Origin of the sequence: Microbacterium paraoxydans (assembly GCF_020524545.1) — a bacterium.
Taxonomy (GTDB): Bacteria; Actinomycetota; Actinomycetes; order Actinomycetales; family Microbacteriaceae; genus Microbacterium; species Microbacterium paraoxydans_C.
This window is the reverse complement of the sequence record NZ_JAIVLG010000004.1, coordinates 1-56,808: the sequence shown is the minus strand read 5'-3', so window position 1 is coordinate 56,808 and position 56,808 is coordinate 1. Positions and strand designations below refer to the sequence as shown.

55 protein-coding genes, 1 tRNA gene and 1 rRNA gene (1 of these 57 only partly in view) are annotated in these 56,808 nt (G+C 66.6%); 15 read left to right on the top strand and 42 right to left on the bottom strand.

Going from position 1 to position 56,808, the window contains the following annotated elements:
* From LC041_RS09385 to LC041_RS09365, 5 genes are all read right to left on the bottom strand, one after another.
* Positions 1-390, bottom strand: the 5' portion of a protein-coding gene (locus tag LC041_RS09385) for a methyltransferase domain-containing protein (protein WP_226532847.1). It extends 336 nt beyond the left edge of the window; the window shows 390 of its 726 coding nt (coding positions 1-390); its start codon is at positions 388-390; the stop codon falls past the left edge of the window.
* Positions 387-1,547 carry a type III polyketide synthase gene (locus LC041_RS09380; protein ID WP_226532846.1) on the bottom strand — a complete coding sequence of 387 codons (1,161 nt, stop codon included), beginning with the start codon at positions 1,545-1,547 and terminating at the stop codon, positions 387-389. The genes LC041_RS09385 and LC041_RS09380 overlap by 4 nt, the downstream gene beginning before the upstream one ends.
* A gap of 63 nt (positions 1,548-1,610) precedes the next feature.
* Complete coding sequence (locus tag LC041_RS09375; protein ID WP_226532845.1) at positions 1,611-2,225, bottom strand: CYTH domain-containing protein; 615 nt, start codon at positions 2,223-2,225, stop codon at positions 1,611-1,613.
* Complete coding sequence (locus LC041_RS09370) at positions 2,218-2,430, bottom strand: hypothetical protein (protein ID WP_021199309.1); 213 nt, start codon at positions 2,428-2,430, stop codon at positions 2,218-2,220. Before LC041_RS09370 ends, LC041_RS09375 begins: the two co-directional genes overlap by 8 nt.
* Positions 2,431-2,479: 49 nt before the next feature.
* On the bottom strand, positions 2,480-2,950 hold the full coding sequence (locus tag LC041_RS09365; RefSeq protein ID WP_226532844.1) for a prepilin peptidase: 471 nt from the start codon (positions 2,948-2,950) through the stop codon (positions 2,480-2,482).
* A gap of 129 nt (positions 2,951-3,079) precedes the next feature.
* Between LC041_RS09365 and LC041_RS09360 the strand changes: the two genes are divergently transcribed.
* From LC041_RS09360 to LC041_RS09350, 3 genes are read left to right on the top strand one after another with little or no spacing between them, the layout of a single operon-like run.
* Positions 3,080-3,865, top strand: coding sequence for a hypothetical protein (locus LC041_RS09360; protein WP_226532843.1), 786 nt, complete (start codon positions 3,080-3,082; stop codon positions 3,863-3,865).
* Complete coding sequence (locus tag LC041_RS09355; protein ID WP_226532842.1) at positions 3,862-5,400, top strand: DNA polymerase Y family protein; 1,539 nt, start codon at positions 3,862-3,864, stop codon at positions 5,398-5,400. Before LC041_RS09360 ends, LC041_RS09355 begins: the two co-directional genes overlap by 4 nt.
* Positions 5,400-8,864: an error-prone DNA polymerase gene (locus LC041_RS09350; RefSeq protein WP_226533294.1), complete on the top strand. Its 3,465-nt coding sequence runs from the start codon at positions 5,400-5,402 to the stop codon at positions 8,862-8,864. Before LC041_RS09355 ends, LC041_RS09350 begins: the two co-directional genes overlap by 1 nt.
* 29 nt (positions 8,865-8,893) lie before the next feature.
* On the opposite strand, the gene LC041_RS09345 is transcribed toward LC041_RS09350, so the two are convergent.
* The 3 genes from LC041_RS09345 to LC041_RS09335 form a co-directional block, all read right to left on the bottom strand.
* A complete protein-coding gene (locus LC041_RS09345) occupies positions 8,894-9,277 on the bottom strand; it encodes a hypothetical protein (RefSeq protein WP_226532841.1) in 384 nt (127 codons plus the stop codon).
* A gap of 283 nt (positions 9,278-9,560) precedes the next feature.
* On the bottom strand, positions 9,561-9,935 hold the full coding sequence (locus tag LC041_RS09340) for a DUF2255 family protein (RefSeq protein WP_226532840.1): 375 nt from the start codon (positions 9,933-9,935) through the stop codon (positions 9,561-9,563).
* Positions 9,936-10,006: 71 nt separating this feature from the next.
* Positions 10,007-10,609, bottom strand: coding sequence for a TetR/AcrR family transcriptional regulator C-terminal domain-containing protein (locus tag LC041_RS09335; RefSeq protein ID WP_226532839.1), 603 nt, complete (start codon positions 10,607-10,609; stop codon positions 10,007-10,009).
* Positions 10,610-10,793: 184 nt separating this feature from the next.
* On the opposite strand from LC041_RS09335, the gene LC041_RS09330 reads away from it, so the two are divergent.
* Both LC041_RS09330 and LC041_RS09325 read left to right on the top strand, forming a co-directional pair.
* Positions 10,794-12,029: an MFS transporter gene (locus LC041_RS09330; protein WP_226532838.1), complete on the top strand. Its 1,236-nt coding sequence runs from the start codon at positions 10,794-10,796 to the stop codon at positions 12,027-12,029.
* Positions 12,026-13,615: an amidohydrolase gene (locus LC041_RS09325; protein WP_226532837.1), complete on the top strand. Its 1,590-nt coding sequence runs from the start codon at positions 12,026-12,028 to the stop codon at positions 13,613-13,615. Before LC041_RS09330 ends, LC041_RS09325 begins: the two co-directional genes overlap by 4 nt.
* 3 nt (positions 13,616-13,618) lie before the next feature.
* Here the strand turns inward: LC041_RS09325 and LC041_RS09320 are convergent, their stop codons facing one another.
* The 7 genes from LC041_RS09320 to LC041_RS09290 form a co-directional block, all read right to left on the bottom strand.
* Positions 13,619-14,173 (bottom strand): hypothetical protein, encoded by a 555-nt coding sequence (locus LC041_RS09320; protein ID WP_226532836.1) that lies wholly within the window; start codon positions 14,171-14,173, stop codon positions 13,619-13,621.
* Positions 14,174-14,186: 13 nt separating this feature from the next.
* Positions 14,187-15,278, bottom strand: a complete 1,092-nt coding sequence (locus LC041_RS09315; protein ID WP_226532835.1) for an ATP-binding protein — start codon at positions 15,276-15,278, stop codon at positions 14,187-14,189.
* A gap of 171 nt (positions 15,279-15,449) precedes the next feature.
* The gene (locus tag LC041_RS09310) at positions 15,450-16,037 is read right to left on the bottom strand and encodes a hypothetical protein (RefSeq protein ID WP_226532834.1); all 588 of its coding nucleotides are present in this window, start codon (positions 16,035-16,037) and stop codon (positions 15,450-15,452) included.
* A 34-nt stretch (positions 16,038-16,071) separates the two neighbouring features.
* Entirely contained in the window at positions 16,072-16,668 is a 597-nt protein-coding gene (locus LC041_RS09305; protein ID WP_226532833.1) for a GNAT family N-acetyltransferase, read from the bottom strand.
* Positions 16,665-17,273 (bottom strand): TetR/AcrR family transcriptional regulator, encoded by a 609-nt coding sequence (locus tag LC041_RS09300; protein WP_226532832.1) that lies wholly within the window; start codon positions 17,271-17,273, stop codon positions 16,665-16,667. The genes LC041_RS09305 and LC041_RS09300 overlap by 4 nt, the downstream gene beginning before the upstream one ends.
* A 104-nt stretch (positions 17,274-17,377) precedes the next feature.
* Positions 17,378-19,735 carry a phosphoketolase family protein gene (locus tag LC041_RS09295; protein WP_226532831.1) on the bottom strand — a complete coding sequence of 786 codons (2,358 nt, stop codon included), beginning with the start codon at positions 19,733-19,735 and terminating at the stop codon, positions 17,378-17,380.
* A gap of 58 nt (positions 19,736-19,793) precedes the next feature.
* Positions 19,794-20,144 carry a hypothetical protein gene (locus tag LC041_RS09290; protein ID WP_226532830.1) on the bottom strand — a complete coding sequence of 117 codons (351 nt, stop codon included), beginning with the start codon at positions 20,142-20,144 and terminating at the stop codon, positions 19,794-19,796.
* Positions 20,145-20,759: 615 nt separating this feature from the next.
* Between LC041_RS09290 and LC041_RS09285 the strand changes: the two genes are divergently transcribed.
* Positions 20,760-22,391, top strand: a complete 1,632-nt coding sequence (locus tag LC041_RS09285) for a DUF6119 family protein (protein WP_226532829.1) — start codon at positions 20,760-20,762, stop codon at positions 22,389-22,391.
* On the opposite strand, the gene LC041_RS09280 is transcribed toward LC041_RS09285, so the two are convergent.
* From LC041_RS09280 to LC041_RS17135, 3 genes are all read right to left on the bottom strand, one after another.
* Complete coding sequence (locus tag LC041_RS09280; RefSeq protein WP_308012763.1) at positions 22,388-22,870, bottom strand: type I restriction endonuclease subunit R, EcoR124 family; 483 nt, start codon at positions 22,868-22,870, stop codon at positions 22,388-22,390. The two genes, LC041_RS09285 and LC041_RS09280, sit on opposite strands and share 4 nt — an antisense overlap.
* 189 nt (positions 22,871-23,059) lie before the next feature.
* Entirely contained in the window at positions 23,060-23,848 is a 789-nt protein-coding gene (locus LC041_RS09275; protein WP_226532828.1) for a hypothetical protein, read from the bottom strand.
* A gap of 327 nt (positions 23,849-24,175) precedes the next feature.
* Positions 24,176-24,307, bottom strand: coding sequence for a hypothetical protein (locus LC041_RS17135; protein ID WP_264189147.1), 132 nt, complete (start codon positions 24,305-24,307; stop codon positions 24,176-24,178).
* 150 nt (positions 24,308-24,457) lie between these two features.
* Between LC041_RS17135 and LC041_RS09270 the strand changes: the two genes are divergently transcribed.
* On the top strand, positions 24,458-25,756 hold the full coding sequence (locus LC041_RS09270; RefSeq protein WP_226532827.1) for a serine/threonine-protein kinase: 1,299 nt from the start codon (positions 24,458-24,460) through the stop codon (positions 25,754-25,756).
* 56 nt (positions 25,757-25,812) lie between these two features.
* Here LC041_RS09270 and LC041_RS09265 read toward each other — a convergent pair whose 3' ends face one another.
* Positions 25,813-27,582, bottom strand: a complete 1,770-nt coding sequence (locus LC041_RS09265) for a hypothetical protein (RefSeq protein ID WP_226532826.1) — start codon at positions 27,580-27,582, stop codon at positions 25,813-25,815.
* A 459-nt stretch (positions 27,583-28,041) separates the two neighbouring features.
* Between LC041_RS09265 and LC041_RS09260 the strand changes: the two genes are divergently transcribed.
* Positions 28,042-31,974, top strand: coding sequence for a helix-turn-helix domain-containing protein (locus LC041_RS09260; protein WP_264189146.1), 3,933 nt, complete (start codon positions 28,042-28,044; stop codon positions 31,972-31,974).
* 22 nt (positions 31,975-31,996) lie between these two features.
* Here LC041_RS09260 and LC041_RS09255 read toward each other — a convergent pair whose 3' ends face one another.
* From LC041_RS09255 to LC041_RS09245, 3 genes are read right to left on the bottom strand one after another with little or no spacing between them, the layout of a single operon-like run.
* Positions 31,997-33,109 carry a hypothetical protein gene (locus LC041_RS09255; protein WP_226532824.1) on the bottom strand — a complete coding sequence of 371 codons (1,113 nt, stop codon included), beginning with the start codon at positions 33,107-33,109 and terminating at the stop codon, positions 31,997-31,999.
* Between the two features lie 19 nt (positions 33,110-33,128).
* Positions 33,129-33,311 (bottom strand): hypothetical protein, encoded by a 183-nt coding sequence (locus LC041_RS09250; protein WP_226532823.1) that lies wholly within the window; start codon positions 33,309-33,311, stop codon positions 33,129-33,131.
* Positions 33,312-33,352: 41 nt separating this feature from the next.
* Positions 33,353-33,580 carry a DUF2188 domain-containing protein gene (locus LC041_RS09245; protein WP_226532822.1) on the bottom strand — a complete coding sequence of 76 codons (228 nt, stop codon included), beginning with the start codon at positions 33,578-33,580 and terminating at the stop codon, positions 33,353-33,355.
* A 99-nt stretch (positions 33,581-33,679) separates the two neighbouring features.
* On the opposite strand from LC041_RS09245, the gene LC041_RS09240 reads away from it, so the two are divergent.
* On the top strand, positions 33,680-33,826 hold the full coding sequence (locus tag LC041_RS09240) for a hypothetical protein (RefSeq protein WP_226532821.1): 147 nt from the start codon (positions 33,680-33,682) through the stop codon (positions 33,824-33,826).
* Between the two features lie 34 nt (positions 33,827-33,860).
* Here LC041_RS09240 and LC041_RS09235 read toward each other — a convergent pair whose 3' ends face one another.
* Complete coding sequence (locus tag LC041_RS09235) at positions 33,861-34,049, bottom strand: hypothetical protein (RefSeq protein WP_226532820.1); 189 nt, start codon at positions 34,047-34,049, stop codon at positions 33,861-33,863.
* A gap of 542 nt (positions 34,050-34,591) precedes the next feature.
* On the opposite strand from LC041_RS09235, the gene LC041_RS17360 reads away from it, so the two are divergent.
* Positions 34,592-35,308 carry a tyrosine-type recombinase/integrase gene (locus tag LC041_RS17360; RefSeq protein WP_226532819.1) on the top strand — a complete coding sequence of 239 codons (717 nt, stop codon included), beginning with the start codon at positions 34,592-34,594 and terminating at the stop codon, positions 35,306-35,308.
* Positions 35,309-35,492: 184 nt separating this feature from the next.
* Here the strand turns inward: LC041_RS17360 and LC041_RS09225 are convergent.
* Positions 35,493-35,566, bottom strand: a tRNA-Pro gene (locus LC041_RS09225).
* A 191-nt stretch (positions 35,567-35,757) separates the two neighbouring features.
* On the opposite strand from LC041_RS09225, the gene LC041_RS09220 reads away from it, so the two are divergent.
* The 5 genes from LC041_RS09220 (at position 35,758) to LC041_RS09200 (ending at position 39,412) form a co-directional block, all read left to right on the top strand.
* Positions 35,758-36,342, top strand: a complete 585-nt coding sequence (locus tag LC041_RS09220) for a GNAT family N-acetyltransferase (protein WP_226532818.1) — start codon at positions 35,758-35,760, stop codon at positions 36,340-36,342.
* A 36-nt stretch (positions 36,343-36,378) separates the two neighbouring features.
* Positions 36,379-36,834, top strand: a complete 456-nt coding sequence (locus LC041_RS09215; protein WP_226532817.1) for a hypothetical protein — start codon at positions 36,379-36,381, stop codon at positions 36,832-36,834.
* 59 nt (positions 36,835-36,893) lie between these two features.
* Positions 36,894-37,562, top strand: coding sequence for a lysoplasmalogenase family protein (locus tag LC041_RS09210; RefSeq protein WP_226532816.1), 669 nt, complete (start codon positions 36,894-36,896; stop codon positions 37,560-37,562).
* On the top strand, positions 37,562-37,933 hold the full coding sequence (locus tag LC041_RS09205; protein WP_226532815.1) for an RNA-binding S4 domain-containing protein: 372 nt from the start codon (positions 37,562-37,564) through the stop codon (positions 37,931-37,933). Before LC041_RS09210 ends, LC041_RS09205 begins: the two co-directional genes overlap by 1 nt.
* Positions 37,934-37,996: 63 nt before the next feature.
* On the top strand, positions 37,997-39,412 hold the full coding sequence (locus LC041_RS09200; protein ID WP_226532814.1) for an HNH endonuclease signature motif containing protein: 1,416 nt from the start codon (positions 37,997-37,999) through the stop codon (positions 39,410-39,412).
* 29 nt (positions 39,413-39,441) lie between these two features.
* On the opposite strand, the gene LC041_RS09195 is transcribed toward LC041_RS09200, so the two are convergent.
* From LC041_RS09195 to rrf, 18 genes are all read right to left on the bottom strand, one after another.
* Positions 39,442-40,347 carry an NUDIX domain-containing protein gene (locus tag LC041_RS09195; RefSeq protein ID WP_226532813.1) on the bottom strand — a complete coding sequence of 302 codons (906 nt, stop codon included), beginning with the start codon at positions 40,345-40,347 and terminating at the stop codon, positions 39,442-39,444.
* Between the two features lie 61 nt (positions 40,348-40,408).
* Positions 40,409-41,881: a ribosome biogenesis GTPase Der gene (gene der, locus LC041_RS09190; RefSeq protein ID WP_226533293.1), complete on the bottom strand. Its 1,473-nt coding sequence runs from the start codon at positions 41,879-41,881 to the stop codon at positions 40,409-40,411.
* Positions 41,882-41,921: 40 nt separating this feature from the next.
* Positions 41,922-42,644 carry a (d)CMP kinase gene (cmk, locus tag LC041_RS09185; RefSeq protein WP_226532812.1) on the bottom strand — a complete coding sequence of 241 codons (723 nt, stop codon included), beginning with the start codon at positions 42,642-42,644 and terminating at the stop codon, positions 41,922-41,924.
* The gene (locus tag LC041_RS09180; protein WP_226532811.1) at positions 42,637-43,770 is read right to left on the bottom strand and encodes a prephenate dehydrogenase; all 1,134 of its coding nucleotides are present in this window, start codon (positions 43,768-43,770) and stop codon (positions 42,637-42,639) included. The genes cmk and LC041_RS09180 overlap by 8 nt, the downstream gene beginning before the upstream one ends.
* Positions 43,767-44,573, bottom strand: a complete 807-nt coding sequence (locus LC041_RS09175; RefSeq protein ID WP_226532810.1) for a pseudouridine synthase — start codon at positions 44,571-44,573, stop codon at positions 43,767-43,769. The genes LC041_RS09180 and LC041_RS09175 overlap by 4 nt, the downstream gene beginning before the upstream one ends.
* On the bottom strand, positions 44,570-45,196 hold the full coding sequence (scpB, locus tag LC041_RS09170; protein WP_226532809.1) for an SMC-Scp complex subunit ScpB: 627 nt from the start codon (positions 45,194-45,196) through the stop codon (positions 44,570-44,572). Before scpB ends, LC041_RS09175 begins: the two co-directional genes overlap by 4 nt.
* The gene (locus tag LC041_RS09165; RefSeq protein ID WP_374197670.1) at positions 45,186-46,064 is read right to left on the bottom strand and encodes a segregation and condensation protein A; all 879 of its coding nucleotides are present in this window, start codon (positions 46,062-46,064) and stop codon (positions 45,186-45,188) included. The genes scpB and LC041_RS09165 overlap by 11 nt, the downstream gene beginning before the upstream one ends.
* On the bottom strand, positions 46,054-46,887 hold the full coding sequence (locus LC041_RS09160; RefSeq protein ID WP_226533291.1) for a ParA family protein: 834 nt from the start codon (positions 46,885-46,887) through the stop codon (positions 46,054-46,056). Before LC041_RS09160 ends, LC041_RS09165 begins: the two co-directional genes overlap by 11 nt.
* A 154-nt stretch (positions 46,888-47,041) precedes the next feature.
* Positions 47,042-47,944, bottom strand: coding sequence for a site-specific tyrosine recombinase XerD (gene xerD, locus LC041_RS09155; RefSeq protein WP_226532808.1), 903 nt, complete (start codon positions 47,942-47,944; stop codon positions 47,042-47,044).
* Between the two features lie 3 nt (positions 47,945-47,947).
* Positions 47,948-48,529 (bottom strand): NUDIX domain-containing protein, encoded by a 582-nt coding sequence (locus tag LC041_RS09150; protein WP_226532807.1) that lies wholly within the window; start codon positions 48,527-48,529, stop codon positions 47,948-47,950.
* Complete coding sequence (locus LC041_RS09145; protein WP_226533290.1) at positions 48,522-50,216, bottom strand: CTP synthase; 1,695 nt, start codon at positions 50,214-50,216, stop codon at positions 48,522-48,524. The genes LC041_RS09150 and LC041_RS09145 overlap by 8 nt, the downstream gene beginning before the upstream one ends.
* Positions 50,217-50,233: 17 nt before the next feature.
* Complete coding sequence (recN, locus tag LC041_RS09140; protein WP_226532806.1) at positions 50,234-51,925, bottom strand: DNA repair protein RecN; 1,692 nt, start codon at positions 51,923-51,925, stop codon at positions 50,234-50,236.
* Positions 51,922-52,842 (bottom strand): NAD kinase, encoded by a 921-nt coding sequence (locus tag LC041_RS09135; RefSeq protein WP_226532805.1) that lies wholly within the window; start codon positions 52,840-52,842, stop codon positions 51,922-51,924. The genes recN and LC041_RS09135 overlap by 4 nt, the downstream gene beginning before the upstream one ends.
* On the bottom strand, positions 52,839-53,636 hold the full coding sequence (locus tag LC041_RS09130) for a TlyA family RNA methyltransferase (RefSeq protein ID WP_226532804.1): 798 nt from the start codon (positions 53,634-53,636) through the stop codon (positions 52,839-52,841). The genes LC041_RS09135 and LC041_RS09130 overlap by 4 nt, the downstream gene beginning before the upstream one ends.
* Positions 53,633-53,809, bottom strand: coding sequence for a hypothetical protein (locus LC041_RS09125; RefSeq protein WP_226532803.1), 177 nt, complete (start codon positions 53,807-53,809; stop codon positions 53,633-53,635). The genes LC041_RS09130 and LC041_RS09125 overlap by 4 nt, the downstream gene beginning before the upstream one ends.
* Positions 53,810-53,862: 53 nt before the next feature.
* Positions 53,863-54,900, bottom strand: a complete 1,038-nt coding sequence (locus tag LC041_RS09120) for an HAD-IIA family hydrolase (protein WP_226532802.1) — start codon at positions 54,898-54,900, stop codon at positions 53,863-53,865.
* On the bottom strand, positions 54,900-56,237 hold the full coding sequence (locus tag LC041_RS09115) for a hypothetical protein (RefSeq protein ID WP_226532801.1): 1,338 nt from the start codon (positions 56,235-56,237) through the stop codon (positions 54,900-54,902). Before LC041_RS09115 ends, LC041_RS09120 begins: the two co-directional genes overlap by 1 nt.
* Positions 56,238-56,552: 315 nt before the next feature.
* Positions 56,553-56,669, bottom strand: a 5S ribosomal RNA gene (rrf, locus tag LC041_RS09110).
* Positions 56,670-56,808: the final 139 nt, after the last annotated feature.

The following is a 56,808-nucleotide window of genomic DNA, read 5'->3' as shown; positions in this document are numbered from 1 at the left end:
GTCGTAGGTCTCGCCCGCGGCGACGAGCTCGGAGGTCAGCGCGCAGCGGTAGCGGACCCCTGCGCCGCCATCGTGGGTCGATGCCCAGCGGGTCGCACGGTCGTCGGCGTCGAGCGCGGTGACCTCCGCTGCGAGACCATCCCGACGAAGACGCCATGCGAGCAACCGGCAGAGGTCCCCTGCGCCTGCCCCCACATCGAGGATCCGCAACCGTCCGGCACGCGCCGCACGGGGTCGGATGTCGCGCCGATAGATCGTACCGGGCCGGGAGACGAGCGCGTTGACGAGGCCGAACCGTCCGTATGTCCGCGCCAGCTTCCGCGCGTCCGCGTGCGGGTCGTCCATCCGCTCGCGGACGTCCACGTCGCGCACCGCGAGATCAGCGGTCATGACCCTGTCGGCGCGATGACGGTCATCAGTGCGCTCTCGGCGGTGAGCCCTGGCCCGAACGCCATCGCCGCCACCCGCTCTCCGTCGAGGGCTCCCTCTTCTTCCAGGATGTGACGGAGCACGAAGAGCACCGTTGCGCTCGACATGTTGCCGTTTTCTCGCAAGACCTCCCGTGCCGGGTGCAATTGCGCGTCACTGAGCTGCATCCGCTCCTGCACCCGGTCGAGGATGCTGCGCCCGCCGGGGTGAATGGCCCAGTGCTGGACCCGGTCCCCCACTCTCCCCGCCTCGAAGGCTTCGGCCAGACCTCCCTCGGCGGCATACAGCGGTCTGAGGGCACCGATGATCGTCTCCCCGATGATCTGCGGAACCGATGTCGAGAGGATCATCTCGAAGCCGGAATCGCCGATCGTCCACGCCATGTCCTTCTCGCCCTCCGGTGCGATGGCCGTGTGGAAACGGTCCAGTCGCAGCGAGGACGACGGCGACGGAAGGTCACGCGCCGTAACGATGCCTGCTGCCGCCCCGTCGGCGAACAAAGAGGATGCCACGATCGTGTCCGGGTCTTCGGAGGAGCGCAGATGCAGCGTGCACAGCTCGACGCTGACGACCAGGACCACGGCGTTCTCGTCGGCTGCGCAGAACTGGCTCGCCGCACGCAGCGCCGGCATCGACGCGTAGCAGCCCATGAAGCCGAGGTGGAAGCGCTGCACCGCATCGGACAGCCCGAGCCCGCGCACGATCTCGTACTCCGGGCCCGGGGCATGGAACCCGGTGCAGGAGACCGTGATGACATGGGTGATGTCTTCGGGGCCGATCTCCGGATCGGCGTCGAGAGCCCGCTGCGCGACCTCGACGAAGAGCCTCGCCGCTTTGCGGGTGTACAGGTCGTTGCGTGCTCTCGTTCCGGGAGCGAGGAGCATCCCGGTTCGACGGTCGAAGAAGACAGGCTCGGTCGGGTCCGATTCCAGCGACAGCTCATCGATCACGGTGTGCCGGGTGTCGATGCCCGAGACGTTGAACGACGTCGTCACGATCCGCTGCGCCAGTCGTCCGAGATCAGGCTGTTGAGCGAAGACGTCGCGCACCTGCTCCTGCACGAGGACGGTATCCGGGACGATCGTCTGCAGCGATCGAAGCACAGGCGGTCGGCTCATGCTGTCACTCAAGCATGCAGCGCGCCCCGGGGGGAAGGGGTTGCATTCCCGTGCGGCCTCTGCCTAGAACCCGAGTGCGCGGGCGAGCTTGGAGCCGGATGCCGATTCACGGCCTCCCGCGAGGAAGACGGCCTGCTCCACGGCGTCGAAGAACGCAGTGCGCCACTGCTCATCGTCGAGAGCTGCTGGCCCCAACTCCATCTCCCACTCGCGCCATTCGCGCTGCACGCCGCCGCGGAGATCGGTGGCCCGCACACGGTCGTCGACGAACTCGGCCACGATCCCGTCGGCGCCGGTGAGCAGGTACGCGGTGCGATCGTTCTCGATGCGCGCGAGCGGGGTGAGCGGTGCGGTCGTCCAGTGCGCGACGGTCTCCGCGACGGCCGGAGGGAGGTCATCGCCGTCGCCGAGCGGCCAGCCGAGTTCGAGCCGACCGTCGCCGTGGCGTGGCCCCTTCACGTGCCAGCCTGCGTCCGGGCCGCCGGTGCGACGACGCAACGCCACGCCGGCACGTGCGAGTGCGCCGTCGGCGGTGTCGAAGTATCGGGCGTCCAGTGCGCGCCTCTCGCCGGGTGTGACGGCGTCGACGCCGGGGATCGCGTCCCAGCGTGGCACTGGAGTCTCGACGTCGACGTCGTACTTGCGTTCCACCTCGACGGTGCGAGACGGTTCAGTCATCGTCGAGTGTGAGGTCCTCGAGAGACTCGTCGAACCAGTAGTCGACCTCCGTGGGCCCATCGTTCGGACCGGTGTTCTGAGGCCCACCCCGGCGGTTGTACACCACCTGCGTCTCGCTGTAAGGGACGATCAGCTTGTCGTCCGCATCACCGAGGGGGATGATCTGCCCGTCCAGCGGGCCGCCGTGAAGTCGTGCGAGTGCCATGTGCTCAGGGTAGCCCGTCCTCGCGGCGTCGGCACGAGGACGGGCGGATTCAGCCCAGGACGATGCCGAGAAGGGCTCCGGCGATCATCCAGGGCCCGAAGGCGATGCGGGTCGCGCCGGTCGCTCGACGCAGGAGGATGAGCGCCAGTGCGTAGCACGCGCCAAGCACGAATGCCGCCGCGGCGCCGATCGCGAGCGACTCCCACCCGTGCCACCCGAGCACGAGACCGATCACCGCGGCGAGCTTCACGTCCCCACCGCCCATCCCCGCGCGGCTGATCGCTCGCAGCACGGCATAGAACCCGCCGAGGATCAGCATGCCGAGGAAGGCGCGGAGGAGTGCATCACCGTGCCCGGTGACCAGGGCGTCGATCGTGGTGAGAGCCGCGAGCGATGCGAGCGTCGGCAGCACGATCAGGTCGGGCAGCCGGTGCGTGCGGACGTCGATCACGATCAGCGCTCCGCCGACGACGATCAGGGCGACGTGCACGAGGGCGATGAGCGCGAACCGGATGTCCATCCCGGCAGGTTAGGAGATCGGCGGATCGCCTGCGGGGCCCCTGTGGAGAACTCGACCCGATGTCCGATGTACGAACTATCGTCATCCATGCGACTTGTTTTCTTCGTACATAACTTCGAGAATGGAGGCATGGTGATCGGGCTCGATGCGGTGACCTCGCTCTCTCCGGCGAGCGACTCCCGCGCGGGAGAAGTACTGCGACTGCGTCGCGAGATCAGCAGGATGCAGCGACGCCGCAGCGAGCATACGCTGCTCCCCCTCGACCCCGCCTTCGCAGCGCTCCTGCCGGAAAAGGGCCTGCAGGCCGGCACGTCCTACACCGTCTCCCCCTCGCCGAGCCTGGTGCTCGCGCTGCTCAGCGCCGCCTCCCGGAAGGGGCACTGGTGCGCGGTGGTGGGCATGCCCACGCTCGGCGTCGAAGCAGCGGCCGCGTTCGGCATCGACCTCACCCGCCTGATCCTCGTGCCCACCCCCGGCGAGCGCTGGCTCGCGGCGACCTCCGCGCTGGCCGAGGTCGTACCCCTGATCGCCGTCGCCCCCGGGACCCGGGCCGGAGACGCCGATGTCTCCCGTCTGAGCGCACGCCTGCGTGATCGCGGCTGCACGCTTCTGGTCACCGAGTCCCCCCACACAGGACGCTGGCCGCAGAGCGAGGGCACGATACGTCTTCACGACCCGCACTGGCACGGTCTCGGCACCGGCTGGGGGTTGCTCTCCGACTGCACCGTGACGGTGACGGCGCAGACGCGGCACAGCCCCAGCCCCTCGAGCGTACGTGTGCAGCTACCGGGAGGGCACGGCGCTCTCGAGGCCGTCGGGGCAGAGCTCACCGCACTCCCTGCACTCTCGCCGGAGAGGTCCACCCTCGCTGAATCCGCTCCCCCGGAACTGTTGCGATGGGCGGAAGCAGGATGAACGCTCCCCTCCGTGTCCTCGTCCTATGGTTCCCGGACTGGCCGATGCGAGCCGCGCTCGGCGGCGCACCCCCGCATCCGCCCACCGCTCTGGTACAGGCCAACACGATCGTCGCGTGTACCGCCTCCGCCAGGGAGCACGGCGTGCGCACCGGTCAGCGCCGCCGAGTCGCACAGGGCTATCTCTCCTCGCTCCAGGTGCTCCCGCACGACCCTGGCCGTGACGAACGTGCCTTCCTTCCCGTGCTCCAGCTCATCGAGAAGAACGCCCCGGAGGTCACCCTGCTGCGCCCCGGACTCGCGATCCTCCGCGCCAGAGGCATTGCCCGCTATCACGGTGGGGAAGCGGAGGCCGCCGCGTCACTCGCCGCCGTCCTCGGAGAAGCCGGCTTCCCCGAGGTGCGCGTCGGCGTCGCGGACGGCCCCTTCACCGCTGAGATCGCCGCGCGAGGCCCCTCCCCCTGGACGATCGTGCCGTCCGGTACCGCGCGGGAGTTCCTGGCTCCCTATCCCGTGCAGGTGCTGCGCGACGAACAGATCACCGGCCTCCTCCTCCGGCTCGGCATACGCACCCTCGGCGAGTTCACCGCCCTCGCCGCGCATGACGTGCGCGACCGCTTCGGTGAACACGGCGCCCGTCTGCACGCACTCGCCGCGGGTGCCGACTCCCGCCCCCTGACCCCGCGCCCACCCGATCCCGAACTCCTGCGCAGCATCGAGTTCGACTCGCCGCTGGGCGGGGCCGATCAGGTCGCCTTCGCGGTGCGGCAGACAGCGGACGCGGTGATGCTCGCTCTCGGTGAGGCCTCGGTCGTCTGCACGGAGGTGCGGATCGACCTGACCGACGACAACGGGGCGGTCTTCTCGCGGTCCTGGTTGCACCCCACCTGTTTCGACGCCTCCGACCTCGTCGATCGGGTGCGCTGGCAATTGGAGGCTCTGGCCGCCCACGCAGCGAAGGAACCGGTCGACGACGCCCGAGCATTCGGCGGCATCACCGCCGTACGGATCGCCCCCGCCGCTGTGGACGATGCCGCCCACCACCAACCGGGGCTCTTCGGCTCCGGCACCGATGAACGCCTGCACCACGCCGTCTCGCGTGTGCAGACCATGTTGGGTCATCAGGGCGTGGTCACCGCGGCGGTCTCCGGTGGCCGCTGGCTCGCCGATCGTCAGGTGCTCACCCCGTGGGGAGAGCGCGTCGTCCCCCCACGGGACCCGGCGTCGCCGTGGCCGGGCAGCCTCCCCGACCCCCTGCCCGCAGAAGTGTTCCTCCCCCCACGCCCCATCGGAGTGCTCGCCGCGGATGAGACCACGGTCGGCGTCGATGAACGCGGAGCCCTCTCACAAGACCCCGCCCGCATCGAGGGGGTTCCCGTGCGGGCATGGGCCGGCCCCTGGCCCGTTCACGAACGCCGCTGGGCAGCGGGGGGCGGAAAGCACGGACACCGGCTCCAGATCGTCGATGACAAGGATCGCGCATGGCTGGTGTTCCACACCGGCGAGCGCTGGTGGGCCGAGGGGAGGTATCGCTGATGGGCTGGCATAATCCACCCCTGTCCTGGAACGAGTTGGAACGCACCCTCAGCGGCGAGAAGTCTCCTCCGCCCCCGCCTGGTGCCGAACCGAAGGGCACGCGGAGCGATCCCGGACCGGTGAGCCGTCGTCGCAAGCGCACTCCCCCCGTCGGCATCCCTCGTCCGCAAGACGCCGTGCCCTACGCCGAGCTGCACGCCCATTCGTCCTACTCCTTCCTCGACGGGGCCTCGTCCCCGGAGGATCTTCTCGCCGAAGCCGACCGCCTCGGACTGACCGCCCTCGCCCTCACGGACCACGACGGCTTCTACGGTGCCGCGCGCTTCGCCGAAGTCGCCGACCTCATGGAAAGCCCCCTGCAGACCGTGTTCGGGGCAGAGCTGTCACTGGACCTGCCCGCCCCACAACGAGGTTCCGCCGACCCCGCGGGAGAGCATCTGCTGGTCCTCGCCAGGGGGAAGGAGGGGTATCACCGGCTCTCGGGGGCGATCACCGCGGCGCAGTTGCGCGGGGGCGAGAAAGGACGACCGGTATACGACCTCGACGATCTCGCTGAGCGCGCAGGCGGTCACTGGACGATCCTGACCGGCTGCCGCAAAGGCGCCGTGCGCCGCGGGCTCGAAGCAGGTGACGGCATCACCCCGCTGCGAACCCTGGTCGATCTGTTCGGGAGCGATCACGTCGTCGTCGAGCTCTTCGACCACGGCGATCCGTTGGACACCCGCCGCAACGACGCTCTCGCCGGGCTCGCACGTCGCATGCGGTTGCCGGTGGTGGCGACCAACAACGTGCACTACGCCACTCCCGCACAGGCGCCACTCGCCGAGGCCGTGGCCGCGGTCCGCGCGGTGCGCAGCATGGACGAGCTCGACGGCTGGCTGCCCGCGCACGGAGGCGCGCACCTGCGCAGCGGCGCAGAGATGTCGGCACGCTTCCACCGGCATCCCGGAGCGATCTCCTACGGGCTGGAGGTGGCGGCGGCCTCCGCTTTCCCCCTGCGCCTGGCCCGACCCGCGCTCCCGCAGCAGAAGGTGCCGGAGGGACACACGCCGATGAGCTGGCTGCGTCACCTGGTCTGGGAGGCCGTGCCGTCGAAGTATCCGCGTCTGGACGATGAGGGCCGCCACCGGATCGCACGCGAGCTGGACGTGATCGAGGAGAAGGACTTCCCCGGGTACTTCCTGATCGTGCACGGCATCGTCACCGAGGCACGCAGACGCGACATCCTCTGCCAGGGTCGCGGTTCGGCCGCGGCGAGCGCGGTCTGCTACCTGCTGGGCATCACGGCGGTCGACCCGATCCTCTACCGCCTCCCCTTCGAGAGGTTCCTCGCGACCACGCGCACGGAGGAGCCCGACATCGACGTGGACTTCGACTCCGACCGTCGCGAGGAGATCATCCAGTGGGTCTACCAGGAGTACGGCAGGGAACGGGCGGCCCAGGTCGCGAATGTCATCCAGTACCGACCGAAGAACGCGGTGCGCGACATGGCCAGAGCGCTCGGGCATTCTCCCGGCCAGCAGGACGCCTGGTCCCGTCAGGTCGACGGCTGGGGGGCCGGGCTGGAACCGGCGGAGGGGCACGATATCCCGGAGAACGTGCTCGCCTATGCCGGCGAGTTACTCAAAGCCCCGCGCCACCTCGGCATCCACTCCGGGGGCATGGTGCTCACCGCACGCCCTGTCGGCGAGGTCGTGCCGGTGGAGCATGCGCGCATGGAGAACCGCACCGTCATCCAGTGGGACAAGGACGACTCCGCCTTCATGGGACTCGTGAAGTTCGATCTGCTGGGGCTCGGGATGCTCGCCGCCCTCCAGCACTGCTTCGATCTGATCCGACAGGCGACGGGTGAGCAGTGGCGGCTCGAGACCATCCCCAAGGAAGAGCCCGCCGTCTACGACATGCTCTGTCGTGCGGACTCCATCGGTGTCTTCCAGGTGGAGTCCCGCGCACAGATCGGGCTGCTCCCCCGCCTGCAGCCGCGGAGCTTCTATGACCTCGCCATCCAGATCGCCCTGATCCGTCCCGGCCCCATCCAGGGCGGTGCGGTGCATCCGTTCGTGCGGCGGAAGATCGCCAAGGATCGTGTCGACGAGGAGAACCGAGAGCGCGCACGGCGTGGTGAGGACCCCGTGGAGTTCATGATCCCCTATCCGCACAGTGATCTGGAAGACATCCTGAAACGCACGCTGGGCATCCCGATCTTCCAGGAGCAGCTCATCCAGATGGCGACGGCGATCGGCGACTGCACCGCGGATGAGGCCGACCTGCTACGACGCGCCATGGGCTCCAAGCGCGGTCTCGAGAAGATCGAGAAGGTCAGGGGCAAGCTCTACGAGGGGATGCGCAGACGCGGGATCGATGCCGAGGCCGCCGACCGGATCTACGCGCAGATCCAGGCATTCTCGAACTTCGGGTTCGCCGAGTCGCACTCGCTGTCATTCGCCCTGCTGGTCTATGCCAGCTCCTGGGTGAAACTGCACTATCCCGCCGCATTCCTCGCCGGTCTGTTGCGCGCGCAGCCGATGGGCTTCTACTCCGCCGCGACTCTCACCGCGGATGCACGGCGACATGGCGTGGAGGTCCACCGCCCCGACCTGCACCTATCCGGGTCGACGGATTCGTTGGAGCCGCTCGACGCTGCTTCCGGTGGTGGTCCCACTGGAAGGACGGAATGCCTCGCCGACCCTCAACCGCCTGTTCTCCGCTTCGACCGAGAAGCTGCCGATGAGTCCGCTGCGCACCGCAGGGACGGTGGGTTCGCAGTTCGGCTGGGCCTCAGCGGCATCCGAGGGATCGGTGTGACGTTGGCGGAGAAGATCGTCGCCGAGCGTGATGCACACGGACTCTACCGTGACCTGCACGACCTGGTGCGGCGTACGGATGCCACCGCTGCGCAGTTGGAGGCTCTCGCCACGGCGGGCGCCTTCGACTGCCTGGGGTTGGAGCGCCGAGAGGCGATCTGGTTGGCCGGGGCCGCGGCGGACGACCGCTCACGCTTCCTCCCCGGGACCACGGTCGCCGTGCAGCCGCCCCTGTTCGCCGATCAGAGCAGCTTTGAGCGCCTCTCCGCCGATCTCTGGGCGACCGGCGTGTCCACCGATGACCATCCGATGGCGCATTTCCGGGAGGCGCTGCACACCCGAGGGGTACTCACTGCCGTCGATCTGCAAAGCCATGAGGTCGGTCGGCGCATCGAGGTCGCGGGACTCGTCACCCATAGGCAGCGACCGGCGACGGCGTCCGGGATCACGTTCGTGAATCTCGAGGACGAGAGCGGCTTGGTGAACGTCGTCTGCTCGGCAGGGGTATGGAACCGCTACCGTCGCATCGCCCGGGATTCACCGGCTCTCATCATCCGCGGCATCCTGGAACGGTCGAACGAGGGGGTGGTCAATGTGCTCGCCGACGGATTCGAGGATCTCCGTACCGGTCTCACGCACCGGTCCAGGGACTTCCGATGAGCGCCAGGAGCCCTGCACCGGTCTCGACGTCACCAGAAGCGCTCGTGCTCCTCGGGCGGCGGACGGTCGGCACCGCCCCACCGGTCGGCCTCGGCCTTCGCCGCATCCGCGGCTGCGTCCGCTCCGCGCAGCGCGCGTTTCGCTCCGGTCGCCCCCGGACCGATGGGGTCGACGAGCAGCGAGGTGTGGGCGTCGGCTCCCTCGATCGTCACGGTGCACTCCAGCACACGTCCGATCCACCGGGAGAGGTCACCACCCGGATGCTCTGCACGTCGGTAGCGGATCCCGGTATCGAGGTCGACGATGCCGAGGACGACGGGCTCTCCGGCGAGCGGATCGATCTGCTCCGTCACCTCGACCCGATGCCCGTGGGCGATGGCGACGTGCGCGGCGACGACGAGCAACCTGTCCATGAGTCCACCCTAGGCAACGCCGCCGTGAAGGCAACAGGACGTCTCTGTGAGGGAAATCCGAAAGTTTCTTTGTCCCCCAAATGGCGGACAAGGCGATTAAGCGGTACTCTGCTCACGTAGCGGGGGCTACGAGGCTGATGGACTGGGGAATCAGCCGTGAGCGCAGCGAACTTCGCCGCCTCCCCCACCGTCCGGGAAGGACGGAGAGCCCTCTCGACGATACGTCTGGGGCGGATCGTTCGGGAGGGCCACCTCAATGACACCCGCGGCCCCAAAATCGCAGTCAGTCGATCGGGATGACCTCGAGGGTGTTCGAGCGCACGGGTTCCTGCCCCATATCCGGCGCGTAGGGACTCGGCGTGTACTTGTCGAGGTACTCCGCATCGATCGCCACGTTGGTCTCTTCATCGGTGACCGGCTCGAAGCGGACGTCTTTCGTGACGCCACCGGCCGACACGCGCCCCCGCAGACTCGCGAGCGCCGGGGCGTACCACTTGCCGCCAAGGCCCGTATAGGAGCGCACGAACAGACGGCCATCCACGGCGACCGCCCAGATGCCGACCGTCTTCGGCATCGTCCCATCCGCGAGCTGCGCGGAGAGGTCGAACATCTCCGGCTCGGCGATGCGGGCGAGCTCTTCAGGGTTCCAGTTCGTCATGGGTCCTCCTCGGGGTCGATGGATGAGGCAGAGTGCATGCTACGTCAGATCGCGGGAACTCTCACGATCGCTCAGCGGGCGAGCCGCGCACGCAAGGAGTCGATAAGGAGGCTGACGCCGAGCTCGAACGTCCGATCCGATCGCGCACTCCCCCGTTCGGCTCCGTCGATGAGACGTCCCAGAGTGCGCGTCTCGCCCTCGGGCTGCCAGATCTCGTCCGGCGAGGCCAGGTCGAGACCGAAGCCGATGGCGAAGGCGTCGAGCACGGCGATCACCGAGAGCACCTCGTCTTCGGGGAACCCTCCATCGACGAGCACCGAGGCCAGGTCATCGTAGGCCGCGATCACGGTGGGGCTCGTGATCGTCTTGCCGACCAGCAACGGCACGAGCTGCGGGTGGTCGGCATACATCCGACGTTGCGTGCGGAGCATCAGGTACAGGAACTCGGGCCAGGGCTCGCCCTTCCACTCGACGCGATACTGCTCCACGAGCCTGCCCCGCATGAGCTCGACGATCCCGTCCATCCCGTCCGCATGGTTGTAGAGCGATGATGGCCGCACGCCCAACTCGCGGGCGATCGCGTTGACGCCGAACGGCTGCCCCGCTTTCGCGAGCGCGAGCCCTGCGGCCCCGATGATCTCCGGCGAGAGCAGCGGGGAAGAGGGCCTGGGCATCGTGGGCTCGCTTTCTCCGGGGACCGGACGTGAAGATCGGGGGTTCCGCAGAAACCCCCTCCTGTGCATAATAGTGAACACCATTCGTTTACGAACACCATTCGTTTATGAACTCGTGCCCACCGACGCACGCCCGCCGCCCTTCTTCTCGCGCACACCGCCGTGCCCTCTCCTTTGGAGCCTCATGACCGCTCTCGATCTCCGAACTAGGATCCCGCTCCGTCTCCCCACCGCCACCGCGACCTTCGCCATCGGTATCGCGGGCTATCTCGGGGTCAACCTGTCGCCGTACATGATCACCGCCGCACAGAGCGGCCTCGGCCTCGACGTCCTCTCCGCGAGCTGGCTGGTCACCGCGACCCTCCTGCTCACTGCGGTCACCGGCTTGGCCATCGCACCGCTGTGCGCCGGCATCCACCGTCGGACCGTGGCACGCGCCGGCCTCACGCTGGCCGTGGTCGGCTTCGCGACGGCTGCGCTCGCTCCCGCCGCCCTCCTCCCCGGACTGCTCCTGGGAGGCGTCGGAGCCGGCGGTGCCGTCGCCGCCTCCGGCGCCGCCCTCGCCGCGTTCCGCAATCCGGACAGGGTCGCCGGCTTCAACGGCCTCGCCAATCGCGGCGTCATCACCGTGGTACTCGCCGTCATCCCCCTCATCGGGCTCGCGCCGATCGATGTCTTCGGCGCCCTGGCACTGTTCAATCTGATCGGTCTGGTCGCGTCTGTGTGGCTTCCCGCCGCGCCGGTCATCGCTCCGCAGGCGGGCGCGGCCGTCGCCGAGGCGATGCCGATCGAGATCCCGCCGACCGGGACGATTCGCGTCTCCCCGGCACGGTCCAGGAAAGTCACGATCGCAGGCTTCGGACTTCTCGTCACCTTCGCGCTGTGGGCCGTGAGCGAGGACTCGCTGTGGGCCATGGCCGGTGTGATGGGTGCGGAACAAGCGGCCCTGACGCCGGAAGGCCTCGGGATCGCACTCAGCGGTGCGACCGCCGGCGGACTGCTCGGTTCGCTCCTGCTGATGATCGTCGGAGCCCGCCTCGGACGCGCTGTCCCGCTCGTGATCCTGCTGATCGCCGGTGGAGCCCTGAAGATCCTCGAGGGGTTCGTGACCGACCCGAGCACCTTCATCATCGTCTTCATCGCGTGGAACTCCGTGTATGCCATCGCGTTCATGTACTTCGTCTCGACGTCGGCCGCACTGGATGCGGACGGCCGCTGGTCGGGCCCGTTGCTGGCCGTGTATCTTGTCGGATCGGCGCTCACGCCCGTGATCGGCGCGGCGCTCGTCGGCGCCCTCGGTTACCAGGGCTTCGTCGTCGCGCTCGGGATCGCGAGCTTCGTCCTGGCCGTCCCCGCCGGAGCGATCGCCCTCGTCTCGACCCGCGTAGAACGCCTCACCGCACAGGAGAGCGACGCATGACCCGCACCCTCTACCGGAACGGCCGGATCTTCACCGGAGATGAATCACGATGGGCTGAAGCCGTCGTCGTCGAGGACGACGTGTTCATCCACGTCGGATCCGACACCGACGCGCCCGCCACGGACACGGTGGTCGACCTGGAAGGCCGCACCGTGCTCCCCGGGTTCACGGACGCGCACACCCACCTGCTGATGATGGGCGAGGCTCTCGGACAGGTGGGGCTCACCGACGCCGCCTCCCTCGAAGACATCCAGCACCGACTGCGCAGTGCGCGCAAGACGACATCCGGCGTGCTGCGCGGGCGCGGGTGGCTGTTCGACGCGATCCCGGACGGCGAGCCGACCGCTGCGATGATCGATGCGGTCGTCGACGATGTCCCGGTCTATCTCGACGCGAACGACTACCACTCCTGCTGGGTGAACACCGCGGCTCTGATCGAGCTGGGGATCACCCGCGACACCCCCGATCCCCTCGGCGGTCGCATCGCCCGTGACGCATCCGGTGAGCCGACCGGAATGCTGTACGAGACCGCCGCTCAGCTGCACGCCTGGGCGCACCTCGACGCGAACACCACCGACGCGCAACGCGACGCAGCGGTCCGGCGAGTCGTGTCCGCCTACGTCGCCGCCGGAGTGACGGGTGCTGTGGACATGGCCTTCGACGAGCTCGGGCTCGCCGCTCTCGAACGTGCGGCCGAGCGCGGCGAGCTGCCTCTGCGTGTCGCGGCACACTGGTTCGTTGCGAACACGGGCGATGATGCCGCGAACCTCACTCAGGTCGCGCAGGCCGCAGCGCGCGCCGAGACGAACACCGCAGGCTCGCGGATCATCGGGATCAAGCTCGTGCTCGACGGCACCATCGATGCGTGTACCGCAGCCATGGGAGCTCCGTACGCGGACGGGACGAACGCTGGCCCGATCTGGCCCGCCGAACGCCTGCTCCCGGTTGTCGCGGCGGCGGACGCGGCGGGGCTGCAGATCGCCATGCACGCGATCGGCGATGCCGCGAGCGCGCTCGCCCTCGACGCGATCGAGCACGCGATCGCGACGAACGGCGAACGACCGCGCCTACACCGGATCGAACACCTCGAGTACGCGGCGCCGGGAACGGCCGAGCGGATGGCGCGACTCGGCGTCACCGCCTCCATGCAGCCTGTGCATGCCGACCCGGCGATCTTCGGGAATTGGGCGGCACAGCTCGGCGACGAAAGGGTAGACCGTGCGTTCGCCTGGTCGGAATACGAAGAGGCGGGAGCGCTTCTCGCCTTCTCGACCGATGCGCCGACTGCTCCGCATCAGGCGCTCCCGAACATGTTCGTCGCATCGACTCGAGCTTCCGCTCTGGCGCCCGGCATGGCAGCCGTGCACCCGGATCTGGCGCTCCCGCTCGAACGGGCGATCGCGCATGCCACGCGGGACGCCGCTGCCTCGATCGGCGAGGGGAGCCGGCGAGGACGCATCACGGTGGGGAACGTCGCCGACTTCGCCGTGCTCGACACCGATCCGTTCGGCACCGATCCCGAGACGCTGCTGACCGCTCGGGTCGTGCGTACCGTGATCGGGGGTCGCACGGTGTTCGAGGCCTAGTCGCTAGTGCACGAGAGCCTTGAGCACCACGAACACGAGCCCGAACGACGCGGTACCCAGCGCGCCGAGAATGCGGACGAAGAGCGGACTCCCGCGGTGGAGGAAGGCGACGTAGCCGAGGAAGGCCAGGATCACGACTCCCGACCAGAGCGCGAGGTCGTTCGCGAGCCCGTCGGGGATCACCCGTGTGGTACCCGCGAGCAGGATGACGGCCGGCACGGTCGCGGAACTGAGCATGCCGAGGGAGTGCTTCACGGAGGCGGCGAACGCTGCCCGCGCCCCGACGGCTTCCCCCTGCTCTCGCTCCGCACGGTCGCTAACCCTCGCCACCGTTCCGGCATAGACATGGGCTCCCCAGAACACGAGAACGGTGACCGCGACGGTCACCAGCACCGCCAACGACGTCTCGCCGTGCGCGGAGGAGACCGCGACGAGACCACTGACCAGAATCGTGCCGTAGACGGCAGCCTCGGTCCCGAATCCCGACCTCAACGCGCGGTGGACGCGGAGGATCCCGTCGTCCGCAGCCGACCGCCGCGTCTTCCTCTCACCTGTCACACCGAACACCCTCTCAACGCTCGGCACGCAGCGGCACCTTGACGTCTCCGCCGGCTTCCTCCGTGATCCGCGCCCCCATCTGCACGAACGTCGGCGTCGAGATGAACCCGCCCGCGAAGAGGGCCTGCCCCTGCACGAACTCCGCCGATCGCCGGATGGCCTCCTCGGAGGCGAAGCCGAACACGTCGGCGAGCTCCGCGAGGTCCCGCGGCGCGTTGACGCGCATCAACGCCAGGTTGTCGCACTGCGACAGCACGTTGGGGTGGATCTTCGTCGGCCTTTGGGTGGAGAGCAGCAGCCACAGACCGAACTTCCGTCCCTCGGCAGCGATCTGCACGAGCTGCTCGGTGAGAGCCCGTTCGACCGCCGTCGTCGGATTCGGCGAGCAGAGGTTGTGCGCCTCGTCGATCACGATCAAGACGGGACGCCGCTCTTCGCGCCGCGCCCAGAGGTGCTCGAGCACCGCGAGGGCCGCGACCTTGGGTTCCGCCGGGTGCTCGAAGCCACCGAGGTCGAGGACGGTCACCCGGGGCCGCTCATCGACGACGTCGACCACGGAGCTGGCGCCACGCGACCACAGGTTCCACTCGAGCACCTGCAGATTCTCGATACGCTTCGCGAGCCGCACTTTCGCGGGGTCGGCCGATGCGAGCAGGCCCGGCACCATGCCGGACCCGTCCAGGCTCTCGGCATCCTGCTCCAGGTGGATCAGGGCGTTGTACTCGTCCGCGTCCGCGATCGGGTCCATCTGCAGCACCGCAGCCTTCGAGGCCGCCGTGAGATCGACGAAACGCGCATGCAGTCGCTCACCCTCCCCCGCCCCGGACCGGAACACCCGGATATCCGATTCCGCGACCTTCGCCGCATCCGCCTCGCTCGCTGTGAGCCGGGTCTCCTGCAACCGGGTGAAGTCGCCGTTCGGGTCGAAGACGACCATGGGGAGCTCAGTCTCCAGCAGGAGCTGCTCGAGCACCACGCCGAGCGCGTAGGTCTTGCCGCTTCCGCTCTGACCGACCCAGAACGTGTGTCGATTGAAACGCCTCGCATCCAACTCGACTGTGGCGTCGGGATCGCCGAGAGAAGTTCCGATCGTGAGGGTGGTCATCGTTCCGGTGGGCCTTTCGTTCGAGGTGCTGTGGCGATCCGATCGGATGCGATCGCTTCACCGAGGCGGTGATCGACATCTTCCTCGATTGAGCGCCCGTTCACCAGTGCGGAGGCGCGTCGACGCGACGTCGAGCCCCGGCGTTCGATACCGACGGCGCGGCGCTGCTGCTCAGCCGATACCGAGGATCCCCTTCGCCACGCCGACGGCTGCGGGGCCGTCGAGAGCGGGACGGTCACCCCACTGCCCACCGGTGATGTCGATGTTGATGCCGGGCACGCGGACGGACGTCACGGTAACCGCGGCCACAGCGGTCTCGCCGTCGAGGCCGTAGGCGATGCCTCCGGCCGCATCGAGCGCATCATCGGGGATGAGCGTCAACCCGGCCTGCTCGATGATGTCGGGGTCTTCCACCTCGCTGGTCTCACTGGGAACGATGGAGACCTCGACGGACGCGAGGTCACCGAGATCGGCGATGCCTTCGGGAGCCTCCCACTGGCAGTAGGCGCCGTATTCGTCCACGGCGTTGGTCTCCAGCGGCACGAGGCCCTCGATGTACGGCGCGACATGCGTGGCCACGGTGTCACAGCTGCCGATCCGGTCGAACACGTCGGAGACATCGGGGCCACCGTCGACGCTCATCGCCTCGCCGCCCACGGACGTGTCTTCTCCGGGCGGCTCCGGATCCTGCGCGGAACAGGCGCTCAGGAGCAGAGCGGAGGTGAGCGCGAACGGGATCATGAAGAAAGAGCGACTCATCCGAAACACCGTAGCAACACCCCACCGCGAACGGTTACAGGGCGGCGGTCCTCAGACTCATCGACACGTAGGCCGAGAATCCGGCCCGCTTGGCGAACCGCACTCGACGGCTACTCGACGCCGTGAAGCCGAGCTTTCGGTAGAGTCCGAGCGCCGGGGCGTTCGTGTCCTTGATGTCGCGAAGCACGAACTCGTCGTAGGGCAGCTGCAACAGGTGCCTCATCAGGGCCGTCGCGACACCCTTCCCCTGGTACTGCGGAGCAGTGGTCACGAACCCGATCTCGGCCAGGCCGGGGCGCGCGCCGTCGTACGCACCGAGGAACTGGCTCCGGACGATGAAGGAGCAGAAGAGCCCGTGCACGCCCCCGAGTCGGCGCTGTATCTCTCGCCGGTCCGGGGCGAAGCACTCCTGCTGCCCCTCGGTGACAGAGGCGATCGCCGCGGGCTCCCCGTCGACCAGCGCCACGTAGAAGCGATCCAGGAGGAGCATGTGCTCGAAGGCGTCGGCGAGGACCTGCGGATCCTTGGAGAAGTACTCGAAGTCTTCGGCGAATCCCCGAACGAGGACCTCGGTGATGCGCCGGCGATACCCCTCCCCCAACGTGTCACCGCGTTCGACCGTGATCGTCACGACGCTTCGTCTCTGATCAGCAGGCGGAGCACCAGGTCGACGCCCGCGTCATTCATCGCATCGGGGATGACCGTTCGCATGCCGGCGATGCCCGACAGCATCGCGAAGTAGTAGGCGGTCAGCTGCGCCGGATCGCCGTCTTCGAATCGGCCAGCGACCTGGCCTCGACGCACGAGAGCCTCGAAGGCATCCCAGAGGGGGCGCTGCGTGCGCGCCAATCGCTCGGCGGTACCGGCCGGGGTGTCGGACATGAACCCCTGGTTGATCACCAGGAAGAACTCGGCCTCGCCGTTCCCGTTCATCAGATCGGTCAGGAACACACGCGTGAACTCCCGCACCAGGACAACCGGGTTGGCCTCGCCGGAAAGCGTCTCGGACGCTGCGACCAGACCGGAGGACGCCTGCTCGAGCAACGCGTCGAACAACGCCTCCTTGCTCGCGTAGTGACGGTAGATCGATCCCGCACTGAGCTCGGCCTCGTCCGCGATGTCCTTGATACTCGTCGCCGCGAAGCCGTGCCTCGCGAAGACGCGCACAGCCGCGGCCTCGATCCGTTCGCGCGTGGTGTCGCGTAGCGCGGCGTTCTGCTCCGGCGATCTCACCACGAGCGCCCCTTTGAAATGAACATGTCTTCATTATAAAGGGCGTGACGAGACGAAGGCGAGACCCTCCTTGGTTCAGGAACGCGCGCCCTGGTGACCGCAGCGATCTACCCCGACCAGCGCCAGCAGCTGATCGCAGGCTCATCCTCGCCGTGCTCGCGGGTGTACGCGCGTGCCTCGATCCGCCGGTCGTGCAGTTCCTGGCGGAGGCCTGCGTGACGCGAGGAGGCGCCGGGTACTCGATCAAGGACGTCGATCACCAGCTGGAAGCGATCGAGGTCGTTGAGCAGGACCATGTCGAACGGTGTCGTCGTGGTGCCCTTCTCCTTGTACCCGCGCACGTGCAGGTTCCCATGGTTGTGCCGCTTGTAGGTCAGCCGATGGATCAGCCACGGGTAACCGTGGAAGGCGAAGATGATCGGCCGGTCAGTGGTGAACAGTCCGTCGAAGTCGGCGTCCGAGAGTCCGTGCGGATGGGCGTCCTCCGACTGCAGCCGCATCAGATCGACGACGTTGATGATGCGCGTCGCGATCTCGGGGGCCCGCTCGCGCAGGATCGCCGCAGCGGCCAGCATCTCCTCGGTCGGCACGTCTCCGGCCGCGGCGAGGACGACGTCGGGCTCCTCACCGTCCGATTCGGTGCCCGCCCACGGCAGGGTGCCGAGTCCTCGTGTGCAGTGCAGGATCGCCTCATCCATCGTCAGCCACTGCGGACTCTCCTGCTTGCCCGCCACGACGACGTTGACGTAGTCGATGCTGCGCAGACAGTGATCGTACGTACTCAGCAACGTGTTCGCGTCGAAGGGCAGGTAAACCCGGACGACGTCGGAGCTCTTGTTGACGACGAGGTCCAGGAATCCGGGGTCCTGGTGCGTGAAGCCGTTGTGATCCTGTCGCCAGACATGGCTGGACAGCAGGTAGTTCAACGAGGAGATCGGCGCGCGCCAGGGGATCTGCGACGACGCCTCGAGCCACTTCGCGTGCTGGTTGAACATCGAATCGACGATGTGGATGAACGCCTCATAGCTGTTGAACACGCCGTGTCTCCCGGTGAGCAGGTAGCCCTCCAACCAGCCCTGGCACTGGTGCTCGCTCAGCACCTCCATCACCCGCCCGGCGCGGGCGAGGTGTTCGTCGAGGTCGAGGATCTGCGCGTTCCACTGCTTGTCGGTCGCTTCGTAGACGGCGGGAGCGAGTCGGTTCGATGCCGTCTCGTCGGGACCGAACAGACGGAACGTGAGCGGGTTGCGCCGGATCACCTCGGCCAGGTATCGGCCGAGCACAGCGGTTGCCTGGGCGTCCGCGGCGCCGGGCGACTCGACCTCGACCGCGAAGTCGCGGAAGTCAGGGAGGTCGAGTTCCTGGCGCAGCAGGCCGCCGTTCGCATGAGGGGTCGCCGACATCCGGCGGTGGCCGTCCGGGGCGAGTGCGACGGTGTCGGTCAGGGGCGCGCCCTTGTCGTCGAACAGTTCGTCGGGGCGATACGACCGCAGCCAGTGCTCGAGCTGCTCGAGGTGCTCTTCGCTGTCCCGCGCCGACGGCAGCGGCACCTGGTGTGCGCGCCACGTGCCCTCGACGGGGAGGCCGTCCACCTCGACCGGGCCGGTCCAGCCTTTAGGGGAACGCAGCACGAGCATCGGCCACAGTGGTCGGTCGCCCCCGCCGCCTTCGCGCGCTGTCCGCTGAATATCGGCGATGCGATCCAGGGCGGTTTCGAGCGCGTGGCCGAATCGACGGTGCACGTCTTCCGCAGCATCCGTCGCCTCGAAGGACACCATGATCGGATCGTGTCCGTAGCCGCGCATCAGACTGACGAGTTCCTCTTCGGGGATGCGCGCCAACAGGGTGGGATTGGCGATCTTCCATCCGTTCAGGTGGAGGATCGGCAGCACCGCCCCGTCCGTCGACGGGTTGAGGAACTTGTTCCCATGCCAGCCGGTGGCGAGCGGCCCCGTCTCGGCTTCACCGTCGCCCACGACGCAGAACACCGTCAGATCGGGGTTGTCGAAGGCCGCCCCGTAGGCGTGGCTGAGCGAGTAGCCGAGCTCGCCGCCCTCGTGAATCGATCCGGGCGTCTCCGGTGCCGCGTGACTCGGGATGCCTCCGGGCGCGGAGAACTGGCGGAAGAGCCGCGTCATCCCGGCCAGGTCACGGGTCACGGAGGGATAGCGCTCGGTGTAGGTCCCATCGAGCCAGGCGTTGGCGACCATCCCCGGGCCACCGTGGCCGGGTCCGGCGATGTACAACGTAGAGAGATCGCGCTCACGGATCAGCCGGTTTGCGTGCGCGTAGATCAGATTGAGCCCGGGAACGGTCCCGAAGTGACCGAGCAGCCTCGGCTTGACATCGTCGGCCGTGAGGTCGCGGCGGAGCAGCGGGTTGTCCCGCAGATAGATCTGTCCCACGCTGAGATAGTTGGCGGCTCGCCACCAGGCGTCGAGCTGACGGAGCTGTTCTTCTCGCATACGGGCATCCCTACCTTTCTCGGGCTCGCGCCCGGGCGAGTGCGGATGGAGACCTCGGTCAGTCGTCCTCGTCGATGAGCGCGAGAAGGGACTTCAACGCATCTCTGATCTCCGTGTGGTCATACTGGCCCGCCCTGCTCTCCGCCGAGATCACGCCCGCCCGGTGGACCCGTCGGAAGTCGCCGAACGGGAAGCTGTAGGCCTGCTTCGTCTCGGAGTCCTCAGTCTTGTCGACGCCGAGGTGCCAGTGCGAGAACTCCGTCCAGCCGTTCTCCTCGATGAAGGCGTTCTCCTCGTCGGCCGAGGGCGCCGCCTCCGACCAGTCGTCTCGCTCGTCACGGACGACCTTTCCGGCCCGAACGAGTTCGCGGGCGTGGCGCAGTGCCGGGTTGTTCAGTTCGATCGCCATGGCGCCACGGTACGAAGCATGCCCTCGCACCGCGAAGGGGGTTGACAGCGGTCGGTCTGGGCACCCGCTCACGTGCGGAAATGACGAAGCCCTGGTGAAAGAATCCTTCCACCAGGGCGTTTCGGTCGGGCTGACAGGATTTGAACCTGCGACCCCTTGACCCCCAGGTAGCCGGATCATGCGCTTTCCGCGCTTTCTGGGCCCCTCTGCTGCGCAGAGGGCGCGTTTCATACCATGCGTTGCATGCGTCAGGTCCCGGCCAGGTCCCGGCGCTTGGTAGTGGCAATGGCGCTCGCTTTACTCGCTGGCAAGCATCCGAGGTTCATTTCGCACCTGCCTTCCTTCACTTTGTGTACGTCGCTTGCTACACACAGGTACGGGAGGCGTTCCCTTGACAGAGGCGGAACTGGTCCGCAGTCGCTCAGGTCGAGGACTGCCGGTCCTCCCGCACGAGCCGCCTGCGCTGTCGACGGAGGCGATTCGACGCCGAGGTCATGCCGGCAACACCTGCGCGAACTCTGCTCTGTTATTCGCAGCGGCAGTCGTGTCAACGCCGCCAGAATGGAGCGCTTTCGATAATCTCACAAGAGCCGTCAACGAGGAGGTGATGCCAAGGTGCGTACTCAACGCCTGACCATCTTCTTGCTGCGGGACGTCGACCAGGTCGATGACGCCATCGATGACGATGCCGGGCCGGGTCTGCAGATCAGTGAACTCGCCGACGCGTCCGGCCTTACCGGCCGCTTCTACTCCAAGAAGAACTTCCCGAGCACGCCGAGTTGGGCCAAGTACGTCGAGCCGGCCATTAAGGGCGGCATCCACGGTGTGCAGTCAGCTTCGGCCTCTGGGCTCCTCGTACTGCAGGTAGACAAGCACACCTTCGCACTTACGTTCGGCTACGGCCGGAGCTTTCTTGATCAGGCCAAGATCGAACGACGCTTCGGCCTCAAGGTTGCGCTCAACCTGATCGATGAGAAGCAGATCCGTAGCCTCGACACGAAGCTCTTCGACGAGATGGTGGTGTCGAAGAATACGCAGACCAGTCGGACGGCCGAGCTTCCAGCGTTCGGAGTGGACGTTCTCCGCGACATCGTGCGGGCGGTGACCGGGATCGCTCCTGCGGCTACGGGATACAAGGGCGTGAGCGGCGCAGACGCCTTGGTTCTCGGGGTTGCGTCACCTGTCACGGATCTCCCGAAGCTGCTTCGCGATATCTACAGTCACTACACCGCAACCAACTACCAAGCCGCGTTCGGGTGGGTAGACCATCTCGCTGAAGTCAAGGATCCCACGCTCGTGGAGCGTCTTGATGCTCAACTGGTCGATCAGCTCAGGGCGAGTGACACGAGTTCGACGCACATGGCTATGCCGGAAAACCTCGATTGGGAGGATATCGAGTACTTCCTGATCGCGCCTACCCGCCGCCAGACGCAGTTCGTCGAACTCGACCTGGACCGATACCTTCAGCAGCCGGTGACAAAGACTGCTGACACGACCGTCGGGCAGCTCAAGCAGCGGAAGGTCGCTGTCAAGTTCATCAGCAGCGCTGAAGCCGTTGACCGTTGGAGCGTGTACCAGTGCCTCGTGTCCGAACAGCGAGTCAATGACAAGCTCTATGCCCTCGTCGAGGGGCGATGGTTCGAGATCGCTAACACGCTCGTGAAGCAGGTGGACTCGGTAGTTTCCGCGATACCCGAAATGACGGTTGCACTCCCGCCTGGACGTCCCGGTGAGTCGGAAGGCGACTACAACACACGGGCAGCAGCAGGATCGGCCGAACTTGCTCTCCTCGACAGGCAATTGGTCGCGCCGAGCGGCGCAACCACGAGAATCGAATTCTGCGACCTCATCGCGACCGACGGATCACTGATCCACGTCAAGCGAAAGTCACGCTCGTCCACGCTGAGCCACCTGTTCGCGCAGGGGCACGTCTCGGCCGAAACGCTCGTCGATGGCCAGCTTCGCAACCAAGTGCGAGCGGCCATAACCAAAGCAGCCGGGTCCGCAGACGCGTCGAGCTGGCTGGCACTGGTGCCGCCCAACGGCGCAGCCGCCGAACGAGACAAGGTCATCGTCACCTACGCAGTGATCGCGAACTCGAAGGCGAAGGGCATCGAGTGGCTTCCGTTCTTCAGCCGACTCACCCTTATGCAAACAGTCCGCGACTTGAACCGGCTCGGCTTCACGAAGATCGCGCTCGCGCGCGTACCGGTCGAAGACGTCAGCTCCCCACCGACCGCGTCCTAACTGAGACCGAAGAACCGGTCGAAGAAGACCGTCAGGGCTTCGACGACGCGCCGCTTGAGGTCGCCATGACCAGCCTCGCGGTTGAAGCGAGACACCGGCGGCAGGATATGGGTGATCTCTGTGCCCGTTGTGCGGAGTTGTCCATCCCGGAAGGCCGCCTCGACGTACGCGCGGGTCTGCTCAGGCTTGAGCTTCTGCTCGACGACGATCGCCTCGAGCTCTGCCTCATGCTTGGCGGCCACGAAAGCTTGCCACTGCTCATCGACGGTATCGTCCGTCGAGACCGAGTCGACGAACGACTCGACGAGGTCGCGTTTCGAGCGGAGGCTCGGGCTCGAGTCCACCACGCGGGAGATCTGGGCGCGGACTTCTATATCTTTGCCGTCGCCGAAGCTGGCACGGTACTTCTCGACGAGCATCAGGATGTAGTCGACGTTGATCTCGACCTGCTTGACCAGCTCGATCGTCGAAGACGACATCGTCGTTGATCGAGTCGCGCTCGCTGACGATGTACGAGCTGTCTGTGGCGATGGGCCTCGAGTCGGAGGCCGTCACAACAAGGTCTAAGCCCACCTGCGCAAGCGCCACTACAGCGCTCACCGCACCGCGTTCTCCGCGCACATCGCAGCCGCGAGGACTACACCCGCACCGGTTGTGGCGCTCGGAGGCTAGTCCTCGGCGTTCGCGTAGGCCATCAGCCCAGTCCGGAGGTTGTCGTAGAGGTCTCGGAACTCTTGCTTGCCGACCCGCTGGGGCCGGGAGTGGAATCCGTAGCCTCCAATGCGGCGAACGTCTCCCTGCTCGACGCCCCACATCAGACTGGATACTCCTGGGAACATGCCACGAGCGACTGCGTCGCGTCCCCATCCGCCAGCCGTGTTTACGCAGTATCTGAATGCGCCGAGCGCGATGTCGGCTGCGCTGCTCAAGTGCGACGCGTTGTCGTTGGTCATGCCGAAGAGCTTTATCCGGTAATCAAGACGGTACGTGCGACCACCCGGGAACTGGAGCCCGGTCTGGAACAAGCTCTCCAGGTGGCCGTATCGGTCGTTGTCCCGGTCCATGAGCATCACGCCGGTCGCGCGCTCCTCCGCAAGAAGGGAGTGGTAGGCGTAGGCGAGCGTGTTCAGGGCGAAGTTCATTCGGACGTCGTAGGTCTGGTTCATACACAGGTCATGCAAGATCACGTATGTGATCATCCGGACGCCGATGTCCTGCAACGCCGCGATGAGTTCGCCCTTCGCAGCAGTCGACTCCGCAATAGAGACCTGCTCCGGGCGAGCGCGGGTATCGAACTTGAAGCTGTCGCCCTGGAGATAGCCGTGGCGCTCTCGGATCTCACGCACGGCCTGATCGACCGGCTCGATCTGCTCGGCGGTGAACACCAGGCCGCCGACGATGAAGAAGTGGTTGGCCGCGTAGTCGCGGTTTGTCTCGTCGACGATGAACCAGTGCACGAAGCACATTCTGGCGGATCGACGCGCGAATCAGGCCACGTTCACATAGACGCCGACGATTCGACCATCGTGCTTCTCCGCGTAGACCGGGGACTGGCTTGGCGTCCTCGATCCACTCGACTGTCTCGTCCTCATTCCACTCAATCACCACGAGCGCGGCCGCATCGACATCCCACCGTTCGTTCAGGTGCTTGCGGTCTGGCCAGGCGTAAAGCACTCGACGACTGGAAAGCGATCCCGTCGATAGCCCTCGCCAACTGAGATGCTGCACTCCAGGCTGCACCACCAGGCGCTTCAGGCTGTCGCCGTGGAACTGCTTCTGTGGCGTCACAACGACAACGGTCGGCCAGGCTGTTCGAGGAGCCACTTGATCGCGCGCATGTTCTGCGGCTCACGCGAGGTCTCCCCCTTGCTGAGCCTCGAGATCGAGACGGGGAACTGATATGCGTCGGAAGTCACCGTGAATCACCTCACTTCGGGTTGGAGGGCTCAGGCTAGTGGCACCCTCCATCATTGTGAGGGAGTTGGCCAAGAGGTTGGCGCACCAATACGAAGCCGGGGCAACTATGGCCGAGTTGGAGTCGAAGCAAACCACGGGAGAATGTGCACATGAGCAGCCCCAGCGAGCGGTACGAGATCCTCGGCGTGTTCGGCTCACCCACCGAGCATGCGATCGTCGGGTGCGGCCGCGATCTGACGACAGGGATTGAGTATGCGGTCAAGATGCGCCGTGGCGCGGGAAACGTCGAACGCAGGTTCACACGTGAGGTCGAGGCGATGCGGGCGGCCGCTGGTCCGAACGTAATGTCAGTGGTCGACGTCGACCCAGATGGTGAGTGGTACACGATGCCAATCGCAAGGGGTGAGCTCACCCCCGCTATTGATGGCCTCTCCTTGAGTGACCGTGAGGAGCTCGCGCTTGCTGTTGTGCGCGCGGTTGCTCATGGGCTACGCGGTTTCCATGTGGAGGGTCGCGTCCATCGTGATCTGAAGCCGCAGAACATCTTGTGGCTTGATGATGACAACGGTGCCCGATGGGTAGTGTCGGACTTCGGTGTTGCTCGTAACGCCCCTGGATCGACGACCGCAGAACTCACCCGGCAAGGCAACCTGGTCGGAACCGAGCGATGGGCCGCTCCTGAGCAACATGCCGACGCGCACTCCGCGACCCCGCGAACCGATGTGTACAGCCTCGGCGCCATCGTGGGCTGGATCATGAGCGGCGAGCTCCCTACGCCCGTGCACGTACCGCTCCCGTCCGAGAGATTTCGCACAGTGGTCACACGCGCTACCCGCCGGGCCCCGGCACAGCGATATCCGACTGTCGACGACATGCTCGAAGCAATGGAACGTGAGATCGAAAGCGGGAGCGGCCCGCTCAGCACCCAATTCGAGCGGCTCCTCACTAACCCAATCGATATCAAGGCGTTCAACGATTTCGCCCTCGCACATCGAGATAACGGCGCCTTGTTCCTTCCCGAACTTCGCCGCATCGAGCGCTCGACCGTCAGCACTTGGTTCGATATCGACCCGGAGGGGATGGCGCAGTTCGCCGAGAGTATGTGTGATCTCCTCAGAGACGGTCAGGACGTCGGCGGGCTTGAACGCGAGGGGCTCCGCCCTCCCCTGCTGTGGCTTCTCGATGTGCTCCGCCACCTGATGCGCAAACGAAGGCTTGATCTTGCGGAGTCATTGGCAAGCGCGCTGTTCGCCGCAGCGCAAGCCTGCGATCAATACCCGGTCGGCGACGCCATCGCGCGTTGGCTAAAGGCGCTGTCGCATGAAGCTGCGGCGCAGGCCATGCTCAATGCTGTCGTCGCGTCATCCACTGAGCGGTATGTTCGTTCCATCCTCGAGAACGACTGGAACGAGATTTCAAGCACGACGCTTCGCCGCTGGATGCTCTAGGTCCCGGACGTGCCGGCGATCAGGGGTTGCGCCGAGATCTCGTATTATTGCCGCGCTCAGGCATCAACCGGCTCGTCGAGGACGATCTCGTACCCTTCCACCCGTGAGACGTACCCCCGTTTGCGCAACCTGACGAGGTACCGGATCACACGGAACGCGAGCACGCAGAAGACCGCTACGCCATAAAGCACAGCCGCGCCAAGTATCAGGGCGGACAGCAGAAGTGGTGATGTTGCGAGGGTCTGCATCAGCGACCAGAAGCCTGCTTCCGGATCGGCCTGGCGCTGCTGCTCTATGAGCATGAGGATGGACGGGATCGCCGGAATCGCTGCGAATATTGCGACCGTCAACCCGAGCAGTGCGAACCTGTTCGCCGCGCGCGCGGCACGTAGGCTCGCGCGCGTGCTCGCCCTTTCACCGAGCATGCTCGCACCGTTGCGGACAACTTCGAGGATCTCGAAGGCACCCAGCGCGGTCAGGACGTGGCGAGAGATGTCGCGTGCTGTACCTGCGCGATAATGCGCGCCACGCACTTCCTTCTCGAGTTCCAACACTCTGCGATAGGTCCGCAGTATGTCTCGCTTGCCCGTCTGGAAGTCTGAGATCCGCTGTTCAAGCCGGCGCAACCGCACGTAGACAAGCCCGATTCGTTCATACAGGAGAGTGTGGTGGAGGTCCAGAATGCCGGCGCGCCAAGTGCGCAGGTGAAGCAGCAGCACAGAACCGCCGGTGGCGTGAACTTGCATACCAGCGTGAATGCTCAGGTTGGGACCGGGGTCCAATGTGACCCGATCACTACCGCGCGGAACCTTGCGAATCGCGAGGTGCACGATGTCCCGGGCGTGGTTGTCGGCCCAGTCGGTACAGCATGCTCCTGCCTGGACCATAATCATCGGATAGGTATAGGAGGCGCCGCCGACAAATGCGCCGATTCCCCGCAAGATCCGACCGACAAGAACTTCGAGCCATTCGTACAGCGATGCGGGTTCCTCGTGATCGAAGACTCGAACCCTGACCCCTCCCTCTGGCTGCTCTGCCCACTCGCCTCCGGCCCATTTCGCACCGCGCGACGCATACGGTTCGGGCACTCGCGACGAGTGGAACAGCGGTGACCCTGGGAAGGATGCGTCGATCGCATCTGCCGGCGTGCAACCTGGAGGTAGGTGCACGCCGACGGTGATCTGCACTACACCCTCACGGTGCAGCATCAGCCGAGGCTCAAGGGTGATCGACACTTCCTTGTCACCGATTCGGATGGTGTGCTGCGTCGCGCGCAGGAAGAACCGCACATAAGCGTCGAGGTCTTCTCTTTCGCTCCAGAAGAGATCAGCGTCTATCTCTTTCTCCATAAGAGTGACCTTCTGTGCGTCCACCAGGATCTTCTCGACCTCGACACGCACAGTTTCGAGCGACGAGTTTTCCTCGTCCTCGTCCGGAACGTCGTTGCGCTTTACCTTAAGCAATCGGAATACTCGGAACGCAGTCACCGGATGCGAGAAAACGCCCCTCACCAAGGACGGAAACCCGTTCAGGTTGTCGGTCCATGTCTTGAGCCGTTGAAGGCGGGTCAGGTCTCGTTCAATCCTCTCCAAGGACGGAGGCAGTCGCGCTGACCTGTCCGATGGCCACGCTGCGCTCACTGCGAGTTCAGTATCAAGGAGTTGCTTCGCCGCCTTACCGAGATCAATGGGTTTCGAAGTCGGAACGGTATGGGCGAAGTAGACAACCGCCTCTCCAAGCACCGCTTGGTGGAGGTTCTCGGACCTTGCCGGTACGGGCACGGCGTCTGTTGCGAGGTTCAGCGCTCGTCGGATCCAGTTCAGCACTCGTGCTCCCCTCTGCTTGCTCGCGTTCGCGTCGAGTCCATTCTCCCGTGGGGCGCAGACAGAACTTCTTCTCGCTCGCCCACACGCGCGGCATCCCACGCAGAGGCCCGATTGCGAGGACACCGCCCGCCGTCGCACCGCGTTACGGCATTGGGAAGTTAACGGTCCTGCGCCTACTGAAAGACACGAACGTGCCCATGCGCCGACAGCCAATCACGCCCAACCAGACTGTCCAGGCAGTCGTCCTCTACAAGGCGGGCAAGTCCTTGACGGCTGTCGCGCGGGAGCTCGGCCTCGCCCAGCAGAGTGTGCGCCTTGCGCTTCTGCGGGCCGAAGTGGCGATGAGACCCAGTGGTGGCCCACGCACAGGCCAACCGCCCGGTGATGCACCCTATGTACACAAAGTCCACAATCTGACATACTAATGGTATGGAAAGTGAGGATAGACTGAAGCCATTCTTGAACGTTCGTGAGACCGCGAAGCTCCTTGGGGTGCACGAAAACACCGTCAGGAACTGGGTCACAGCAGGCACCCTTGTGTCAGCTCGTGTTCCTGGCTCGACGCAGCATCGTTTTGCTCGAGAAGAGGTCCTGCGCCTTCAGAAAGAACGCGGCTCAAGCGCATCGTCGGTCGCACCCGCGCTCCGCACGGACGCGCCTGAGCTCATCACCGCCAGCGAACTGAACACTTGGGCTGCCCGCGATGATGCGAAGACCGCCTTTCCCGAGCTGATGCGTCGTCTTCTCGCGGTGACTCCCGGGATCAGCAATCTGCAAGTTCGTGCCCACGAGGGTGTGGCTGCCTCAGGTTGGGACGGCACCGCCACGTCTGCAGGTAGTGCGTACCTTCCAGTCGGCGAGCTGCGCTTTGAGTTCGGCACGGACGCCAACCCGAAAGGAAAGGCTCAGAGCGACTACGACAAGCGGGTGCTCGCGCTCCCCGCTGACGCGAGTTCAGCCTTTGTCTTCGCCACGCCGAGGAACTGGGCTGGCGGTATCGCGTGGGCTTCCGATCGCGCCGCCGAGAAGAAGTTCTCTGACGTGAAGGCCATCGATGCGCACACTCTGGAGAGTTGGCTCCAAGAGTCGCCGTCCGTACATCGTTGGATTTCGGAGCGATTAGGCTACCGACCGCGAGACGCACAGACCATCGAGCGGTGGTGGCAGGCTTTTCAGGGTCGCACGACGATGGCGCTCCCGGCCGACTTCTTCGCGGCTGGACGCACCGCCGAGGCCGACGAGTTGCGTGCAATCCTTACTGCTGCAGGATCCGGCGATGCGATCTTGGCCATTCAAGCGCCGTGGCGCGATGAGGCCCTTGCCTTCACGTTCGCCGCCTTGGCTGCGCAGAACGACCTTCTGTACCGGGCCATTGTTGTCACCGACAGCGCCGCCTGGCAGCGGTTGACCGAATCGCGGTCTCCTCTGATTCTCGTTCCGTTGTTTTCCGATGCGCCCGACCTCGCGGCCGCCGTCGACAACGGACATCGGGTGATCTTGATCGCCGAGCCAGGCGACATCATTCGAAACGCCAAGAAGATTGAGCTCCGCAAGGTAGACCGCGCAACCGCTCGCGAGGCGCTTAAGGCCGTCGTGTCCGACTCGAACAAGGCCGAGGCGATGGTGGCCCTCGCGCGTCGCAGTGTGCCCGCGCTCGTTCGTTCGATCGCGCGCGAGCCACGCTTCCGAGCCCCAGAGTGGGTCACCAATACCGATAAAGCCGCTATCCTCGCACCGCTCGTTCTGGTTGGTTCGTGGACGAACGCTGAAGGCGACCTCGCAGTGATCGAAAGGCTGACCGGACGATCACGCGACGATATCGATCGCCTTCTGAAAAGTCTCGCCGGCCGTGCGGATGCACCGTTCGTTCGTTCGGGCGGCACCTGGCGTGTCACCTCGCCGGCAGAGGCTGCTCTTCTCCTCCTACCGACGCTCCCTGATGGTGAACTAGCGAGGTGGGCCGAGGTTGTCGCAGATGTCCTGTTGGCACCGGACCCCTACCAGGGCATGGATGCCGTCGCTCGTCTGACCGCGAGCGCCCAAGGCACCAACCCGACCCATTCGGAGACGCTTAGGAAAGGCGTGGCGGACGGACTAGCGCTCGCCGCCGCGAGCGACGTCGAGCTTCCCGCTGACCTAACCATGCAAGGGCGGGTCAGCCGGCTCGTTCACGATCTACTTCAAGCTGCGAACGCCGACGACACAGGAACGACCTGGGCTCGACTGGCCAGTGTCCTGCCCAGCTTGGCGGAAGCCGCCCCGGAGGTATTTCAGGATGCGGTTGAACTCGACTTGGACCGCACCGACCCGATTCTTCGCACGATGTTCCAAGACAGCGGCGCGGACACTCTTTTCGGACCATCGTCGCCACACCCCAACTTGCTGTGGGCACTCGAGACGCTGTGCTGGTCGCCGACCTATTTCGGTCGGGCGGCAGCGCTTCTTGGAAGGCTGTCCGCACTGGATCCCGGTGGTCGGCTAAGCAATCGTCCGATCGAGAGCCTGCAGAATGTCGTCGCGGGCTGGTTGCCTCAGAGCGGCGCGAGCGTCGACGACAAACTCGCCGTCATCGCGCGCCTGATGCAGCGCGAACCCGATGTCGGCTGGAAGCTTGCCCTCGGCGTCTGGCCTGAGAGTCACGCAGTTGCTTTCCAGCCGCACGCTCCGACGTATCGCGACTGGTCGCCCATCCGGCAATCGGTCACCTATGCGGACTGGGGGCATTTCGTTCATGAGCTCGTGATCCTCGTCACCGCCGCTGCTGGGACCGACGCAGCACGCTGGAAAGAGCTTGTTCCGCAGATCGATGGACTACCGCGCCAGGAACGGGTCGCAGTCCTAGCCAAGCTCCGCGAGGTCATCAGCGCTCAAGAGTGGTCGCCCGAAGACGTGTATGCGGTTTGGGAAACGCTGAGCAGCGAGGCAGATCGGCACGAGGAGTACTCCGACGCCGAGTGGGCTATGCCCGCTGAGGACGTGGTCGCGTTCCGCGAACTTGCCGGGGCCCTCACGCCCACCCAGGACGGGCGACGGTTCTCCAGTCTCTTCGACTGGCGGGCTCACCTACCCAATCTCAAGCTGGGCGACGAAGGATACGACATCGAACTCGCGCGACTTCAACGCGAGGCACTCGACCACGTACTTGTGCTCGGCTCAGATGCACTGCGCTCGCTCACCATCGATGTCAAGACACCCCATGTCGTGGGACGGCTGCTCGCAGGCACGGCCAACGCACCAGATCAAGAGATTCTCGGGTGGCTGAGTTCATCGGAGCCCAACTTGAATCAAGCAGCGTTGAACTACGTGAGCGTGAAGATCCACGAAGGCGGGATGGAGTGGCTGAAGGAAGCCTTCGCAAGCCCGGCGCTTCAGGAGGCCGAAACTCGAGAGATTCTGATGGAGGCAGTTCCCCTCTCCCGCCAGTACTGGACTGAGGTGTCCTCGCTGGGCGAAGGACTCGAAGAGGCCTATTGGAAGCGAGCTCAGCCCTTCGCTGCGGCCTCTGACGATCGGGCGGAGGGTGTTCGGCGGTTCGTTCAACATGGTCGCCCCTGGGAGGCGATGGCACTTCTGAGCATCATGCTGCACGAGCATCAGGAACCGGAGATCAGTCTCGTCAAGGAGGTGTTCGACGCACTACGTCGAGGAACGGAGCCTCCCCAGAACACCACGATGAGCGGCTACTACGTCGGCAAACTTCTGGAATACATGGAACAACGGGTGCCCGACGACGACGAGCTCCCAGGCTACGAGTTCATGTTCTTTGAACTTGTCCACGACCATGAGCCTTCGGGCGCCCTCTATCGGGCGCTGAGTAAGGATCCCACTGACTTCGTCAACATGGTGAGCGCCATCTTCCGCGCGGAAGGGGAGCCCAAGCGAACGCCCACTCCACAGGAGCAGGCCTTCGCGCACCTATCCTTCTCAGTGCTCCGCAAATGGCGCACGCTCCCCGGACTCGCAAACGACGGCAGTATCGACGCCGACCACCTCACGGAATGGGTACGTGCCGCCCGCCTTGCCCTCGCGGATAGTGGGCGAGCATCGATCGGCGACGAGCAGATCGGGCAGGTACTTGCCTCGAGCCCTGTCGGGGTAGACGGGGTTTGGCCAGCTGAAGCCGTTCGCGAAGTCATCGAAAACGTTGGCAATGCACGGATCGATACGGGCTTGCACATCGGCAAGACCAATCAACGTGGTGTGACTTCGCGTGGCGTGTTCGATGGCGGCGATCAGGAACGGGTGCTCGAACAGCAGTACCGGGAGATGGCTAGCAAGATCGCCACACGGTGGCCACGCACGGCTCGCATCCTGCGGGGCATCGCGGATAGCTATCAGCATGAAGCCCGCCGTAACGACGCAGAAGCGGAACGAATGGGCGACGACGGATAAGACTCGCCTCAACAACGATGGATCACTGGGAAGCTTCCGCGATCGACTTCCGCACGACTCGATCCACGCCGGGAAGATCCCGCCGACTGGCTGGCTCCGCCAATCGGTCATGTCGCTCAAGCACTTCGATGTCGTCGAGCGTCTCGATCCACTTTCGGATGACCTCCGGGTCGGACTTGACGGGGTGCATCGCGAGGGTCTCGGCTAGTTCGTCACGTATAAAGTCAGCTTGAATGTGCTGCGACGAGCGGGTGGCCGCGGGGACATGACCGGCGGCCAAGAGGGCGGCAGGGAGGTCAACGTGCCCGACGGTGGTGTCGAGTTGGGGCGGCAATGGGTCGGCGTCGTGGTGTCCGAGAATCAAGTGCGGAATCGCGACGGTGCGTACCCACTCTTCGATCTCCCCGAGCTCCGTCATGAGAACGTGCCAGGTGCCGCTGTGCGGTCGCTGGATTGACACCTTCGGCCAGATCGAGAGCGGCACGTACTTATCACGCGGGCCGCTCGCCAGGACATCACCCGCCACCAGCGGCCGATCTTCGCCGGTCGGCAGAACAAGCGTCGGGTCCTGCCAGTCGGGGATGACGGCGCCGATCAGCGTCGCCGCAACTGCGGGCGTGCGATGTTTGGCGAGGTTGGTGTGTTCAGCGAGAACGCGTAGCGGATGCTGGTCGACGTCGCGGCGGTGGTACGGCTGCAAATCCCGAATCCTGCCAACCAGCACTGAGCCGGTACGAAATGGTTCCAGCTCGGGACGACGACGACCCGCCAGCCACTTCTTGAAATCGTCCTCCGTCAGACAGGCCGGCATCTCAATTCGCCGAGCCTCCTCCTCGGTGAGTCCTCGTCCGAGCTGGTACTCGACCTCGGCGAAGATCGTGTGCTCGATCGCGGCTCGAATCTGCGTCAGAGCGTCTGCAGCAAACCGCGCCACTGCAGAAGGAAGCACCGCGACGCCGGCCACGGTGACATGCGCGAGATCACCATCCGCAACGTTGGCAAGCTCAAGCGGTCCGGGCTTGAGGTAATCGAAGAGCACCTCCGCCGCCTGGGCGATGAGGCTATCGGCGTGGGCAAGCGTGTAGGCGACATGCTGCTGGTGGAGAGGCAGCCACGAGTAGTCAGGTTGAGCCATCTGCCGGTCAGAAAGCGAGCTACTTGAACAGATCGAGGTCGTCGAGCAACTTGTCGACCTCGCGGTCGGTCGCGGCCTGAATGAGGCGCTCTTTCTCGGCAGCGCTCACACCTTCCGGGATAGGGACCTCAAACTTCCGCTCAATCTCTTCGCTGCACATGGGTCTCGTCTCGTTGGGGTGGACTGGTTCTCGCTCAAGCATCCACCCGTCCTCCGACAATGCCGTGAGACGCGCGCGCCGCGCTATCCCTTCGGCGGATAAGGGTCCGGCTTCTTGTACGAATTGCGCTGACCGATCGTGCCGTCCTTCTTCTTGATGACGTGCTCGACCTTGCGGTCCTTTGCCATCTCTCGGCCCTTCTGCTGAGCTTCCGACTTCCTGGGCGCAGTATTGGACGCCCGCTCGTTGCCCTGCGGTCGGTTCTTCCAGACCCCGTCTTCGAAGTACGTCTCGATGTCGCCTTTGACCATCAGTCGATCCCTTCCGGTATCCATTCTCTCGCGAGAACCATTCGACGTTGAGTGGATCGATAGTGGACGAGCTGCGATCCGAACTACTTGGCTAGGAACGTGAAGATTCCGGCGGATGTGGCGGCGGGCGCGGAGCGGGCTCGTCAGGCAATCGCGGAGCTGGTCCCGGCAAAGTCGTCCTCGAACCTGCTGATCGCCACCTGGAACCCGCGCGCCTTCGCCATCGCGTCGGCGAGCTCCGCGTAGGTGAGGTCGCCACGGCCTGTGGCGAACCGCTGGGTCAGACTCCCGTCTGCTTCGCCTGCTGGATCCATGCGTCCGAGACCGGCTCGTTCTCCATCGCCATGCTCGCGGCAACCCGGTCAACCACCACAGCGAACCGCGCCTCGCGCTTCTGCTCATCGCTGAGCGCACGCCAACGAGCAAGCGACTCTGCCGCCGGCTGACTGATCTGGATCATGGTGCTCATGACGCGGCCAGCCTACTCCTAGTGTATCGGACGGCGCCGAAGTCGCGCGTGCCGCCTCGGGCTCGCGCCCCAGCGCCTCCGCGCGGCAGCGCGACTTCCCTGCCAGCTTCGAGCAGATGAACACTAACCATCGTCACATCCCTCCTATCGGAGTACACCTCACGCGAGACATAGCGAATCGCCACGGCCGATTCCGCGCTCGCGCCCGATGGTCCGACCCCACCTCACACGAACGGCGAAGTTACTCAGCCACGTTCGATCGGGAGGAAGAAGCCAGAACGTTCCTGGAACAGCTCCAGTCACGAACGCACATCGCGAGCAACCCGCTGATCTCACTCGCCGACTACATCGCCGAGATCGGGGACCGGTATCTTCGAGGACTCGATCCGTCGTCGACGGCGAGCGGGTATCGCGCCAGCATCAGGGTCCGCATTCTTCCTGCCCTGGGGCACCTGGCCGTGCGATCGATCAGCACGGCCGTCATCGATAGGACGATCGACCGGTGGGAAAACGACTGCTCGCCGTCGACACTGAAGAACACCGTGTCAGCCCTCACACGAGTGCTCGACGAAGCGGTGCGAGACGAGATCATCGCCGCGAACCCCGCACGAACACGCGCAAGACGACGGAGACGGTCGTCGACAGCCGATCTCGCGCGCAAGATTCCGACTCTCGGCGAGGTTCGAAGCCTTGCGGACGAGTGCCGTCGTGTTCACGCGGCGTATGGGGACTTCGTCCTCCTCTCCGCTCTTCTCGCCGCGCGAGTGTCCGAAGTCGCAGGTCTGGTGGTCAGCGACATCGATTGGGACAACCGCCTCGTCACCATCGCACGACAGCACTTCCCCGGCTCGAACGGGTTATGCCTCAAGCCCACCAAGAGCAGGCAAGCACGGAGGGTGCCGATCCTCAAGCCGTTGGAGCCCGTGCTCCGACGCATTACCGACGGCCGCGAACATGATCAGCCGCTGCTCCGGGGGCCCCGGGGCGGGGTCCTCACCACCGGAACGCTCTCGCGAGCAACCGACTGGACCAACTTGGTGCAAAGACTCGGGCACCCCGGTCTACGACGACACGACCTCAGACACGCTGGAGCCACATGGTTCGCGAACGCCGGCGTACCGCTTCACATCGTCCGTGACATCCTCGGACACGCCTCGATCGAGACGACCAAGAGCTACTTGCACACCGACACCACGGAGCTCACGCTCGCCGCGGAACAGACGAACCGGCATCTCAGATGGATCGGAGGGTCCTCCTAAACCACTTGACTTTGATTTGTAGGGGTCAGGGGGCGTGGGAACAAAGTGGGACCAGTTAAGTCTCTCCAAGATCCGCCGTCGGTCTCATAGGAAACACAAATCGGGACCACAGAATCAGCGGCGAGCTAAGATGGCCTGGCGAGAATCGGACATCTAGAAATCCACTCTCATCAGGCTTTTTCTGTCGGGATGACAGGATTTGAACCTGCGACCCCCTGACCCCCAGTCAGGTGCGCTACCAAGCTGCGCCACATCCCGTTGTTGAATTTTCGAGGCTGTTTTCGACCGAGTTAGCCAACGCATCCCCCAGTCAAGTGCGCTACCAAGCTGCGCCACAGCCCGTTGTTCTGCACTCTCGCGCAGGCAACTCCCCTATCTTAGCCGCATCTCGACCGCCTCCGCGAACCGAGCCGTTGCGGGTGTCGGAGGTCGCGCGTACCGTCACGTGCATGGTGACGATCACGACCGAGGTGGCAACGGCTTCCCGCTGGGATGATGTCCAGCACGCACTCACAGGCGGTGGCGACGGCGCCAGCTGTCAGTGCATCTGGCCGGTCCTGACGAACAAGGAGTGGAACACGACGACGACGCCGCAGCGAACCGAGATGTTTCACGCCGAGATCGACGCCGGGCCGCCGCCGGGCATCATCGCCTACATCGACGGCGAGGCTGCCGGGTGGATCCGGATCGGCCCCCGCATGCGGCAGGCACGGATCCCCCGCACCCGCATCATCGCCGCTGCGACGACCGAGCCCTTCGACGACGAGTCGGTCTGGGCGGTGACGTGCTTCGTCGTCCGGCGCGAGCATCGCGGGGCCGGGCTCAACCGCACCTTGCTGGACGCCGCGGTCGAATATGCACGCGGATCCGGTGCCCGCGTGATCGAGGGCTATCCGGTCGACACGCGAGGCGAGAAGCAGCGGGCCAACGACCTGTTCCACGGCACGCTCGGCACGTTCCTGGCCGCCGGCTTCACCGAGAAGTCGCCACTCAAACCGGGGCGCTCTCTCGTCGCACTCGACCTCGTCGCGTGAGCGTGCGCCGTGCCCATCTGGCGCTAGCGTGAAGGAATGACCGACTCACACCCGACCATCGACGATCCCGAACTCGGCACCCTCGCCCGCGCGACCTCCGAACTCACCGATGGCTCCGTGCTCACCCACGACTGGTTCGTCGGTACTGTCTCGGTCGGAGGCACGGAACTCGACCTGATGCTCGAAGGAACGAGCCTCGACGACGTGGCACCGCTCCTCCCCCGGCTGCGCGAGGTCGTCGCGCGACTGGACGTGCTGCGACGACTGGCGACGGATGCCGTGGTCACGAACTTCAGTACCGGCGAGCCGGAGCCGCAGGAGCTCGATGACGCTTTCGCCGACCTCGAACTCGAGACGATCGAGGCATCCTCCGATGGGAGAGTGATCCTGCACCTCACGGACAGCTGCGGCGAGCACTTCCCAGAGGGATACTGGCCCGCCGCACATCTGGGTGTCAACGACACCGTCGTGCAGGTCACCGTCGAATCCTGAGTGTCCGTGTGAAGAGTCCGACGCCTGAGCCCGCGACACCTCGCCCCTACGATGGGGAGATGCCGCAGCGCGTGCCTTCCTCGTCGCTCGCGTGGGCATTTCTGCCTTACGCCGCGGTCTCTCTCGTGCACGTGGCGCTGCTCGCCGTGGACAGTCCGCTCGCCGGCCCCACCAAGCTCCTCCTGATGCCGTTGCTGGCTCTTCCGGTGGCGCTGTCCGCTCGTCGGCTGCAACCCCCGGCGGCACTCGCCCTGCTCTTCGCAGCCGTCCTGTTCTCGTGGCTGGGCGACGGCGCGGGCGCCTTCTTCCCGGGCGCGCCGGAGCTGCCGCTGATGCTGCTCTTCTTCGGCGTCGCGCACGTGGCGTACATCCTCCTCTTCGCACGCCATCTCGCACGACGGCGCATGCCGTGGTGGGCACTCGCCTACGCAGCATGGTGGGTCGCGATGATCGCCGCGGTGGGGCCGCACACAGGCGGTCTCTTGCTCGCGGTGGCTGTGTACGGACTCGTTCTCGGCGGCACGGCGGCGTTCTCGACCCGCTGTCATCCGCTGATCGCGGTCGGCGGGGCGTTCTTCCTCGCGAGCGACACGCTCCTCGCGTTCCGACTTTTCCTCCCCGACGGTCTCCCGGCGTGGAGCAGTCCTGCCGTGATGCTCACCTACACCCTCGGCCAAGGCCTCATCGTCGCCGGCGCTGTGACCACGTTGCGGAAGCGGGCCTCCTGATGGATGCTGTACGCGTCGACAGCTGGCTCTGGGCCATCCGCATCTTTAAGACGCGGTCGGCGGCGACCACGGCATGCCGCGCGGGGCACGTACGCGTGAACGGCGACAAGGTCAAGGCGGCACAGCAGATCAGGGTGGGTGATGAACTGCGCATCCGCATCGCTGGATTCGACCGGATCCTCATCGTCCGCCAGCTTCTGGTCAAGCGCGTCGGAGCTCCCCTCGCGGTGCTCGCCTATGAGGACAAGACTCCTGCACGCGAGCCGCAGGCCGCCCTGGGCCTGCGCGACCGTGGCGCAGGACGACCCACCAAACGCGAACGCCGCGACATCGACAGACTGCGCGGTCGGAGCGACGATCGGCTGAACTGATATCCCGGCATACATCGCCTCCACACTCTCGACTGAATAGAACATATCTTCTAAACTTGAGGCATGCCCGAAGCGACCGATCTCGACCTCGACGAACGACGTCGCATCGTGGATGAGTGGGTCGTGACAAGACGTCGCATCGCCGCGCTCGAAGCGGAAGCTGCAGAGCTACTCGTCGAGCAGATCGCCCTCCACGACGCCGATGTCACCGCGAGCCCGTTCCATCGCGAGGCGATCTACCGCTCGATGATCGCGGAGTTCTCCGCCGCCGGCCATCTCTCGAAGGGCTCCGTGGAGTTCGCCTTCGCCGATGCCCGAGCGTTGCTCACCCACCTCCCCACCGTCCGCGCCTCCTTCGCGAGTGGTGCCATCAGCGTCCAACACGTACGCGAGATCGCGAGGGCCAGCGCGATCATCGCCGAGGCCATCCGGAACCAGACGGTCGATGCCGCGGTCATGGAGTTGTTCGAAACCGCGGTGCTCGTGGTCGCCGAACAAGACACGGCAGCGCGCACGAAAGCGCATGCACAGCAGGTCGCTGCCGCCCTCGTCAGCGAGACAGTCGTGGAGCGCCACCGGCGTGCCGCCGAAGAGCGATGCGTGACGGTCAAATCGCTCGATGACGGGTTGGCCGTGCTCACCGCCGTACTCCCCGAATGGATCGCCACCGCGATCGCTGACCGGCTGAGCCGCATGACTCGCGCGGTCGTGCGCGCCCGCGCCGACCGCGAGATCGTGCCGCGCCCCTGGTGGTTCGATGATGACGGCCATGGCATCGATCCCGAAGACATCTCGCTCGACGACGCGGCATTCGACCTGTTCGACAGCAGCGTGATCCACGGCGCCGAGGGTGGCACGTTCACGACCGACCCGGCCGTCGAGCACCTCCCCGTCGATACGCGGACGTGGGCGCAGACGGAAGCCGACCTCTTCACCGATCTCCTCCTGACCGCAGAACCCAGCGCCGCGAACGGAGACGGTCTCGACGGCATTCACGCCCGCGTCCAGATAACTGTCGCCGCGACCACGCTTGCAGGCGCCGATGACAACCCGGCAGAGCTCGACGGCCACGGACCGCTGCACCCCGACATCGCCCGTGATCTCGCGGGGCGGAACACCGGGTGGACGCGGCTCTTCCTCGACCCGGTCGGCATGGTCGTCGAGACCGACACGTACACACCCACCGAAGGGATGAGGCGCTACCTGCGCGCACGAGACCAGCACTGCCGGTTCCCGGGGTGCCGCATGCCCGTGCACCGGTGCGAGATCGATCACAACCACGACCACGCGAAGGGCGGGAAGACCAGGCTCGACAACCTCGGCCACTTCTGCCGGGGCCACCACACGCTCAAGCATCCGGACATCCCCGACCCGCATCGCTGGAACGCGCAGCAGGAGAAGGACGGCAGCGTCACCTGGCACAGCCCGCTGGGCCGTGACTACGCCGACCCACCGCCCCGACGCGTGATGTTCGTCTGATGAAGATGTCGGTGACGCGGGAGCGGGAGTCAGCCGTGCGTCGCGAGGAGTTGGAGCAGCCAACCGGCGGACCGTACCTTCACGGCACCGGCCTGCTCGGCTCGTTCACCGAGGCCCCGGTCGCTGGTCACCACGACGACCGGGCGCAGACCGGCGGCGCGGCGCTCGACTTCGGCGACGATCGCGTCATCGCCCGCTGCCTCGGCTCGGAGCACGACGACCGGGCTCGCTTCGTCATCGATGCCCCGCGCCTGCCCCTCGACCACCATCGTGACCTCGGGGAACCACACCTCTCCCCCGAGACCCAGATCCTCCGCGGGGACGGACAACCTCTCCAGGCGATGACGAAGGCGCGCAGCAGCTCCTGCACGGTCCTTCCACCAGCCATCGGGCACGGAGCCCACGACGTTCGCCGCGTCGACCAGGATCAGCGGCCGCACCTCGAGCAGCGCCCGCAGCGTCGGCCACGCCGCGCCGAAACCGGGGTGCAGCGGTCGCGCGTCGACCTCGTCGATAGGCACCCACTCGAGCGCTACGCTCTCCGGATCGCTGATCACCGGTTCGAAAGGCACCTGCACATCGGCGATGACCGTCGTGTAGGACCAGATGCCCAGGTCGAGCACGCTCGTGAATCGCGGACGGACAGCACCGTCAGGCACACCCGCCTCTTCCTGGGCCTCGCGGATCGCACCGATGATCGCGCTCTCCCCCTCGTGCAGCGCCCCACCGGGCAGCCCCCACGTACCACCGAAGTGGCTCCAGGAGACGCGGTGCTGCAGCAGGATCCCCCGCGCCGGGTCGTACGCGAGAAGACCAGCGGCGCCGAAACGTCCCCAGTACTTCTCGCCCGACTCCGCGATCACCCAGGCATCGCCCGGGTTCCGCGGCCCGTCCGGGCGACGCGGCTCACCAGAAGCAGGAGGTACGACCGTCACTCCCTCAGCCTTTCACAGCATCGGGGCCGTGGCCCCGATGCACGACATGCGTCGGAACAGATCAGCGCTGACGCTTCTCGCGCACCCGCATGTTGATCACGATCGGCGTGCCCTCGAAGGAGTACAGCTCACGCAGTCGGCGCTGGATGAACCGGCGGTACCCCGGGTCGAGGAAGCCGGTGGTGAACAGCACGAACGTGGGCGGGCGGGTCGACGCCTGGGTGCCGAACAGGATGCGCGGCTGCTTGCCCCCACGCAACGGGTGCGGGTGCTCGGCCACGAGCTCGGCGAGGAACGCGTTGAACTTGCCGGTCGGGATGCGGCGGTCCCAGTTCTCCAGCGCGGTCTCCAACGCGGGGACGAGCTTGTCGAGGTGACGCCCCGTCTTCGCCGAGATGTTGACGCGCGGCGCCCACGCGACGTGCGCCAGGTCCTGCTCGATCTCACGCTCGAGGTAGCGGCGACGGTCGGCGTTCTCGAGGTCGTCATCGTTCAAGCGATCCCACTTGTTGAACGCAAGCACGAGAGCACGGCCCGACTCGAGCACGAGGTCGATGATGCGTACGTCCTGCTCGCTGATCGACTCGGAGACATCGAGCACGACGACGGCGACCTCGGCCTTCTCCAGCGCGGCCGAGGTGCGGAGAGAGGCGTAGAAGTCCGCCCCCTGAGCCATGTGCACGCGACGGCGGATCCCTGCGGTGTCGACCAGGCGCCACATCTTCCCGCCGAGCTCCACCACCTCGTCCACCGGGTCCCGCGTCGTGCCGGCCAGGTCGTTGACGACGACACGTTCCTCACCGGCGGCCTTGTTCAGCAGCGACGACTTGCCCACGTTCGGGCGGCCGAGGATGGCCACACGACGAGGCCCGCCGATCTCCTGCTTCGCGACGGCCGAGACCTCGGGGAGCTTCTTCAGCACGGCATCCAACAGGTCGGCGACACCCCGCCCATGAATGGCCGAGACAGGATGGGGCTCGCCCAGCCCGAGGCTCCAGAGCGGGGCCGTCTCCGGCTCCTGCCGGGCATCATCGATCTTGTTGGCGACGAGGAACACCGGCTTGCCGCTCTTGCGCAGCAGTTTCACCACGTGCTCGTCGGTCGAGGTCGCACCGACCATCGCGTCGACGACGAACAGCACGAGGTCGGCGAGGTCGATCGCGACCTCGGCCTGCATCGCGACCGAGCGGTCGATGCCACGCGCGTCGGGCTCCCAGCCGCCGGTGTCGACGAGCGAGAAGCGGCGCTCGCCCCACTCGGCCTTGTAGGTCACGCGGTCGCGGGTCACACCCGGGGTGTCCTCCACGACGGCCTCACGGCGCCCCAGGATGCGGTTCACCAGCGCGGACTTGCCCACGTTCGGGCGTCCGACGATCGCCACCACGGGAAGAGCCGGGCTGTAGTGGATGCCGTCCTCGCCGAGCGTGACACCGGCGAGGAGCGCAGCGTCTTCGTCGTCGAGCTCGTAGTCGGAGAGGCCAGCACGCAAGGTCTCCGCGCGCTGCTCGGCGAGAGTCTCGTCGAGTTGGTCCATCTTCTCGGCGAGCTGGTCGGGGCCGCCTTCGTATTCGTCGTCAGCCACGGTGTGCTCCTTGGATTCGCTCGATCACCGCGAGCACGGCGTCGATGGTCTGGGGGAAATCGAGTTCCGTCGAGTCGACGACCTCGACGCCGTCCGCGGCGTTCAGGAAGTCGACAACGGCACTGTCTGAGGCATCGCGCTTGTGGAGCGCCGCGGCGACAGCAGCCGCGTTCTCGCCCGCGAGTTCGCCGGCGCGTCGAGCGGCACGGACGTCGGGTGCCGCGGTGAGCAGGATCCGCACGGGCGCATCCGGAGCGACGACGGTCGTGATGTCACGGCCTTCGACCACCACGGCGGGGTAGGCGGCCTCGGAGACGAGCGCGCGGAACAGCTCGTTGACCTGGGCGCGCACCTCGGGCACGCGGGCCACGCCGCTCACCGCGGCGGACACGCGCGAATCACGGATGGCCTCGGTGATCTCGGTGTCGCCGACGCGAACCGTGCGGTCGTCAGGATCCAGGCCCAGGCGCACCGGGAAGTCGGATGCCGCCGCGCGGACCGCCTCCGGGTCCGAGGTGTCGGCGCCGCGGTCGAGCACATGCCAGGCGAGTGCCCGGTAGGCGGAACCGGTGTCGAGGTATCCGAAGCCGAGCTTGCGCGCGACGGCCTTCGACACGCTGGACTTGCCTGAACCGGCCGGTCCGTCGATCGCGATGAACTTCGTCGCATCGGCCACGTGTGCGGGCGCCGTGGACGCGCTCGAGGTGTCAGTCATTGGTGTTCCCCGCAATCCGCCAGCCGCGTTCCTGGAGTCCGGTGATCGCCCCGTGCAGCGCTGCCGGGTCGACGCTGATCTCTGCGAGGCCGAACTGTGCCCCTGGCGAGTGCTCGAGTCGGAGGTCTTCCACGTTGACGCCGAGTTCGCCGAGTTCGCCGAAGAGGCGGCCGAGTTGACCGGCGGTGTCGTCGACCATGACCACGAGCGATTCGAAGCGCTGGTTCTGTCCGTGCTTTCCGGGCAGGCGGTCGACGCCGTCGTTGCCTTGGCGGATCGTCTCGGCGACGACACGTCGCGCTCCCGGCGCGCTCGGCTCGCGCAATGCGGCCGCCACTTCTCCGAGATCGGCGGCGAGAGCGTCGAGGATCTCGACCACAGGGCTGGCGTTGGCGCCCAGGATCTGCACCCACAGCTCGGGAGCCGAAGCCGCGATGCGCGTCGTGTCACGAACACCCTGACCTGCGAGGCGAAGTGCGCCCTCTTCGGCCACCGCGAGGCGGGCGGCGAGCAGACTCGCGACGACCTGAGGCACGTGCGAGGTGAGCGCGACCGAACGGTCATGTTCTTCCGGCGTCATCTCGAGCGGCATCGCGCCGACGTCGAGGGCGAGAGCCTCGACCAGTGCGAGATCCGTCGCCTTCGTGTCCTCGTCGCGGCACACGACCCATGGTCGCCCGACGAACAGATCGGCGCGGGCGGAGATGGCCCCGCCGCGTTCGCGGCCCGCAAGCGGGTGCGACCCGATGTACCGGGTGAGGTCGACACCCCGCGACTGCAGGGTGCGGAACGGCTCGAGCTTCACGCTCGCGACGTCGGTCACCACGGCCTCGGGGAAGCGTTCGAGTTCGGCCTGGATGACATCCGCGGTCACGTCCGGCGGCACGGCGACCACGATGAGCGAGGGGGTGTCGTCGTCGGTGGCGAGGCGACCGGCACCGTAGTCGACGGCGAGGCGCAGCTGCGCGGGCGAGGCATCCGTCAGGACGACGTCGACACCCTTCGACCGGAGCGCGTGGCCGACGCTCGCCCCGAGCAGACCGGCACCGACGACGCGGACGGTCCCGGAGAGACGAGGCGCGACGGCACCTGCCTTCCGCGCCGTGGGCGCACTCGTATCGGTCATTCGTTCTCCTGCTCGCCTGGCGCCTCGGCGACACCGGATTCACGGCGCGACAAGGTCAAAAGCGCGCCGAGTTCGATTTTAGTCAGTTCCCGCGTCTTCCCGGCCGGGAGGGTTCCCAGGTGGAGCGGCCCGAACTGCCGGCGCACGAGCTCCGTGACCGGATGACCGACTGCGGCGAGCATCCGCCGGACGATCCGGTTGCGCCCCGAGTGCAGGGTCAACTCGACCAGGCTCGACCCGCGTGAGGTGTCCAGCAGCCGTGCCTTGTCCGCGGCGATGCGGCCGTCTTCGAGCTCGATGCCCTTGGTGAGCTTCGAGATCGTCTGGGGCAGCACCGTCCCCTCGACCTTCGCGATGTACACCTTCGTCACGCCGAACGACGGGTGGGCGAGCACGTGGGCGAGCGCGCCGTCATTCGTGAGGATCAGGAGCCCGCTGGTCTCGGCGTCGAGGCGTCCGACGTTGTACAGGCGCTCTTCGAACTGGTCCGTGAAGCGGCGCAGATCGGGCCTGCCGTTCTCATCCTTCATGCTGCTGACGATGCCGGTCGGCTTGTTGAGCATGACGTAGCGCTTGGAGACGTCGAGCTGCACCGCGGTGCCGTCCACGTCCACGAGGTCGCGCTCGGGGTCGATCCGACGCCCGAGCTCCGTGACGATCACGCCGTTGACGCGGATCCGCCCCTCCGTGATGTACTGCTCCACCACTCGGCGCGACGCCACTCCCGCGCCGGCGAGCACCTTCTGGAGGCGCACGCCCTCGGGCGCACTCTCGGATCCTGCAGTTGCCTCGAAGCCGGTCATCGGATGGTCCCTTCGTCGAAACCGTCTGCGCCGTCATCGAGCAGAGGGGAGATCGGGGGCAGCTCGTCGAGCGAGTTGATGCCCAGGTGCTGCAGGAGTGCGTCGGTCGTTCCGTAGTTGATCGCGCCGGTCTCGGAGTCGGCGAACAGTTCAGTGATCAGGCCGCGGGCGAGCAGGGTGCGCACGACGGAATCGACGTTGACGGCGCGGATGGACGCGACCTGGCTGCGCGTCACGGGCTGCTTGTAGGCGATCACGGCCAGCGTCTCGAGGGCCGCCTGCGACAGCCGCGCGGGAGCCTGCCCGCCGACGAACGCCGCGACGAGCGTGTCGAGTTCCTCACGGACGTAGAGTCGCCAGCCGCCGCCGACCTCGCGCAGTTCGAATCCGCGGCGAGGCCCCGTGCCGTTGCCGTCGTAGTCGTCGACGAGCGTCTCGAGCGTCTGTCGCACCGCCGGCACCGGTGAGCCGACGGCGGCGGCGAGAGCCACCAGTCCCAGCGGCTCGTCGACGATCAGCAGAATGGCCTCGACGCGTTCGGAGAGCGGGATCTCGGTCGCCGCTCCGATCGCCTCGTCCGCCGTCTCCACGTCGGTGTCGATCTCGGTCAGGTCATCGGTCATAGTCGGCCCCCAAGCTCGCCAGTGTCTCGTCCGACCAGGAGTCGGCTGCCCAGCGCAGCGTGAGCTCGCCGAGCGGTTCCAGTTGTTCGAAGGTCAGCGCCGCGTGCCGGTACAGCTCCAGCACCGAGATGAAGCGTGCCACGACGATGCCGGGCTCGCTCACTCCCGCGACGAGTTCGCGGAAGCTCAGTGACTCGGTGCCGCGCAAGAGGGTGACCACGATCGCCGCCTGCTCGCGGATGCTGACCAGCGGTGCGTGCAGATGGTCGAGCCCGACATGCGGGATCTCCTTCGGCGCGAACGCCAGCAGCGCGAGTGCCGCGAAGTCGTCCACCGTGAGCGACCATACGAGCTCCGGCGTCTGCGAGCGGTGCTTCTCGTCGAGGCGCGCCGCACGCACGTGGCGCCTGTCCTCGCGCTGCAGGCAGCGGGAGAACCACGCCGAGACCTCTTTGAAGGCCCGGTACTGCAGCAGGCGGGCGAACAGCAGGTCGCGTGCCTCGAGCAACGCGACGGCCTCGGCGTCCACGAGCTCGCCCTGCGGGAGGAGCCCGGCCACCTTCATGTCGAGCAGCGTCGCAGCCACCACGAGGAACTCGGAGGCCTGATCGAGTTCCTCGTCGTTCTCGAGCTCACCCAGGTAGGCGATGAACTCGTTCGTGACCGCGCTCAACGAGACCTCGGTGATGTCCATCTCGTGTTTCGAGATGAGGTTCAGAAGCAGGTCGAACGGTCCGTCGAAGTTCGACAGGGAGACCCGGAAGCCCGGTTCGATCGGGTCGGACTCTGCGGGCGACTCCGACCCGCTTCTCGCGCCTTCGGAGGGCGCGACGTCCGAAGGCTCGACGGACTCTCCGCTAGGCGACAGCGCCACGGGCGACCAGCTCCCGCGCCAGCCGCAGGTATGCCTGAGCGGCCGCGTGCTCGGGGGCGAACTCGGTGATGGGCACGCCCGACACCGAGGCGTCGGGGAACTTCACGGTGCGGCCGATCACGGTCTCGAGCACATCGTCTCCGAATGCTTCGACGACACGCTCGAGCACCTCGCGTGAATGCAGGGTGCGCGGGTCGTACATCGTGGCCAGCAGCCCGTCCATCGTGATGGAGGGATTCAGCCGGTCGCGGACCTTGTCGATCGTCTCGATGAGCAGTGCGACACCGCGCAGCGCGAAGAACTCGCACTCGAGCGGGATGATCACGCCGTGCGCCGCCGTCAGCGCGTTGACCGTGAGGATGCCGAGAGACGGCTGGCAGTCGACGAGGATGACGTCGTACTCCCCCGCGACCTGTCGCAGTACGCGAGCGAGGATCGTCTCCCGGGCGACTTCGTTGACCAGGTGCACTTCGGCGGCGGACAGATCGATGTTCGCCGGCATGACGTCGAGACCTTCGACGCTCGACTGCACGATCGCGTCATGGGCATCGCGCTTGGTGTCGAGCAGGAGGTCGTAGATCGTCGGCACGTCGTGGGTGGGGATGCCGAGCCCGGCGGAGAGGGCGCCCTGCGGATCGAAGTCGACCGCGAGCACCTTGCGGCCGTACTCGGCGAGTGCCGCGGCCAGGTTGATCGACGTGGTCGTCTTGCCGACGCCGCCCTTCTGGTTGCACAGCGCGATGATGCGCGCAGGCCCGTGGGACTTCAACGGTTCGGGGGTCGGGAACCCGTGATACGGACGGCCCGTGGGTCCCATGGGGGTCTCGTCGGCCTTCTGCGCCTTCGCCCTGGACTTCGCCACTTTCTCAGCCACCGATTCTCCCGCTCCGTTCGTGCTTGGTCGATTGTACCGGGCGCCCCGTTCCGCAGCCGCCTCGGCACGCGGCACGGGCTCTCGCGGATCGGCGGCGTCAGCGAGCGCGCGGGTGAGAGGTCGCGTAGATGTCCCGCAGGGTGTCGACCGAGACGTGGGTGTAGATCTGGGTCGTCGCGACCGAGGAGTGCCCGAGCAGCTCCTGCACGACGCGGACGTCGGCTCCTCCCTGCAGCAGGTGCGTGGCGAAGGAATGGCGCAGCGTGTGCGGCGACACCTCCGCCGTGATCTGCGCCTTCTCCGCGGCGGCGCGGATCACCAGCCAGGCGCTCTGACGTGACAGGGGCGCTCCACGGGCGCCGAGGAACAACCGCGCGGACGCCCGTCCCTTCGCCGCGAGCGCCGGGCGCACCCTCGTGAGATAGGCGTCGACGGCCTCGCGCGCATACGATCCGATCGGCACGATGCGCTCCTTCGAGCCCTTTCCGCGCAGCCGCAGCACATCGCCGTGGGCCAGGTCGTCGACGTCGAGCCCGGTCGCCTCCGAGACGCGGGCGCCGGTGGCATAGAGGAGCTCGAGGAGAGCGCGATCCCGCACGCCGATCGGATCCTCGGGCGACGGTGCGGCGAGCAGTCTCTCGACCTGGTCGATGGTCAGCGCCTTGGGCAGCCGGCGCGGCGCCTTGGGCGGACGCAGTCTCCCGCTCGGGTCGTCGACCTCGATCCCCTCACGCGCCAGGAACCGGTGCCAGCCCCGCACGGAGGACTGCAGGCGTGCGAGCGAGGTGGAGGCAGGGGCGGGGTCTGCCGACGCACGCTCCGAGATGAAGCGGTCGACAACCGTCGGTGTCACCTCCGACGTGTCGGCGATCCCCTCCCCGGCCAGCCACTCGCAGTATCCACCGAGGTCACGCCGGTAGGCCGCGATCGTGTGCTCGCTCAGACCGCGCTCGATCGTGACGTGACGCAGGTAGGCATCGAGAGCGCGCTCCAACAGCATGGGTCAGTCCCGATCGCGCAGCCTCTGCGCCGCAGCCAGCACACCGATCGTGAGGATGCCGTTGTGCATCCGCCCGGCGAGGACGGCATCGACGGCGTCCGCCAGCGGTACCCATTCGACGCGGATGTCCGCCTCCTCGTCCTCCCGTTCGTGCGCGGAGGCGGCAGCAGTGATCCCGGTGGCGAGGAAGATGTGGATCATCTCGTCGTTTCCCCCCGGGGTGGTCCATGAGGACACCAGCGGCTCCCAGTGCGCGGCGACGAGGTCGGCCTCCTCGGCGAGTTCGCGACGAGCGGCTTCGAGCGGCGCCTCTCCGTCCACGTCGAGTAGACCGGCGGGCAGCTCCCAGTCGCGGTGACGAATCGGGTGGCGGTACTGCTGGATCAGCAGCACGCGCTCCTCGTCGTCGAGCGCGAGGATCGCCACGGCGCCGGTGTGCGCGACGTACTCGCGCACGATCTCGCCGTCGCCGTAGCGCACCCGGTCGGAGCGCACGTCCCAGACCCAGCCTTCGTAGACGAGGTCGCTGTGGAGGACCTCGGGCTCGAAAGGCTCGTCGCGAAGGTGCCCCGCCGACTCAGTCATCGGCACTGACGTCGAACAGCTCGCTCGCGCGGTGACGTTCGATCGCGGCGCCGACGAGACCGCGGAACAGCGGGTGCGGGTCGGTCGGACGCGAGCGCAGCTCCGGGTGGGCCTGCGTGGCGATGTAGTACGGGTGCACGTCGCGCGGCAGCTCGACGTACTCGACCAGGTCGAGTTCCGGGTTGAGTCCGGAGAACATCAGACCGGCAGCGGTGAGGCGATCGCGGTAGGCGTTGTTGACTTCGTAACGGTGACGGTGTCGCTCGGCGGCCTCCGGAGTCCCGTACAGCTCGCGGGCGAGGGATCCCTCGGCGAGTGCCGCCTGGTACAGACCGAGACGCATGGTGCCGCCGAGGTCGCCGCCGTCGAGGATGTCGACCTGCTCCGCCATCGTCGCGATCACGGGCTCGGCGGTCTCCGGGTCGAACTCGCTGGAAGACGCGCCCGCGATGCCGGCGACATCCCGCGCGTATTCGATGACCATGCACTGCAGGCCCAGGCACAGTCCGAGAGTGGGGATGCCCTGCTCTCGGGCGAACTTGAGCGCGCCGAGCTTGCCCTCGATACCGCGGATGCCGAACCCGCCGGGCACGCAGATGCCGTCGAGCTCGGCCAGCTGCTCCTGCGCGCCCTCGGGCGTCTCGCACAGGTCCGAGGGGATCCAACGGATGTTGACCTTGGTCTCCTGCGCGAAGCCGCCCGCCTTGAGCGCTTCGGTCACCGAGAGGTACGCGTCGGGAAGGTCGATGTACTTCCCGACCAGGCCGATCGTCACCTCGTGCTTGGGGTTATGCACGGCGTGGAGCACCTTGTTCCAGCGGGTCCAGTCGACGTCGGCCGCCTTCTGGTCGAGGCCGAGCCGACGCACGATGTACGAATCCAGGCCCTGCTCGTTCAGCGTCGACGGGATGTCGTAGATGCTCGGCAGGTCGACCGTGTTGATGACGCCTTCGACGTCGACGTCGCACATGAGGGCGATCTTGTTCCGGTTGCTCGCGCTGACCGGACGGTCACTGCGGAGCACGAGCGCATCGGGCTGGATGCCGACCTGGCGGAGAGCCGCGACGGAGTGCTGGGTGGGCTTGGTCTTCTGCTCACCCGAAGCGCCCATGAACGGCACCAGCGACACGTGGACGAAGAACACGCTGTCGCGTCCGAGCTCGTGACGGAGCTGGCGGGCGGATTCGAGGAACGGCTGCGACTCGATGTCGCCGACCGTGCCGCCGACCTCGGTGATGATCACGTCGGGGCGCGGGTCTTCGCTCGCCTGCAGACGCATGCGTCGCTTGATCTCGTCGGTGATGTGCGGGATGACCTGCACCGTGTCGCCGAGGTACTCGCCGCGGCGCTCGCGCGCGATGACCTGCGAGTAGATCTGGCCCGTCGTCACGTTGGCGGCTTCGGACAGGTTGATGTCGAGGAAGCGCTCGTAGTGACCGATGTCGAGGTCGGTCTCCGCGCCGTCGTCCGTGACGAACACCTCACCGTGCTGGAACGGGTTCATGGTGCCGGGATCGACGTTCAGGTACGGGTCGAGCTTCTGCATCACGACGCGCAGACCGCGGGCGGTGAGGAGGTTGCCGAGACTGGCTGCCGTCAGTCCCTTACCCAAAGACGAAACGACACCACCAGTCACGAAGATGTGCTTGGTCGTGTCGTTCTTGGGTGCCGCGGAAGAAGAGTTCATCACGGGCTTCGATCCTATCAGGCGGCGGGGGCGCGGAGGCTGAGAAGTTCGCGCGCGTGGGTGAGAGCAGCATCGGAATCGGCGAGTCCCGAGAGCAGTCGTGCCATCTCTGCTTCCCGCTCATCGCCTTCCAGACGCCGGACGCTGGAGGCGGTGACCGCACCGTCATTGGCCTTGACGACGGACAGGTGGTTGTTCGCGAAGGCTGCGACCTGCGCGAGGTGAGTGACGGCGATGACCTGTGACTTCTCGGCGAGTCGGGCGAGTCGCCGCCCGACTTCGATGGCGGCAGCGCCTCCGATACCCGCATCGACCTCGTCGAAGACGAAGGTCGGGACGGGGTCGGTCGCGGCGATGACGACCTCGATGGCCAGCATGACGCGGGACAGCTCTCCGCCCGAGGCGCCCTTCGAGACCGAGCGGGGCTCGGCGCCGGGATGCGGCGCGAGGAGGATCGCGACGTCATCGCGACCATGGCTGCTCTCCGCACCCTCGGAGACCGAGACCTCGAGCCGCGCATCGGGCATCGCGAGGGCGTGGAGCTCCGCGGTCACGGCCTCGCCGAGACGGGTGGCCGCATCGGTACGTGTCGCCGTCAGCTTCGCCGCGTCGGCGTCCAGTTCGGCGCGTGCCGCATCGCGCTCGGCGACGAGTCGCTCGATGCGGTCGCCGTCGTCGTCGAGCTCGGCGAGCCGCGCGGATCCGGTCTGCCAGAGAGACAAAGCCTCATCGAGGGACCCGTGAGCGCGCACGAGGACACCTAACGCAGCTCGGCGTTCTTCCACGGCAGCGAGCTCATGAGGACCGGACTCGTCGAGGTCGGCGAGGTAGGCCGACAGGAGTCCCGCAGCATCCGTGATCCGGTAGCCGATGTCAGCGAGGCTCTCACCGATCTCGGTGAGCTTGGCGTCGGCCGCGCGCTCGAGCACGCGACGGGCCTCTGCGACGAGTGCAGAGGCGTCGGGCTCACCGTCCTCGTTCGAGAGCGCCCCGTGGGCGAGCGACGCCGCGAGACGCAGCTCTTCGGCATTCGCCAGGCGCTCGGCCCGATCGGCGAGCTCTTGGTCCTCGCCCGGCTCGGGTGCCGTCGCCTCGATCAGCGCGAGCGCCTCTCGGAGACGGGCCCCCTCCTCGGCGCGACGGTCGCGGTTCTCGGTGATCTCGGTGATCTCGGCGTCCAGTGCCCGCCAGCGCGTGAAGGAATCCGCGTACTTCGCGAGCGCGTCCGCGATCGGTGTCCCACCGAAGCGGTCGAGTGCGTCGCGCTGCGCGGCGGCGGAGCGCAGACGCAGCTGCTCGGACTGTCCGTGCACCACGACGAGCGAGTCCGCCAGGGACGAGAGCACCCCTGCGGGCGCTGCCCGGCCGCCGACGCTCGCTCTGCTGCGCCCTTCGGCACTCAGCGTGCGCGAGACGTACAACTCCGCCGTGCCCGCTCCGGCGGGCTCCAGCTCACCGCCCGCGTCCTCGACGATCTCGGCGACGTCGCCGCTTTCCGGGACGATCCAGACGCCCGCGACCGATGCCTGTGCAGCGCCGGCCCTGACGGCACCCGAGTCGGCGCGCTGGCCCAGCAGCAGCCCCAGACCGGTGACGACCATGGTCTTGCCCGCACCCGTCTCGCCGGTGATCGCCGTGAACCCAGGGCCCAGCGGCAGCACCGCGTCGGCGATGACGCCGAGCCCCTGCATGCGCATCTCCTCGATCATGACGGCGCCCCCAGGGCTTGGCCGCGCCATCCTTCGACGGGGAGCTGGAACTTGCGCACGAGCCGGTCGGTGAAAGCGGTGGGGTGCAGACGCGCGAGCCTCACGGGACGGGACGATCGGCGGACGACGACCCGCGCGCCGGGCGGCAGATCGTGGGAGCGACGACCGTCGCACCAGAGGATCCCCGAACCGTCGGTGCGCTCGAGCATCTCGATCGCGACGGCGGCGCCGGGGCTGACGACGAGGGGCTTGGCGAACAGCGCGTGCGCCGACAGCGGCACCACCGCGATCGCCTCGACGCTGGGCCAGATGACCGGCCCGCCGGCCGAGAAGTTGTAGGCGGTCGATCCGGTGGGAGTGGAGATCACCATGCCGTCGCAGCCGAAGCTCGACAACGGCCTGCCGTCGATCTCCAGCACGACCTCGATCATCCGCTCGCGGCTGGCCTTCTCCACGGTCGCCTCGTTGAGCGCCCAGGTCTCGTACACGACGGCTCCGGCAGCGTCCTTCACACGCACGGACAGCGCGAGCCGCTCCTCGACCTCGTAGTCGCGGTCGATGACTCGGCGCACGGCCTTGTCCATGTCGTCACGATCGATCTCGGCGAGGAATCCGACGTGGCCCATGTTGATGCCGAGCACGGGCGCACCCGTGTCGCGGACCAACTCGGCCGCGCGCAGGATCGTCCCGTCCCCGCCCAGCACGATCGCGAGCTCGAGATCCGCGGGATCGACGGAGCGTCCGAGAACATCGGTGCCTGCGAAGAAATCGTCCACCGCAGCAAGGGCCTCGTGGTCGTCAGCGGCCAGGACCGGCCGTGCACCTGCTTCCCGAAGGGCGTCGATCACGCGTCGCGCCGCGTCGACCGTCTCGACCCGGCCGGCATGGGCGACGACCAGGATGTTGCGCTCGTTCATCGTCCTCCTGCCAGTCGATTGATGGTGTCCAACCATTCTGTCGGATTGCTGCCACGCCCCGGCGCGAGGTGCACGAGATATTCAGCGTTGCCGTGCGTTCCCAGAAGCGGCGAGGGAAGGATGCCGAGCATCCCGAGGCCGACGTCCCAGGCGCTCCACACGGTGCGCGCGACGGCATCGGCACGGGTGGCGGGGTCGGTGACCAGTCCCCCGCGCACCGCCGTCCGTCCGACCTCGAACTGCGGTTTCACGAGCAGCAGGATGTCGGACTCGGGTGTCGCGACCGCTGCGACGGCCGGCAGCACGAGCTCCAGGGAGATGAAGGAGAGGTCGCCGACCACGAGGTCCGGCGCCCCCACGACGCCCGTCGCCTCTGCCAGGTTCTCGCGCGTCATGTATCGGACGTTGAAGCCCTCGACGGTGATGACCCCGGGGTCGGTGCCGATGGAAGGGGCCATCTGGCCGTGGCCGACGTCGACAGCGAGCACGGTTCGAGCGCCGCGCTCGCGCAGCACCTGGGTGAACCCTCCCGTGGACGCCCCCATGTCGAGCGCGAGCCGTCCCTCCACCGGGATCTCGAAGCCGTCGAGCCCGGCGATGAGTTTGTGGGCCGCGCGGCCGACGTAGTGGTCGGAGCCGGCGATGGTGATCTCGATCTCATCGTCCACGGCGGTGGATGCCTTCACGACCTGACGGCCGGCGACGCTCACGAGTCCCTCGGCGATGAGTGTCGCCGCATGGCTGCGCGATCGGGCGAGTCCTCGGGCGGCGAGGGCAGCGTCGAGTCGCGTCATCGGGATCCCGACGTCTCCCGATGATCGAGCTTCGCGCCGCTCTCGAGGCGGCGGGAGAGCTCGTCGTGCACGGCCGTGTAAGCGGCGGCGCGCACGGGAAGCGGCTGCCCCTCGATCAGGCGCAGACGGCTCCACAGGCCGTCGGTCGGCTCGCTCGTCTTCTCATCACTCACGAGTTCCACTGTACGCGGCACCGCAGACGCGCGAAGGAGCCACGCGAGATGGCTCAGGGGCGATGGAAGGGATCGTCGTAGAGGCGCTCGGGAACGCGCAAGACGAACACCGGTGTGCCCGACGCCCAGATGGCAGCAGCGCCGGCACGCAGCAGGTCGATCTGCGAGTCTGACTCCGACACGATCTCGACGTCGGCCCCGGAGACGCGCACGGCGGCACCGTTCACGTGGAAGGCACCGTCTCGCTCGATGACCTCCGGATAAGGCTCGTGCAATTCGCGGAGGTCGCCGAGGATGTACGTCGGACGCGAGCCCTCGGGCGCCGCGAGGACATGCTTGGGACGATCGATTCCCGTGAGCACGAGCACCGAATCGATGCCGACACGACTCGCCCCCATGATGTCGGTGTCCAGGCGGTCGCCGATGAAGAGGGCCTTCTGCGCCCCGAAACGGGCGAGCGCCTCTTCGAAGATGGGGGCCTCAGGCTTGCCTGCCACGGTCGCCAGCCGACCGATGGCCGTATGGACGGCGGATACCAGCGTGCCGTTCCCCGGGGCGACCCCCCGCTCGCGAGGAATCGTCCAGTCCGTGTTCGTCGCGATCCAGGGGATGCCGCCCTCTTCTTCCGGAAGCTTGAGCGCGTACGCCGCCTCGGCGAGATCGGTCCAGGCGACCTCCGGAGCGAACCCCTGCACCACGGCACTCGGCGCGTCCTCCGCGCTGCGCGTGACCGTATAGCCCGCCTTCTGCACCTCATCGACGAGACCGTCACCACCCACGACCAGGATGGTCGCCGGTGCCGGCACGATCGTGGACATCAGGCGCATAGCAGCCTGGGGACTCGTCACGACCTCGGACGCCTCGACCCGGAGCCCGAGACTGCTCAGATGTTCCGCGACAGAGGCATCGGTGCGCGCCGCGTTGTTGGTGATGTAACCGAGTCGTGCAGACTTCGCTGCCTCATTGAGGCTGTCCACCGCGAACGGCAGGGCACCGGGTCCGGCGTAGACCACGCCGTCCAGATCTGCGAGGACCGTGTCGACGCCGTCGAGGGGTGTGCGGAGCGAGCGCCTGCGGGAGAAGAGCGCCACTACGCCTCCGGGTCCGTGCCGTCGGCCTCGTCTTCGCCCAGGAGCTCGCGCACTTCGTCCTCGACCGTGGGCTCCAGGGCCTCCGACTCGGCCGGAACAGGCTCGGCGGGAACAGGCTCGGCGGGAACAGGCCCGGCGGTCGTGTCGATGCCATCCTCGACGAGATCGACCTCGGTCATGCTGTCCTCGATGAAGATCTCCTCGTCGCCGGCCTCATCGACTCCCAGAGCCTCGGCGGCGACCTCAGCCCGGTGCGCCCAGAACTCGGCCTCTTCCGTGCGGCCGAGGTCCTCAAGTACGGCAGCGCGTGCAGCGAACAGCGCGGGGCTCCACTCGAAGGCGCGGTCGGGATCCAGCTCCGGGATCTCGAGCTCACCGAGCGCGAGTTCAAGGTCACCCTGATCGAGCCGAGCACCAGACATCGCAATTGCCAACGCAACGCGGACGGGCGTAGCCAGCGTCGAACGATCGACGGCCCTACCGGTCTCGAGTGCGCGATCGGAGCGCCCGATGCCGCGCTCGCTGTCGACCATCAGCGCGATCTGATCATCCTTACCCGAGATACGGCGGTACGTCCGCAACTCGCGCAGAGCGAGAGCGAAGTCCTCGGTGGCGTAGGCGGTGATGCCGAGAGTCTCTCGTACGATCGCGATACGACCAGCACGGCGCGAGGCAGCCAGTGCGTGCCGGTGGGCGAGCGCAGGGTCCTCATCGATGAGTCGAGACGCCATCGCGAGATGACGAGCGACGTGCTCGGCATTCTCCTTGCTCAGTGTCTTCAACTCATTGCGAGCCGCTCCATTGAGATCGCGAGCGGTCACGTCATCCGGGATCTGCGGCTCATCGAATCGCGGACGCTCATTCGCGGCCTGCGTGAGACGCTCGCGGCCGGCTCCCCCACGTTGCGGGAAGGACCGCGAACGATCCCGATCACCGCCCTCACGACGCGGGGCACCACCGCCACGCTTGTATCCGCCCTCACGACGCGGCGCGGCACCATCACGCTTGTATCCACCCTCACGCTTGTATCCACCCTCACGACGCGGGGCACCACCGTCACGGCTGTATCCGCCCTCACGACGCGGGGCACCACCGTCACGGCCGTATCCGCCCTCACGACGCGGCGCGGCACCATCACGGCCGTATCCGCCTTCACGCCGCGGCGCGGCACCATCACGGCCGTATCCGCCTTCACGCCGCGGCGCGGCACCATCACGCTTGTAACCGCCCTCACGACGCGGGGCAGCACCATCACGCATGTATCCACCCTCACGACGCGGCGCGGCACCGTCGCGCTTGTATCCACCCTCACGACGCGGGGCAGCACCATCACGCATGTATCCACCCTCACGACGCGACGCGGCACCATCACGCTTGTAACCGCCCTCACGCCGCGGCGCGGCACCATCACGCTTGTAACCGCCCTCACGACGCGGGGCAGCACCATCACGGCCGTATCCACCCTCACGACGCGGGGCGGCACCATCACGGCCACGATCAGAAGGCCTACCGGAGGAACGACTACCGCGCGGTCCCTTGTCGTCGTTGCGACGCGGACGGCGCTCTTCCTCTTCCGGCATGATGATCCCTATTCTCTTCGTGTGAACGCAAAATGGCCACCCAGCGTTGGGTGGCCATTTTGTTTAAAAGGAGTCCGGCGGTGTCCTACTCTCCCACAGGGTCCCCCCTGCAGTACCATCGGCGCTGTGAGGCTTAGCTTCCGGGTTCGGAATGTAACCGGGCGTTTCCCTCACGCTATGGCCGCCGAAACACTATTGATGTTTCAATCAAACACATAACAAAGTCAATGTTGTCATGCGGTTCTCGACCGTACATCGAGAACCACTCAGTGGACGCGTAGCACCAACAAACGGTGTGTTATCAAGTCATCGGCTTATTAGTACCAGT

Bases quoted from the DNA above. Each gene is read 5' to 3' on its own strand.
- LC041_RS09380 (WP_226532846.1), bottom strand. From the start codon at position 1,547: ATGAGCCGACCGCCTGTGCTTCGATCGCTGCAGACGATCGTCCCGGAT.
- LC041_RS09375 (WP_226532845.1), bottom strand. From the start codon at position 2,225: ATGACTGAACCGTCTCGCACCGTCGAGGTGGAACGCAAGTACGACGTC.
- LC041_RS09370 (WP_021199309.1), bottom strand. From the start codon at position 2,430: ATGGCACTCGCACGACTTCACGGCGGCCCGCTGGACGGGCAGATCATC.
- LC041_RS09365 (WP_226532844.1), bottom strand. From the start codon at position 2,950: ATGGACATCCGGTTCGCGCTCATCGCCCTCGTGCACGTCGCCCTGATC.
- LC041_RS09360 (WP_226532843.1), top strand. From the start codon at position 3,080: ATGGTGATCGGGCTCGATGCGGTGACCTCGCTCTCTCCGGCGAGCGAC.
- LC041_RS09355 (WP_226532842.1), top strand. From the start codon at position 3,862: ATGAACGCTCCCCTCCGTGTCCTCGTCCTATGGTTCCCGGACTGGCCG.
- LC041_RS09350 (WP_226533294.1), top strand. From the start codon at position 5,400: ATGGGCTGGCATAATCCACCCCTGTCCTGGAACGAGTTGGAACGCACC.
- LC041_RS09345 (WP_226532841.1), bottom strand. From the start codon at position 9,277: ATGGACAGGTTGCTCGTCGTCGCCGCGCACGTCGCCATCGCCCACGGG.
- LC041_RS09340 (WP_226532840.1), bottom strand. From the start codon at position 9,935: ATGACGAACTGGAACCCTGAAGAGCTCGCCCGCATCGCCGAGCCGGAG.
- LC041_RS09335 (WP_226532839.1), bottom strand. From the start codon at position 10,609: ATGCCCAGGCCCTCTTCCCCGCTGCTCTCGCCGGAGATCATCGGGGCC.
- LC041_RS09330 (WP_226532838.1), top strand. From the start codon at position 10,794: ATGACCGCTCTCGATCTCCGAACTAGGATCCCGCTCCGTCTCCCCACC.
- LC041_RS09325 (WP_226532837.1), top strand. From the start codon at position 12,026: ATGACCCGCACCCTCTACCGGAACGGCCGGATCTTCACCGGAGATGAA.
- LC041_RS09315 (WP_226532835.1), bottom strand. From the start codon at position 15,278: ATGACCACCCTCACGATCGGAACTTCTCTCGGCGATCCCGACGCCACA.
- LC041_RS09310 (WP_226532834.1), bottom strand. From the start codon at position 16,037: ATGAGTCGCTCTTTCTTCATGATCCCGTTCGCGCTCACCTCCGCTCTG.
- LC041_RS09295 (WP_226532831.1), bottom strand. From the start codon at position 19,735: ATGCGAGAAGAACAGCTCCGTCAGCTCGACGCCTGGTGGCGAGCCGCC.
- LC041_RS09290 (WP_226532830.1), bottom strand. From the start codon at position 20,144: ATGGCGATCGAACTGAACAACCCGGCACTGCGCCACGCCCGCGAACTC.
- LC041_RS09280 (WP_308012763.1), bottom strand. From the start codon at position 22,870: ATGTCGTCTTCGACGATCGAGCTGGTCAAGCAGGTCGAGATCAACGTC.
- LC041_RS09270 (WP_226532827.1), top strand. From the start codon at position 24,458: ATGAGCAGCCCCAGCGAGCGGTACGAGATCCTCGGCGTGTTCGGCTCA.
- LC041_RS09255 (WP_226532824.1), bottom strand. From the start codon at position 33,109: ATGGCTCAACCTGACTACTCGTGGCTGCCTCTCCACCAGCAGCATGTC.
- LC041_RS09250 (WP_226532823.1), bottom strand. From the start codon at position 33,311: ATGCTTGAGCGAGAACCAGTCCACCCCAACGAGACGAGACCCATGTGC.
- LC041_RS09245 (WP_226532822.1), bottom strand. From the start codon at position 33,580: ATGGTCAAAGGCGACATCGAGACGTACTTCGAAGACGGGGTCTGGAAG.
- LC041_RS09235 (WP_226532820.1), bottom strand. From the start codon at position 34,049: ATGAGCACCATGATCCAGATCAGTCAGCCGGCGGCAGAGTCGCTTGCT.
- LC041_RS09220 (WP_226532818.1), top strand. From the start codon at position 35,758: ATGGTGACGATCACGACCGAGGTGGCAACGGCTTCCCGCTGGGATGAT.
- LC041_RS09215 (WP_226532817.1), top strand. From the start codon at position 36,379: ATGACCGACTCACACCCGACCATCGACGATCCCGAACTCGGCACCCTC.
- LC041_RS09210 (WP_226532816.1), top strand. From the start codon at position 36,894: ATGCCGCAGCGCGTGCCTTCCTCGTCGCTCGCGTGGGCATTTCTGCCT.
- LC041_RS09205 (WP_226532815.1), top strand. From the start codon at position 37,562: ATGGATGCTGTACGCGTCGACAGCTGGCTCTGGGCCATCCGCATCTTT.
- LC041_RS09200 (WP_226532814.1), top strand. From the start codon at position 37,997: ATGCCCGAAGCGACCGATCTCGACCTCGACGAACGACGTCGCATCGTG.
- der (WP_226533293.1), bottom strand. From the start codon at position 41,881: ATGGACCAACTCGACGAGACTCTCGCCGAGCAGCGCGCGGAGACCTTG.
- cmk (WP_226532812.1), bottom strand. From the start codon at position 42,644: ATGACTGACACCTCGAGCGCGTCCACGGCGCCCGCACACGTGGCCGAT.
- LC041_RS09180 (WP_226532811.1), bottom strand. From the start codon at position 43,770: ATGACCGATACGAGTGCGCCCACGGCGCGGAAGGCAGGTGCCGTCGCG.
- LC041_RS09175 (WP_226532810.1), bottom strand. From the start codon at position 44,573: ATGACCGGCTTCGAGGCAACTGCAGGATCCGAGAGTGCGCCCGAGGGC.
- scpB (WP_226532809.1), bottom strand. From the start codon at position 45,196: ATGACCGATGACCTGACCGAGATCGACACCGACGTGGAGACGGCGGAC.
- LC041_RS09160 (WP_226533291.1), bottom strand. From the start codon at position 46,887: ATGGGACCCACGGGCCGTCCGTATCACGGGTTCCCGACCCCCGAACCG.
- xerD (WP_226532808.1), bottom strand. From the start codon at position 47,944: ATGCTGTTGGAGCGCGCTCTCGATGCCTACCTGCGTCACGTCACGATC.
- LC041_RS09150 (WP_226532807.1), bottom strand. From the start codon at position 48,529: ATGACTGAGTCGGCGGGGCACCTTCGCGACGAGCCTTTCGAGCCCGAG.
- LC041_RS09145 (WP_226533290.1), bottom strand. From the start codon at position 50,216: ATGAACTCTTCTTCCGCGGCACCCAAGAACGACACGACCAAGCACATC.
- recN (WP_226532806.1), bottom strand. From the start codon at position 51,925: ATGATCGAGGAGATGCGCATGCAGGGGCTCGGCGTCATCGCCGACGCG.
- LC041_RS09135 (WP_226532805.1), bottom strand. From the start codon at position 52,842: ATGAACGAGCGCAACATCCTGGTCGTCGCCCATGCCGGCCGGGTCGAG.
- LC041_RS09130 (WP_226532804.1), bottom strand. From the start codon at position 53,636: ATGACGCGACTCGACGCTGCCCTCGCCGCCCGAGGACTCGCCCGATCG.
- LC041_RS09115 (WP_226532801.1), bottom strand. From the start codon at position 56,237: ATGCGTGATGGTGCTGCCCCGCGTCGTGAGGGTGGATACAAGCGCGAC.